Genomic DNA, 56,724 nt, shown 5'->3' on the forward strand with positions numbered 1-56,724 from the left:
ATGCCCATGTCCACGTCCCTGTCCGACTCCCCGGCCGTCCCGTTCTCGGCGGCCGCCACCCTCGCCGACCCGGACCGGGCCTCCCAGCTCGACGTCGCCGACGCACTGCTCACCCTGCTGCGCGAGACCGGTACCGAACCGCGCCCCGACGACCAACTGGAGGCGCTCACCCTGGCGGTGGCCGCCGACCGCCCCGTCCTGCTGTGGGGCGAGCCGGGCATCGGCAAGACCGCCGCCCTGACCCAGCTTGCCGAGACCCTGGACCTGCCGCTGACCACCGTGATCGCCAGCGTGCACGAGCCGTCCGACTTCTCCGGCCTGCCCGTCCTCGGCTCCGATCCGGCGCAGCAGGGCGTCCCGATGGCTCCGCCGGACTGGGCCGTGCGCCTGGTCCGGGCCGGCCGGGGGCTGCTCTTCCTCGACGAGCTGTCCACCGCGCCGCCGGCCGTCCAGGCGGCCTTGCTCCGGCTCGTCCTGGAGCGGCGGATCGGCTCGCTGCAACTGCCGCCCGAGGTCCGCATCGTGGCCGCCGCCAACCCGCGCGCCTCGGCGGCCGACGGCTGGGAGCTGAGCCCGCCGCTGGCCAACCGCTTCGTCCACCTCCAGTGGGTGCACGACCACGACGTGGTGGTCCGCGGCCTCGGCGGGACGTGGCCCCGGGCCACCCTGCCGCGGCTCGACCCGCGGCGGCTGGCGGAGTCGGTCGCCTTCGCCCGGCGCGCCGTCTGCGGCCTGCTCGCCGCCCGCCCCGCGCTCGTCCACCGGCTGCCCGCCAACGAGACCCGCCGGGGCGGCGCCTGGCCGTCGCCCCGGAGCTGGGAGACGGCGCTCTGCCTGGTCGCCTTCGCCACCGCGGCCGGCTCCTCCCGGGACGTCCTCTCCCTGCTGGTCAGGGGCACGGTGGGGGACGGACCCGGGCTGGAGCTGCTGGCGAGCCTGGACCGGATGGACCTCCCGGACCCGGAGGAGCTGCTGGCCGATCCGGCCGGCGCCGAACTGCCCGAGCGCGGGGACCTCCGCCAGGCCGTGCTCGACGGGGTGGTGGCCGCCGTCCGCAAGCGGCCGGAGAAGGACCGCTGGGACGCGGCGTGGACGCTGCTCGTCCGGGCGACCGAGACCGGCGCCCCGGACCTGGTGGTCGTGCCGGCGACCACGCTCGCCTCGCTGCGCCGGCCGGACTGGGACGTCCCGGCCGCGATCGAGCGGCTGGCCGGGGTGGTCTCGCTGTCGAACCGGGCCGACCGGTCGGTGGCCCGGGTCGCCGCCAAGGCGGGCCGATGAGCCAGGGGAGCCAGGGGAGCCCGATCAGCCGGATGAGTCCGGGGAGTTCGATGAGTGCGGGCCGGGTGGCGGTGCCGGACGGGCCCCGGGGGCTGGACCTCGACAAGCTGTTCGCCGCCCGGCTGCACGCGGCGAAGGTCCGGCCCTTCCTGGCGACGGCCCTGTTCGCGCTGCACACCGTGGAGTCGCGGCGCGTGCCGACGATGGCGGTGGACCGGCACTGGCGGTGCTACGTCTCACCGGTCTTCGTGGACCGCACGCCGGTGGAGGAACTGGCCGCGGTCTGGGTGCACGAGGTCTCGCACCTGCTGCGGGACCACCACGGGCGCAGCGACCGGGTCGCCGAGGAGCGCGGGCTGACCGGCCCGGGGGAGCGGCTGCGGATGAACATCGCGGCCGACTGCGAGATCAACGACGATGCCTTCGGCGACGGGCTGGTCGAGCCCGAGGGCGCCGTCCGCCCGACCTCCCTCGGGCTCCCCGACGGGGGTCTGATGGAGGACTACCTGCGCCGGTTCAGCCTCGGGCCGATGACCGAGAGCCTGATCTGGCTGGACTGCGGTAGCGGCGCCGACGGACTGGAGCGGGAGTGGGAGTTCGGGCCGGACGGCGCGCACGGGCTGAGCGCCCAGGAGCGGGACGCGGTGCGGTTCCGGGTGGCGCAGGGCATCACCGCCCGGCCGGGCACCGCGCCGCAGGCGTGGCAGCGGTGGGCCGAGGAGGCCTTCCACCCGCCGCAGCGGTGGCGGGAGTTGCTGGGCGCGGCGGTCCGCACGGCGGCGGCCGGCTCGGGCGCGGGCGAGGACTACACCTACGGCCGGCCGTCGCGGCGCTCGGCCGGGCTGCCCGGCGTCGTGCTGCCGAGCCTGCGGCGCAGACCGCCCCGGGTCGCTGTGGTGATCGACACCTCCGGCTCGGTCAGCGACGCCGAACTGGGCAGCGCGCTGCTCGAAGTGGCCGCGATCGCCCGGGCCGTGGGCGGCCGCCGAGACCTCGTCACCGTGCTCCCGTGCGACGCGGCGGCCCGGGTCGCGCACCCGCTCTGCCGGGCCGAGGGGATCCCGCTGGTGGGCGGTGGCGGCACCGACCTGCGGACGGGTTTCGCCCGAGCGCTGCGGGGCCCGTCCCGGCCTGACGTCGTCGTGGTGCTGACGGACGGGCAGACGCCCTGGCCGGAGTCGCGGCCGCCGTGCCGGACGGTGGTCGGGCTGTTCCCCCGGGCGCGGACCGACTCGCACCTGGACGAGGAGGACCCGGACTACGAACCGGAGGCCCCGCCGGAGTGGGCCGCCGTGGTGCGGATCGGGTAGGCACGCGCGGTCCGGCGCCTCCGGGCGCTCCCGGGCCGGTCCGTCCGCCGCCGACCGATCCGTCCGCCGCCGGGTCGCGCCCTGCCCGCCTTCCGGATCCGCCGGGTGAGTGAAGTCCTTCACTCCATCGGGTGGGGCGGGCGGGTGTCGGGCGGAGGCGGCGGTTAGCTGGACGACGGGGGTCGTTCGGAAGGGCGCGGATGGGGCGTACGGTTCGGCACGGTGACGTCGCGACCCGCTGCGTGCTCGCGGTCCTGCTGGCCGCCGTCCTCGCCCTGCTGACCGGGGCCGGGACCGTCGACTCCCTCCACCGCCTCGCCCTGGACCGCTGTGTGACGGTCCAGGAGACGCCCGCCGCGCCCGCCGTGCCGCTCGACCCGGACACCTGCCCCGAGCCCGGCGAACGCCGGCGCGACCACGGGAGCACCTCGGGCACCGCCTCCACCCACCGGGCGGGCCACCACACCCGGGCTCCGCTGCCGGGCCTGCTGCCCGCGGCGCCACGGACGGTGGCCGGCCTCGTGGCCGGCGCCCCGCCCGGTCGCGCCGCGGGCCGCCCCGGCACCGGTCCCGCCCGCCCCGACGGGGCCGGGCGAGGGACCGTCCTGCGCTGCTGACCGGCCCCGGGGCCGTGCTCGGGGGTCCTGGGCCCCCGAGCGGTCCCGCCGTGTCCACCGTCGGGTTCACACCGCAGGAGATCCACCATGCCCTTCGACGTCTACACCGCCATGGGCGCGCTGGTGCGCGCCGAGGCCTGCCGCACCACCACGCCTGCCCTGCCCGCCACGCCCGCTCTGCCCGCCGCGCCGACAGCGACCGCTCCGTCCGCCTCGTCCGCCTCGTCCGCCGAGCAACTGCCTTCCGTTGCGAAGGAGTTCGGCGGCGGTCCGACCGCGTGCGACACCGACCGGGCGCGGCGCCGGCCGTCGGCCCGCTCGTCGACCCGGCCGTCCGCCCTCTCCTCGGCCCTGCGCCGGCTGGCCGCCCGGCTGGGCTGAGCCGCCGGACGACCCGGGCGGCGGCCGTCCGTCGGTACGGCCGCCGCCCGTGGAGCCCGGCCGCGGGGCCGTGGGCGGGGGTGCCCGTCGCGTTGTCGGTGGCAATGGCTAGCTTGTGCGGTGTCGGCGGGTACGGCCCGTGCGACGACGCTTCCGACGTCGCCCGAAAGGGGCCCTTGCCATGCCAGTCGCCGCCGACGAGCAGGTCACCTATCTGGAGCTGTCCGAGGACGCGGGCAGCGCGCACAAGTTCTACGAGGTCCGGGTCGCCGGCGTGGTCGTGACGGTCAGGTACGGGCGGATCGGTGAGAGCGGCCAGGAGAAGAGCACCTCCTACCCGACGGTGGAGAAGGCGGCCGCCGCCGCGGCGAAGAAGCTGGGGGAGAAGGTCCGCAAGGGCTACGCCCCGGCGGTGCGCGGGGTGCGGCAGCGACGGGCGGTCACCCGCCGGGCGATCGTCAGCAGCGGGTCGACGGCCCGTCAGGCGCCGGTCCTGTGGCGCTTCAGCTCGGGCGCCGCGGCGTTCGGGATCTTCGTCGGGGAGGAGCACGCCTGGGTCGGCAACGAGCGCGGCGACGTCTACACCCTCACCCACGACGGGCGGGTCACCGGCCGGTACGGGCTGCCGGACGGGGTCAAGTGCATCGTGGCCGACGACTGGTGGATCTACGCCGGGTGCGACGACGGCAAGGTGTACGACCTGGGCGGCAAGGTGCCGCGGGTGGCGTACGAGATCGCCGAGGACGTGGACATCTACTGGTTGGACATCCACGACGGGGTGCTCGGCGTGGCCGACGCGCGCGGCGGCATCACCACCGTCGACCACGAGGACGAGTTCCAGTGGCGCCGCAAGGCCACCGGCACCGACGGCTGGATGGTGCGCTGCGACGACGACGGCGTCTTCCACGGTCACTCGCGCGGCGTCGCCCGCTACGCGGCCCGCAGCGGCGACCCGGTCTGGCACACACCGACCGAGGGCGAGGTGCTGTTCGGCTGGCAGGAGCGCGACGAGGTGTTCGCCGGCACCTCGCGCGGCTGGGTGCACCGGCTGCGCAAGACGGACGGCTCCGAGGCCGCCCGCTACCGCTGCGACGCCGCGGTGTTCTCCTGCGCGTCCTCGCCCGACGGCCGGTACGTCTTCGCCGGGGACAACCACTCCTCGGTCTACTGCTTCGCCGCGGACGGCACCCGCCTGTGGAAGCTCGGCACGGGCTGCGGTTCGGCCTACAGCATGCAGTACCGCGACGGCCGGCTCTACATCGTGACCACCGACGGCTCGCTGGCCTGCCTGGACGCGAGCGAGCAGGCGGTCCAGGCGGCCGAGGGCGGCCAGGTGCCGCAGGCCGCCGAGGTGGACGGCAGCGGGTGGCAGGCGGCGGTGGCGGGCGCCGAGCTGGAGGTGGTGGTGGCCGGCTCGGCCGGTGCGGCCGGGGGCATCGAGGTGGAGTGCGTCCAGGAGGGCACCCGGGTGCGGGTGCGGGTGGTGTCGGCCGGGTTCGACCGGAACCGCCGGGTGCAGTTCCCCAAGGACATCCGGGTGCCGGGGGCCCGCTACGTGGTGGCGGAGGTGCTGGAGTCGGGCAACGGCGGGTTCTACCGGGCGCGCGGCGACATCAAGCGCCTGCTGTGACCGGCTCGGCGGGGGCTCGCCCCCGCCGAGCCGTCGTGGACCGTCGCGTGGCCGGTGGCCGCGCGACGGTCGTCATCCGATCCCGGTGACGGTCGACGCCAACGACAGAAGCAACGCGCCCAGCGCCCCCGCGGCGCCGTAGCGCCGCAGCCCGCGCCGGTCCTCGTGGCGGCGGACGTACCGGGTGGTGGCGGCGGCGAAGGCCAGGCCTCCGCCGACGAACCACGGCCCCCACAGGTAGAGGTACCAGCGGGTCAGCCCGACCAGGTCGGGTGCGGGGGCGAGCGCCCCGGCCTCCACCAGCACGCCGTGGGCCACGAACAGAGCGCCGTGCCAGAGGAGCAGCACCGCCGCTCCGCCGCCGCAGAGCACCAGGGGGCGGCTGGTCCGCCCGCCGCGCCGGCGGGTCAGGCCGACGCCCAGCAGCGCCCCGAAGAGCTTCAGGAATCCGGTCACCCACAGGACGGCCACGAACCAGGTGGTCCGGTCTTCGGCCAGCTTCAGCAGCGACGGCGACACCGTCGACCGGGCACCGAGGGTGCTGCCCGCAGCCCAGACGAAGCTGGGTACCGCGAACAGCAGCCCCCATGCCGCGGCGACCGCCCCGGGCCACCCGTCCGGGGTGGGCCGCCGGCCCGGGGCCGGCCTCCCGCCCGGGGTCGGTAGGGGCGTCCGACGCAGGTCCGGCCGGGTCGGGCCGGGCCCGCAGTGCTTGATCGTCATGGCTCCACCGTGGCGCGGCCGGGGCGAGGAGGCGTCCTCCCCGGAGACGATCGGCATCCCCCGCGCGAGCTACTTCCGGGTGAGCCGTCTTCCGGCGGTGCTGTGCGGGGTCCGTGCGGGGTCCGTGCGGGGCGTGCCCGGGCCTGTCCGGGCCGCCGGCCGACGGCTACCGTTCCACCGTGGCGAGCAGCAGGTTCGGGTCGGTCCGGGTGAAGTAGGCCGCGCTCGGGACGTAGACGGTGTCCCCGCGGACGGCCACCGAGGTGGGGTTGGAGAGGCCGTCCGCACCGGTGAGGACGGTGTGATGAGTCCCGTCCGCCGCGATGTAGGCGGCCTCACTGCCGCTGTTGAGGGCCGCGATCACGTCGTCGCCGTGCCCCGCGAAGTCGAAGTCGTCCAGCCCGGGGAGACCGGTCGCGCGGACCTCGGCCGGGCCCGCGGTCCCGTTCCGGCCGAGCGGGATGCGCAGAAGGGTGCCGGTGTCGGTGTTGCCGACCCAGACGGCGTGGTGGTGGAGCTTGAGGCCGTTGGCGCCGAAGGCCGCGGTGGGCCTGAGCCGCGCGTCGTCGGACCAGACCGTCGGGTCGCCGCCTGCCACGGAGACGGTGCGGATCACGCCGAGCGCCGAGTCGGCCGAGTAGAGGAGGCCCGCGCGCTCGTCGAGGGCGAGGCCGTTGGGGAGGCTGTCCGCCGGGAAGGCGGAGATCCGCTCGGGTGCACCGCCGGGGCAGAGCCGCCAGATCCCGGTCAGATCGGCGGTGCCGGTCGCGTACCCGAAGTAGAGGGTGCCGTCGTGGGCGCGGGCGATACCGCTGACGACGGCGGCGCCGAGCACCGGGGTGTTCGGGTCCGCGGGGGCGGGCAGGGTGGCGAGGAGGGTGAGGTTCCCGTCGGGGTCGACGCGGCCGATCGCGCGGGCGAAGGAGAAGGTGAGGTCGGCGGAGCCGTCCGGTTCGAGGGCGATGTTCTCCGGCTGGAGGCCCTGGGCCAGGTCGAAGTGGGCGATGATCCGGGGCGCGGTGAGCGGCGGCGCCACGGCGACGGCCGGGGTGGCGGCCAGCAGGGCGAGGGCGGCGGAGGCGGCCGTGGCCGTGCCGAGCAGTCCGGCGAGGCGGCGGGGCATGGGGTTCTCCTCGAACGGTCGGGAGTGCGGCGGGGACGGACCTCGCGGTCCTGCCGCCAGCAGAGCACGCCCGGTGGCCCGCCCCCCGTGCTGCGCCGCCGTGCCACCCGGAGATCCCCCGCTCGGGCCGCCCCTGTTCGGGGGAGCGCCGCCGCCCGCCCTGGGCCCCGGGCCCGCCGGCCGGGTCAGCCGGAGGTCTCGGTGCGGTAGAGGCGGTCGATCTCGGCGTGCGAGAGGGAGAGCAGCACGGTGTGGCGGTCCTCGTCGACGGCGGTGACCGCGCTCATCGGGACCATCACCTCGCGGCCGAACACCCAGAAGCCGGTGTCGACGACCAGGTGCCGCTCGTCGACGTAGTCCGAGTGCCGGTCCACCCGGCCGATCTTCCCGTCGGGCCCCTCGACCCGGTAGCCCGTCAGGTCCACGGTGTGCCCGTCCGCCCCGAGGATCTCCGCCATTCCTGCCTCCCCTTGTACAGCCGGGCGGCCGCCCCCTGGTGTCGGGGGCGGCCGCCCGGGCTCGTCCGTGCCGGCCGGGCTTCGCGGCCGGGTCAACCCGCGGGTACGGGTGGGCGGGTCAGATCGCCGGTCCGCCGTAGAAGGGACCGTAGTACCCGGCGTACTTCTCCTGGTAGTCGGTGTCGTCGTGGTCGTGTCGGTCCCGGTCGAACTCCGGCCCGTTCTTGATCTCGTCCTTCGTCCGGTCGACGTACGCCTTGCGCTCCTCGAAATCGACCTGGACCACGGTGCCGGCGGGCAGCAGGACGTGCTTGCCGAAGATCCACGGCCCGGTGTCGACCACCAGGTACCGGGCGTCGGCCTGCTCGGACAGCTTGTCGATCTTGCCGATGTGGCCGTCCACGGCCTCCACCCGGAAGTCGACGAGGTCGGACCCCGTGACGTAGCCGGAGGTGGAGCGGAACTCCCAGATGTTGACGTCGTTGCTCACGACTCTCTCCCTTCCGCACGGTGTGCTGCGCCGGGAATGCCCCGGCGGCGCTCGCCACCCCGACTGCCCCGCCTCGCCGGGTTCATGCGGGGTGGGGGGAAATCAGAGGAAACCGCCCGGGAGGGGCAGCGGGCTCCCGCCGCGGTGAAGTGGCGGGAGCCCGCGGTGGGGCGCGGTGGGTCAGCCGTTGGCGAGGGCCTGGAGGCGGTCGTAGGCGCCGTTGAAGAGGTTCTGGTCGCCGGGGAACGTGCCGGAGTCGGCGTACTGCCAGAAGGTCTGGTAGCCCCAGCCGTTCGGGAGGGTGCCGACGGTGGAGCCGTAGCGGGCGAGCCAGAGCGGGTTGGTGGTGCCGAAGCCGCCGTTGTTTCCGGTGCACTGGGACCACCAGTTGGTGGTGGTGTAGATCGTCGGGTAGCGGCCGGTGCGGGCGTGGACGGTGTCGCTGAAGGAGCGGATCCAGCTGACCATGGCGCTCTGGCCGAGGCCGTAGCAGGTGGCGCCGTAGGGGTTGTACTCGATGTCGAGGGCGGGCGGCAGGGTCCTGCCGTCGCGGGACCAGCCGCCGCCGTGGTTGACGAACCAGGTGGCCTGGGCGGAGCCGGAGGAACGGTCCGGCAGGGCGAAGTGGTAGGCGCCGCGGATCAGGCCGGCGTTGTAGGAGCCGTTGTACTGCTGGGTGAAGTACGGATTGGTGTAGGTGGTGCCCTCGGTGGCCTTGACGTAGCCGAAGCGGGCGCCGTTCGCCTTCACCGAAGCCCAGTTGACGTTGCCCTGGTAGCTGGAGACGTCCAGCCCGGGGGTCTGGGTGGCGGCGAGGGCGGCGACGCCCGCGGTGCTCGCTCTTCCTTCGTGGGCGGCCACGGTGGAGCCGGCGAAGTCGAGCTCGGGGTGGAGGGCGGGCAGGTGGCGGTCCGCCTGCCCGCCGGTGCTCGGGGCGGGCGCGGGCTCGGCCGCGTAGGCCGGCGCGGTCACGCCGGTGACCAGTGCGACGGCCGCGGCGAGTGCGCCCAGGAGGGGTAGACGGCGGGATTTCGAGGGTGCGGCGGTACCGGTGGGGCCTGCGGAGCGGGACGTGCTGAGCATGAACACTCCTCTGATCCGGTCATGGTCCGGTGAGGGCCCATGAGGCCTCTGGTGCCCGGGAGTTGACCCGGACGGAGAGCAGAGTAGCCATGTACCCGCCAGGGTGGCCAGAGGTCCGGCCACCTCGTGGGGACGGCCCCCGGGTGGCCGTGGCACCGTCGGGCCCGGCCCGGGGGCCGGGGCGCGGCGGCGGCCTCGGCCGCCAGGGGGTGCGGTGCCGTTGTGGCACGATGCCTGAGTCGGCACCCGAACGGCCGCCGCCCTACCGATGAGAAGAGGACCACCGTGCCCGCGACCACCCCGGACACCGCCCGGCCCGAGGCGGACAGCCTCGACTTCCGTACCGCGACCGTGGCCGACGTGCCCGCGCTGCTCGCCCTCGTCGAGTCCGCCTACCGCGGCGACGCCAGCCGGGCGGGCTGGACCACCGAGGCCGATCTGCTGGACGGCCAGCGCACCGATGCCGAGGGCGTCACCGAAGCCGTCACCCACCCCGACGGCGTGGTGCTGCTCGTCGAGCGGGCCGGCGAGCTGGTCGCCTGCTGCCAGCTCGAACACCGGGGCCCGACCGCCTACTTCGGCATGTTCTCGGTGAGCCCCGGCCGGCAGGGCGGCGGCGTCGGGCGGGCCGTGCTGGAGGAGGCCGCGCGGTTCGTCGCGCGGGAGTGGGGCGCCGTCGAGCTGGAGATGACGGTGATCGAGCAGCGTGCCGACCTGATCGCCTGGTACGAGCGCCGGGGCTTCCACCGCACCGGCGTCTACTCGCCGTTCCCCTACGGCGACGAGCGTTTCGGCGTCCCGCGCCGCCCAGACCTGCGGTTCGAGAAGCTGGTGAAGGACCTTACCGAGCAGTAATCGTGACGTCCCATCAGTGCGGTGACGCAATGTCAAAGTCCTGACCTGCGGCGATGTGGAGATGTCACACCTCGTTCATTATTGGTCTAGGCCAATATGAGAGGCTGACGGAACGAACGGCCACGTTCCGTCCGAGCCCAGGGGGGCCATCTCCGCATGCCCGTACTCCATGGCACCGCCATGCCCGCATCCGACACCGGTCCGCGCCTCGCCGTCGCGGACGACTCGCTGCGACTGCCCAGCCCACCCGACGATCAGGAGCTCTACTGGTACTTCGGCCCGCAGCGCCGCTGGGTGCTGCTCTGCGCCACCCTCTCCTACACCGGCGCGACCGTCACGCTCGGCCTCTTCGCACTCAGCCGGCCGCTACTCTGGCCCTTCCTGGTGCTGACCGTCCTCAACGCCGTGACCTGGGTGCTCTCCCTGGCCGACGGCCAGCGGGCGCGCCGGTTCACCCGTGACTCGCACGACCTGCTGCTGCGCGCCTGGCAGCCCGCCCGCCACCCCGGCGTCGACCTGCTGCTGCCCACCGCCGGCGAGCCGCTGGCCGTGCTGGACAACGCCTACCGCCACACCGCCGCCGTCCGCTGGCCGGGCGCGCTGACCGTCCTCGTCCTGGACGACGCCGCCCGTCCCGAGGTGCGCGAACTCGCCGAGTCCTACGGCTTCCAGTACCGGGCCAGGCCCGACCGGGGCCGGTTCAAGAAGGCTGGCAACCTCAACCACGGCCTGGCCGAGGGCAACGGCGACATCATCGCCGTCCTCGACGCCGACTTCTGCCCGCGCCCCGACTTCCTGCACCACCTGGTGCCCTACCTCGACACCCCCGAGGTCGGCATCGTGCAGAGCCCCCAGTGCTTCGACACCGACCCGGACATGTCGTGGCTGGAGCGGGCCGCCGGCGCGACCCAGGAGATCTTCTACCGCTGGATCCAGCCCTCCCGCGACGCCCAGGACGGCACCGTCTGCTGCGGCACCAACGCGCTCTACCGGCGCGCCGCGCTGGAGCGGGTCGGCGGCTTCGCCGAGATCGACCACAGCGAGGACCTCTACACCGGCCTCTCGCTGGCGCGCGCCGGGTGGACCACCCGCTACGTCCCCGCGCTGGTCGCCAAGGGCATGTCGCCCACCGGCCTGCCCGCCTTCATCAGCCAGCAGTACCGCTGGTGCCTCGGCTCGCTCGCCCTGGTCGGCGATCCCGGCTTCCGCAGCGGGCCGCTCAGCCGCTCGGCCCGGCTCTGCTTCTGGAACGGCATCCTCGGCTACCTGACCAGCGCGGTGAACGTCTTCGCCATCCCGCTGCCGGCCCTGATCATGCTGTTCTTCGCGCCCGACGAGATCGAGCCCTGGCAGGTCCTGCCGTTCCTGCCGCCGATCTGGGTCGCCCTCGTCCTGCTGCCCGCGATGTCCCGCACCCGCTGGCGCTTCGAGGTCACCCGGGTCCAACTCCTCGGCGGGCTCTGCCACGTGGTCGCCATCGCGCACGCGCTGCGCCGCCGCAGCGCCGACTGGGTGCCCACCGGTGCCGTCTCCGGCGGTAGCTCGCTGGCCCGCACGGTCGCCCGGATCGGGGTCGGCTGGCTCGGCCTGGTCGTGGTCGCCGGGGCCGTGGGTCTCGGCCGGGCCGTCGCGCTGCACGGCTGGCAGCCGTACTGGGCGCTGGTGGGGCTGCTCGGGCTCACCGCCCACACGATGATCCCGCTCGTCCGGTCGCTCTGGCCGCTGCTGCGCGGCGGCAAGGGCGGCGACGTCGCCCCGCCCGCTCGACGCGCCACCGGCGCGGACGGGGGCACCGTCCGGGGAACCGCCGCCGAGCGGGCGGCCGCCGATCTGCGCTTCGGGCGCGCCGAGGCCGTCGCCGTCACCGCCGTCCTGCTGCTCTGCGGCCTGCTGGCCTCCGGCTGGGCGGACCCGCTGCTCTTCTGATTTTCCATCAATGAGCTGAGTTCGTCTGTTAGTTGACCTCCATCTGCCGCCCTTGCGCGTCGCCCCACCGGCGCGGAATGACCTCACCCGCCAGGCCGCCCCACTCGGCCGCGCGGCCCCCGAACCGCCGCTGCCAGCCCTGCAAGGAGCCCCGCCGTGTCAACGGCCGTACCACCGAACGCCGAACCGCCGCGCGCCGTTCCCGTTCCTGTCCCTGTTGCCGTTCCCGTTCCTGTTGCCGTTCCCGTTCCTGTTGCTGTTCCTGTTGCTGTCCCGGATCGTGTTCGTGAGCCGGGTGCGGTGACGGTGTTCGCCTCCGCCGCCTCCGCCACCGCCGCCGCGCCGAGTGCCGGCGGTGCGGCCGCCGACCCCGACCCTGCGGCCGACCTCGTGCTGCTGACGGCAGCCGGCACCGCCGTGGCGGCGCAGGCGCAGCCGGCCGAGGAGCCCCGGAAGCGGGCGGCCTTCCGCCCCGACATCGAAGGACTGCGCGGCGTCGCCGTGCTCGCCGTCCTCGCCTTCCACGCCGCCGTGCCGGCCTTCACCGGCGGCTACGTCGGCGTCGACATCTTCTTCGTCATCTCCGGATTCCTGATCACCGGCCTGCTGCTGGCCCGACCGATCGGCCTCCGGGACTTCGCCGCCCGCCGCGCCCGCCGGATCCTGCCCGCCGCCGCGGTCGTCCTGGTCGCCACCGCACTGGCCGGCGGCGCGCTGCTCGACCCGCTGCGCGGCACCGACCTGGCCCGGGACCTGATCGCCTCGGCCGGCCAGTTCGCCAACTGGCGGTTCGTTGGCCAGCAGACCGACTACCTCGGCGCCGAGCGCGACCCGAGCCCGCTCCAGCACTTCTGGTCGCTCGGCGTGGAGAACCAGTTCTACCTGCTCTGGGGCGTGCTGCTGCTCGGCCTCGCCCGCTATCTGAGGGGCCGCCGGCGCACCGCCGCGATCGCCGTCGCGACCACCGCGATCGGTGGCGTCTCGCTGCTGCTCTGCATCCGCTGGACGGCCGGTTCCGCGCCGCTCGGCTACTTCTCGACCGCCAGCCGGCTCTGGGAGTTCGCCGCCGGTGCCTGCGCCGCCATGCTCGGCTCGGCCCTCGCCGGGTGGCTGCCCCGGGCCGGCCGCTCCGGACGGCCGGTCGGCCGGGCCCTGCGTCTGCTCGGCTGGGCCGGTGCGGCGGCGGTCGTGGTCGCCGTCCTCCGGTACGACCGCAACACCCCCTTCCCCGGCAGCGCCGCCCTGCTGCCCGTCCTCGGCACCGCCGCCGTGCTGCTCGCCGGACCCGCGCACCGCGCGCTCGGCGCCACCGACGTCGGCCGGCTGCTCGCGGCCCGTCCGCTGCGAGCCGCCGGCCGGCTCTCCTACGTCTGGTACCTCTGGCACTGGCCGGTGCTGACCATCGCCCAGGCCCGCTACGGCGCGCTGCCCTGGGCCACCCTGGTCGCGCTCACGGCGGCGAGCGCCGTCCCGGCCTGGCTGACCATGCGGCTGGTCGAACAGCCGCTGCGCTACGGCAGCAGCCCGGCCCCTCGCCGGGGCCTGGCGGTCGGCGCCAGCGCGCTGGTGATCCCGCTGATCGCCGGGCTGACCCTGGGCGGCGGGACCGTCCGGGCCCTCGGCGAGACCACCGGGCCGATCGCCGTCCCGGCCGGCGCGGTCGACGGCCCCGCCCTGCTCGCCCCCGGCGGCCGGGTCCTGAGCCTGACGCCCTCGCTGGCCCGGGCCCGGGAGGACTTCCCCCCGGGGCACGGCTGCGAGATCCCGCTCGGCGCCGAGAACAGCCCGCGCTGCCTGTTCGGCGCCGAGGACAGCCCCGACCGGATCGTGCTGATCGGCGACTCGCACGCGGGCCAGTGGATCTCGGGCGCGCTCGCCCTGGCCGAGCAGCGGAACTGGGCCCTGGAGGTGCTGGTCAAGCCGGGCTGCCCGCTGGCCACGCTGACCGTGCGCAACAACGTCCTCGGCCGGACCTTCGACGAGTGCGACCGCTGGCGCGAGAACACCTTCACCCGGCTGGCCACCGGTCCCAGGCCACGGCTGATCGTGATGGCCGGCCTCAACCGGTACGGCAGCGGGCCGGAGCGGGCCGAGGGCTGGAGCCGCACGCTGGACCGCCTCTCGGCCATCGGCGCGCCGCTCGCCTACCTCGGCGACACGCCGATGCCCGGCAAGGACATCCCGACCTGCCTGGCAGCCTCGGACGGCCGCTCGGACGCCTGCTTCTTCCCCCGGGAGACGGCCTTCGAGCAGGACCCGCTGCTCGCCGGCGGGCTCGCCGAGCGCTACCGCGTCCGGGTGCTGGACCTCGGGCCGCTGCTCTGCCCCGGGACCGGTCCGGACTGCCCGGCGGTCCTGGAGGGGGTGGTGCTCTACCGGGACGCGGGGCACATCACCGACACGCTGGCGAAGGTGCTGGCGCCCCGGTTGGACAAGGGGCTGCTACCGGCGGGGTGAGGCACCCGGCCCGGCACCGGGGGTGGTGGCGGGCCGGGCTGTCGGGGACAGATCGTCGGGGCGACCGGTCAGCCGTAGATGTTGTGGCAGAGCCTGGCCTGCTCCGAGCCGGCGGGCCAGCGGCCGAAGCGCTCGGCCTGGTCGCAGATCGAGCCGCCGCCGGTCGTGGCCGGTCCGCCGCCCGTCGCACCCGGGGTCCCCGCGGCGGCCGACGGCCCCGCGGGCGCCGACACGCCGGACCCCGGGGCCTCCGGGCTCCGGGCCGGTGCCGGGCGGGGCGTCCGGCTCTGCCTCGCCCGGGCGGCGGCGGAGCGTGCCGCGCCCGGCGCGCCGTCCACTCCCGCCCGCTCGGCCCCCGGCGAGGCCTCGGACGCCGTGCCGGGGCCGGCCGTCGGGCCCGCGGCGCCGCCCGGGGCCGCGTCCGCCGGGGCCGGGGCGGTGGTGGTCGGCGGCGTCGGTACCGGCAGCAGGTCGGGGACCGCGGGAATCGACGGCGAGGGTGAGGGCGAGGGGGACGTACCGGGGAAAGCCACCACGCCGGACGACTCCTCGCCCGATTCGGGCCCGCACATCACCAGGACGGACGCCAGCACGGCGACGATCCCGGCGGCCGCTGCCGCCCATGCCCGGCGGGGCTGCGGCCTGGCCGGGGGCGGCACGGGTGCGGCGGGCATGGGTGCGGTGGGCGACGCGACCGGGGGCGCGGCGGGTACCGGTGGTGGCTCCCACGCCTGCGTCGGCCACTGCCACTGTCCATCGCCGGGTTGCCCGCTCATGCCGTCGTCCTCCTGCTGCCGAATTCGCCGCCGCCGAATCGCCGCTGCGCCACTGCCGGGTCCACCGCCCGGGTCGACCTCGATCCCGGTGCAGTCCGTGCGCCTCGTCCGGCGACCCGTTCGCCGTACTCAACGAGCGCGCCGACGGCGGGACATGACTCGGAAGAGGGTTCTGTCGCGCCGTCCGTTCCGCACTTCGCTCCGCACTCCGTTCCCGGCTGTACGCTGCCGGCCGTACCCCGGGTGCGGGCGGCGGAGGTCCGCCACATGCTGGGGGCATGGAAACGAACAGCACGTCAAAGCCCCTGGTCGAGGTCGCCGAGTTCCGTACCGACAGCCGCTACCGCCTGGTCCACTTCGAGGGCCACGGCTGGGAGCCGCTGGCCCCGGAGGAGTTCGAGCCACGGATCCACCAGCTCTTCCCCGACCTCGATCCACGCGACGAGTCCCGTGTGCACTGGGTGGACCGGCCCTGGCAGTGGCCGGCCTGGCACGCCGGCGAGGCCTGAGGAACGAGCGTCGCCGGGCCCCGGGCGGCGGGCGGGCCGGCGGGCGGCCGGCGGCGGGGTCGGCGGTGCGGAGGCGGCAGCAGGGCGGAGTGAGCGGTGGGGGAGGGGCGCGCGCTGTCGTCGGATCAGCCGTCCATTCGGAGGACGCCGCGGTGGAGGAGGTGCTCCGGTTGGGGGGTGCACCGGCTGGGGGTGCTCCGGCTGGGGGTGCTCCAGGTGTGGGGTGCTCCGGGTGACCGGCGCTGGGGCGTGAGGGCATGCGGGCCGCATCTGTTTCGGGCCTGCCGGGCGTTCGCGCCGGTGGTGGCCGCCGAAGCGAAGAAGCGCGGTTTGGAGCGCTGCGGCAATCGGGGGAAGATCGTCCCGGCGGTGGCGGGCGATCCGGCCTGGCCGGAGCCGTCCGACACACCAGGGGGGCACGTGAACCGACCGGCCGGCACCGCAGGTTACGCCGAGGCGGCGGCGGAACTCGCCGTGCAGTACGAGGAGGTGACCTTCGAACAGGTCCACCGCGAACTGCTGCAGCTCTTTCCCGGGGCGCCGAGCACCGTCCTGGACTTCGGTGCCGGCACCGGCCGGGACGCGGCCGCCCTCGCGGCCCTCGGCCACCGGGTCGTCGCCGCCGAGCCCACCGAGGAGCTGCGCCGGATCGGGCAGCGGATCCACGCCGACAGCGACATCCGCTGGGTGGACGACGCGCTGCCCGAAGCGGCTGCCGTCACCGCCTCGGAGGAGCGCTTCGACCTGGTCCTGCTGACTGCCGTCTGGATGCATCTGGCCGACCAGGAGCGTGTGTTGGCGATGGCAGCGCTCGCCCGTCTGCTCACGCCCGCCGGTCGGGTGATGCTCTCCCTCCGCCACGGCCCCGTCCCGCCCGGCCGCCGGATGTTCGACGTCCCGGCCGACGAGACCGTCGCGCTCGCCGACCGGCACGGCCTGACCCTGCTGACCCACGTCACCCGTCCCGACCTCCACGCCCGCCCGGGCGTGACCTGGACCCTGCTCGCCTTCGAACGGACAGGCGCCGGGGAGGGCTGAGGGCGCCGGGCGTCCGCTGCTCGGACGGCGGCAGCACGGTTCACCCCCGATGCGGCCCGAGCCGGGGGTGAACCGTGCTGCCGCCCCGGTCAGCGGCGCCGGTCGCCGAACCCGGCGAACCGGGCGAAGCGGCCGAACCTGGCGAACCGGCCGGTTCGGGATGGGGCGCGATCCGGGTTCGGTCGGCCGGGTGCGCGTCGGCCGGGTGCGCGTCGGCCGGGTGCGAGGGGGTCCGTGCCGGTGGCGGTGGTGCCGAAGCCGTCGGCGACCAGGCGGGTCGCCCAGCGGCGCAGGACGTCGGCGACGGGTGGGTGGTGAAGACCGGCGGCGCGGGCCAGGCGGTCGGCGGACGTGGTGTCGTAGCCGTCCTCCGAGAGGAAGCTGAGCGTCTCGGGGTCGGCGCCGGTCAGCGCGCGGGGCAACCGGCGGACCAGGCCGATCGGGACGAGGGCGCGGGGTGCGGGCACTCCGAGGTGGTCGGCCAGCAGACCGATCAGCTCGGGCAGCGGGGGCGTCGCGGGGTCGAGCACCGTGTGGGAGTGCGCCGGACCGTCGTCGAACTCCGGTACGGCGGCGAGGAACCGGGCCAGGTGGTCGACCGCGACCACCGGCAGGAAGGTCCGCGCCGAACCCGGGAGCAACGGCAGGCGCCGATGGGCGAGTTGGCGGACCAGCTCGGCCAGGCCGAGGTACTGTCCGGCCTCGCCGGTGACCGAATGACCGACCACGCTGCTCGGGTTGACCGTGGTGAGCGGTACGCCGAGGCGGGCGGCCGTGACACGGACGGCGGCGTCGCCCACCAGTTTGGAGGCCTCGTAGGCGCCGAGGCGGGTGTAGAGCGCGTCGGTCTCGGCGGCCGGGAGTGGGTAGCGCGGCGTGGCGTCCCGGCCGACCCGGTAGCCCGAGAGGTGGACGAGCCGCCGGAGCCCCGGACGGGTGGCGGCCCAGTGCAGCACGTGCAGCGCGCCGTCGACGTTGGCGGCGTCCGCCTCGGTGCGCTCCAGGCCGAACCGGTAGAGGGCGGCGAGGTTGTGGATGTCGCGGATGTCCGTCAGCCGGGCTTCGTCCGTCGTGCCGAGGCCGAGGCCGGGGCGGGTGAGGTCGGCGGCGACGGTGGTCAGCGCGGTGTCGTCGGCGCCGTGCTCGCGGAGCCAGAGGCGCAGTTGACCGTCCCGTGCGGATCCGCGCCCGCCCCGGATGCCGGCGGCCACCGGCTCGCCGCGGTCGAGGAGTTCGAGAACCAGCCAGCGGCCCAGGAAACCGGTCGCGCCGAGGACCAGGGTGCGCGGCAGGGGCTGGGGTAGCCGGTGCTGCGGCGGGGTGGTGGAGTTCATCTGGAGGTCCTTTTCTGTAGACCGGTCTGCATATTTTTGGGAGATGCCTGGGTGAGAGTGAGGAGGCGGGGAGGGCAAATGAGTATGTAGACCGGTCGGCATATTTCTAGGCGTGGCCTAACGGTGACGGGAGTTCGAGGGGCTTAGATTCGGTAGACCGGTCGGTTGATTTCCTCGGTGGCCTGGTCGAAGTCAGTGCGTCAGCTGATATTCGGTAGACCGGTCGGTATATTTTCAGGCGACGATCAAGCGGAGCCGATCGGAGCTCGGCCGACTGCGGGGTCGGGCGGACCGGTGGGCCGCGCACGTGAGGTCAGGACGGGCGCGGCCGGTCGGTCACTTCTTCTTCGCGCCGAGCAGGTGGCGGACGGCATGCCGGGCGTCCTCCAGGGGGCGGCGGTCGCGACGCACCCGGGCGAGCAGTACGGCGCCCTCCAGTACGGCGAGCGCCTGGCCCGAAGCGGTCTCCGCCTCGGCGGGGCCGAACCCCTGGGCGGTGAGGCGTTCGGTGAGCACGAGCTGCCAGCTCGCGTACACCTCGGCGCAGACGCGGCGCAGAGGCTCGTTGCTTCCCGCCACCTCCAGTCCCACGGTCGCGACGGGGCAGCCCTTGCTGTAGTCGGACTCCTCCAGGCGGGCGATGAAGACCTCGACGAGCCGGTCAACCAGTGCCGTCGCTTCCGGGCTGCGGCCGACGGGCGTCCGGAGGAGTTCCTCGACCTCCTGCCCGGCCTGGACGAGGGCGGCGGCGACCAGTTGGTCCTTGCCCTCGGGGAAGTGGAAGTAGAGCGAGCCGCGCGGTGCGCCGCTCTCCGCCACGATCTGGTTGAGGCCGGTACCGAAGTAGCCCTGTGCCTCGATCAGGTTGCGCGTGCCGGCGATCAGCCGGGCGCGGGTCTCTTCTCCCTTGACTCCCATGTGGAAACAGTAGACCGGTCTGTATATTCCTGTCGACCTTCGACCCGGGTGACCGGTTCATCGGGAGGTCGGCCGTTGACGCCCTGTTGAGCACCGGGCACCAGGGACCGGTCACCGAGCACCAGGGACCGAGGCCCGGGCGCCCTCGGGGTCGCATACCCCGCCGCCATGTGAACCGGTGCCGTGCGGAGGCGAACCGGCCATTGCGCGCAAGGAATCCACCATGGGTGGCAATCGCACGCCCCATGGTCATGGGCGATTGACGGATCCGTGGCTTCCGGTCCGGCTACGTTCCTAGCCTGTCGGGCATGACACACAGTCACCAGCACCAGGCGGGCCCGGATGTCCACCGGACAGTCGCCCCTCACCCCGACGCCCCCACCCGACGCCCCCCACCCGGCGCCCCTCATCGCAACGCCCTCACCCCGACGCCGCGCCCGCGGCCGGTCCGTCCCGGGCGACCGCGCTCGGCTGATCGTCGCCGACGCCACGGCCCTCGAACGGGGCTGAGCCGCAGTACACCCCGAGGCCCTGCCGCCCGGGCAGGTCGGCAGGGACGCCGGCGCGACCGGCCGTGCGGCGGCGGGCAGTGGCGGCGGGGAGCGGCGGCGGGGAGCGGCGGCTGGGAGCGGCGAGGCCGACAGTGGAGCGGACTCCCGCTGGGTGTGCCACGCAGCCGCGGTCGCCGGAAAGCGGTTGACGTCCGCCGGCGTCAGGCCGTTCGATTACCTGCCATGAACATGAGTACAGGGCAGATGCATCCCGGCACCTACCCCACGGACGTCGACCTCGTACGGCGGCTGATCGCCGGGCAGTTCCCGCAGTGGGCGGGGCTGGCGGTCGAGCGGTTCCCGTCCGGCGGGACGGTCAACGCGATGTACCGGCTGGGCGACGACATGGTCGTCCGGCTGCCGCTGACGCGGGGCGGGGCCGGCGACGTGCTGCTGGAGCGGGCCTGGCTGCCCCGGCTCGCGCCCCAGCTGCCCCGGCCCGTCCCCGAGGCGCTCGGTGACGGGGTGCCCGCCGAGGGCTTCCCCTGGCCGTGGTCGGTCTACCGGTGGCTGGTGGGGGAGAACCCGGAGGTGGAGGCCCTGAGCGAACCGGTGCTGCTGGCCGAGGACCTGGCCGGGTTCGTGGCGGCGATGCGGAGCATCACCCTGCCCGGTGCGCCACAGGCCCACCGCGGCGGACCGGTCGCCTCGCTCGACGTGGAGACCAGGGCGGCGATCGAGGAGCTGCGCGGGATCCCGCAGGAGGGTGTCGACTGCGATGCCGCCACGGCCGTGTGGGAGGAGGCGTTGCGGACCCCGGCCTGGGACGGGCCGCCGGTGTGGCTGCATGCCGATCTCATGCCGGGCAACCTGCTGGTGGAAGCCGGCAGGCTGACCTCGGTCATCGATTTCGGCTGCCTGGGGACGGGTGATCCCGCCTGCGACCTGTTCCCGGCGTGGAATCTGCTGCCCGCCCGGGCGCGGGAGGTCTTCCGCGAGGCGCTGGGTGTGGACGACGCGACCTGGATCCGCGGCCGCGGGCGGACCCTCTCGCAGGCGCTGATCGCGCTGCCGTACTACCGGAGGACCAACCCGGCGATGGCACGCAACGCCCGGCACGTGATCCGGACGGTGCTGGGGGAGGTCTGACGCGGGCCCCGGTCGGGTGGACGGCCCGGCCCCTGTCCCCCCGGCCCAACGGGTCTGCGAGAGTGCCGGTATGAAACTTCGCTGCGCCGTACTCGACGACTACCAGGGTGTCGCGACGAGCATCGTCGACTGGTCACCGGTGACCGAACGGGTGGAACTGACCTCCTTCCCGCGGCACTTCGGCTCGGAGGACGAACTGGTCGACGCCGTCGCCGACTTCGACATCATCGTGACCTTGCGCGAACGGGTGGCGTTCCCGGCGGCCGTGTTCGCCCGGCTGCCCCGGCTGCGGCTGCTGGTGGCCTCCGGGATGCGGAACACGGTGATCGACTACGCGGCCGCCCGCGCGCACGGGGTGACGGTCTGCGGGACGGCGAGTTCGTCCACGCCGCCGGTGGAGCTGACCTGGGCGCTGCTGCTCGGGCTCGCCCGGGGGATCGTCACCGAGAACGACGCGCTGCGCACGGGCGGCCCGTGGCAGAGCACCCTCGGCGCGGACCTGGCCGGGCGGCGGCTGGGATTGCTCGGACTGGGCAAGATCGGGGCGCTGGTGGCCCGGGTCGGCCTCGCGTTCGGCATGGACGTGGTCGCCTGGAGCCCGAACCTCACCGAGGAGCGGGCCGCCGAGGTCGGCGTCCGGCGCGCCGCCACCAAGGAGGAGCTGCTGCGGGAGAGCGACTTCGTCTCCGTCCACCTGGTGCTGGGCGACCGCAGCCGGGGCCTGCTGGGCAAGGCCGAGTTCGCGTCGATGAAGCCGCGGGCGTACCTGGTGAACACCTCGCGGGCGGCGATCGTCGACCAGGACGCGCTGCTCGCCGCCCTGGTCGAGGGCCGGATCGCGGGTGCGGCGGTGGACGTCTTCGACGTCGAACCGCTGCCCGCCGACCACCCGTTGCGCACCGCGCCGCGGCTGCTGGCGACCCCGCACCTCGGCTATGTGTCGGGCGACACCTACCGGACGTTCTACGGCCAGGCGGTGGAGGACATCGCGGCGTTCCTGGCCGGCTCCCCGGTCCGCGTCCTGGGCTGAGACCCCGGCGGGTCCGGAACGCCGGCCCGGGCACGCCGGGGCGGCCCGTCGCCCCGGGAAACCCCGGGGCGACGGGCCGCCGTGGGTGCGCGGAGCGGGTCGTCAGCTGACCGAGACGGCGCTCCAGGCGGCCGCGACGGCCTTGTACTCGGTGCTGGTCGCGCCGTACAGGTCCTTCGCCGCACTCAGGGTCGCGGTGCGGGCGGCCTTGTAGTTGGTGGTGGAGGTCATGTAGACGGTCAGCGCGCGGTACCAGATCTTGGCGACCTTCTGGTTGCCGATGCCGGTCACCGTGGACTGGTTGCAGGTGGGGCTGTTGTAGGTGAACCCGTTGATGGTCTTGCTGCCGCTGCCCTCGCTGGCGAGGTAGAAGAAGTGGTTGCCGACGCCCGAGGAGTTGTGCACGTCGAGCTGCCCGACCTTGCTGGTCCAGCAGTCGGCGGACCCGCCGTCCAGCGAGGGCTTGTCCATCCGGCGCAGCCACGGCGGGGTGGACTGGTCGCTGAACAGGTAGTCGGGGGTGTCCACCTTGCTGTTGGCGTACCACTCGACCATGGTGCCGAAGATGTCACTGGTGGACTCGTTGAGGCCGCCGGACTCGCCGCTGTAGCGCAGGTTGGCGGTCGCGCTGGTGACGCCGTGGGTCATCTCGTGGCCCATGGTGTCGAGGTCGACCTGCTCCGGGTCCTTGGAGCCGTCGCCGTCACCGGTCATCATGCAGAAGCAGCTGTCGGACCACTGGGCGTTGTCCCAGTCGGTGCCGACGTGCACGAAGACGGTGGCGCCCTTGCCGTCGTTCTTGATGCCGCTGCGGCCGAAGGTGTTCTTGTAGTAGTCGTACGTCCAGGCGGTGTTGGCGTGGGCGTCGACGGCGGCGGTGGCGCGGTCGGTGGAGAACTTCTTCCCGTCGCCCCAGGTGTTGTCCGTGTCGGTGAACAGCGTGCCGGAGCTCGCCTTGAGCGAGCCCGCGGAGACGTTGTGCGCGTCCCTGGTGGTGTGCTTGCGCACCGGGTCGATCAGCGCGAAGCCGCCGGACTGCGCGGTGGTGTCGATGGTGATGTCGCCGGTGTACTCGGAGTGGCCGGTGCCGCTGGCCTGGTGCTCGGAGTCGTAGCTCTCGATCTGCTCGCCGGTGGAGGCGTCGGTGACGACGACCTTCCCGGCGGGCTGGCCGTGGTCGCCGACACCGGCGACGGTGGTCTTCCAGGCGAGGCGGGGCGTGCCGTCGGCGGCCCAGATGACCAGTTCGGGGGAGCTGGTCGCGGAGCCGATGGACGGCGCGGACTGGAGGGCGCGGCTCGCGGAGGTCTGCGCCGGGACCTTCGGGACGATGGACGCCACCGCGGCCTCGTGCGCGGCGGCGCGGGAGGAGTCCTTGAGCCGGCCGCGCGCGTCCTGGTGCACGACCAGGTCGCCGCCGACCACGGGCAGGCCCTGGAAGGTGCGGTCGAAGCGGACGTGCTGGGTGCCGTCGGCGTCGATGATGACGTCCTTGACCTGGAGGTCCTGGCCGTCGCCGAAGCCGAACACCCCTGCGTTGTGGGTGACGTTGGCCCTGGCCTGGGCGATCGCGGCGGCGTGGTCGGTGGGGGCGGCCGACGCCGTGGCGGTCTGGAAGGTGGCGGCCACGAGTGCGGCGGTGACCGCTATGGCTCCGGCCGCGAGGTTGCGGCGGTGAGAGGAGATGGGGCTCACTCTGACTCCAGTCGGGGTAGCTGCAGGGATACGAGCTGGGTCAGAGTTTGACGGTGAACTGACAACGTTGGCTAGATATTTGCAGAGACCTTGACCATTCCGTGTTCTGTCCTGATCGAACTTGATAGGTAGTGAACAAATGCCGCGGGAGCCCACCGTGACGACCCGGTACCTCTGGCGCCGCGCCTTCACCAACGGTGAACTGGCCGCTCTGCATGCGGAGGGGTTCGGCCCCCCGCCGGCACCGGCCTCCCGCGCCGCTGACCGGTGCCTCTGACCGGTGCCGCTGACCGGTGCCTCCGGCCAGTGCCCCTGACCCGCCCCCCAACTGCCGCTCCGCGCGGGACCGGGCGCGAGCGCCGTCGCCCGGTGTCGCCGATCCCCTGCGGGCGGTCCCGCCGGCCCGTACGCTCGCGGGATGGACGGATGGCTGGGCGCCTGGACGGGCGGGCGGCGGGCGGTGCACCTCGGGAACGTCGCCGACTTCAACGAACAGTTCCTCGCGCCGGGGACGGACCCCGACCAGCGGTCCCGGCGCCTGCGGCAGGCACACCACTACGCCGGGATGGCGAGCTGCTACAGCCCCGAGCCCGCGCTGCTGGTCCTGCCGGGGGAGGTCGAGCGGGCCTGGATCGACTGGCTCGCCAGGGAGTTGGAGTGGGGGCCGGTCGAGCTGTACAGCGGGATCGCGCCGGATCGGACGCTCGCCCAGGCCCTTGCCGACCGGCCGGCCCTGGCGGAGCGGATCGCCACCGCCGGTCTCCCGGTGCTGCCGTGGGGACGGACGGCGGCCCAGGGCGAGGGCGCGGAGCTGGCGGCCGTGCGGCGCTACGAGTCCAAGGCCGCCGCGCACGTCCTGTTCACCGAACTGGCCCCGGAACACCACGGGATCGTCGTCCCCCAGCAGGAGCAGCCGGGCTCCCGGCGCCGCGCCGCCCGCCGGCTGACCGCTCGCGCGAGCCGCGGCCTCACCACCGTGCTGAAGAGCCCGCACGGCGTCGGCGGCTACGGGACGGTCGTGGTGACCCCGCAGGACGTGTTCGCGGCCGGCGGCGGCCGGGCCCTGCTGCGCCGGCTGACCGGGGCCGAACTGCCGGCGCCCGGTGGGGACGTGCTGCTGGAGGAGTACATCGACGGCGGCCGTGCCGACCGGCTGCGCGACCTCACCTTCGACGCGGTGGTCGGCGACGACGGCCGCGTCCACCCGGTCGGCGTCGGCGAGATGGCGGTGCACGGCACCCGCTACCAGGGGGTGACGGTCGGCCCGGGGGTGGTGCCGGCCGGCGCGGCGGCGATCGCCGAACGGTTCGGCCTCGCGGTCGGCGAGCGGCTCGCGGCCGAGGGCCACCGGGGCTGGTACGACGTCGACTTCGTCACCGACCGGGACCGCCGGCTCGCCCCCACCGAGATCAACCTGCGGCTCACCGGCCCGGCGATCGCCTTCGTGCTGCGGGCCCGGCTGGACCTGGTCCGCGGCCCCGGCCACCTGGTCCGCACCCTGGACGCGCTGCCGCTCGGCGCCCGGATCTCCCAGGAGGCGCTCCACGACCACCTGGACCGGCTGCGCCCGCGCTGCGCCCGCCTCGGCGTGACCGTCCTGCCGCTGGTCGCGACGGCGGGCTACGAGCGGGAGCCCGCCGTCGGACTGGCCCTCGCCGCGCGCGAGGCCGAGGCGCTGGAGGCCGCGCAGGCGCTGATCGGAGCCGGGAACCACGCGCTGGGCCGGATGTTCGAGGCCCTGCGCTGAGCGGTGCCGGACCGGCCGGGCCCGCGTGCCTCGACCCGCCGCCGCCTCACCTCCGCGCGGACGGCGGGTGCCAGGCGAGGAAGCGGACCACGACCACGGCCGCGATCATCAGCGCGACGTTGAAGACGTAGACCAGGAGCGACTGCCGCGACCAGTCCACCGGTGAGCTGGTCCGGTACAGGTTGTCCTGCGGCCACCAGGAGGCCAGCAGCCAGAACACCGACAGGTGGGTGGCGAGCGTGAGTCCCCGCGGCCTGCCGTGCGCGGTGAGCATCGGCCATCCGGCCAGCAGGAACGCCGCGCCCAGCCCGAACGAGAGCCACTCGGCGATGTACAGGGCGTGGAAGTAGGAGGCGAAGGGGTCCGGCACCCGGGACAGGTCGGTGGAGCCCGGCCAGAGGGAGTCGGTGAGCAGCCAGGCCGCGAAGGCGAAGGGCAGGGCGATGAGGAGCCAGCCGCAGCCGGACAGGCCGGGCCCGCCGGCGCCGGCCGCCCGGGCGGAGCCGGTCCCCCCGCCCGCGCCCTTGAAGCCGGCGCCCTTGTGACCGGCCGAGCCGCCCGCGCCGGCCTTACCGGCCCGGGGGCCGGTGGAGTCGCGCGGCGCCGGCAGCGGCAGGGAGCCGCGGTCGAGCTTGCCGGCCCTGGTGCGGGGGAGCGCCGAGAGCGGCACCACCGCGGTGGGCAGGTCGCCGGCGGGCAGGCGCTTCGTCAGGTAGGCGGAGAGCGACCACGCGTCCGCCCCTTCGGCCTCCGGGTCGGTCACCGCGTACCCGACCAGCGCCCGCCGCCCGGGCTCCGGCTCCACCTCGGCGACGGCGGCCTCCCGGACCGCCGGGTGCGAGCGCAGTACGCCCTCGGCGGCCGCGGCCGTGGTGACCCGCTCGACCACGGCGGCGACCCGGGCGGAGTCGACCGGCCCCACCACGGCCTCGGCGCGGGCCGTGAACTCCAGTACGCCGTCCGCGCGGATCCGCCCGAGGTCGCCGGTCAGCAGGACCCGGCCGTCCGGGTCGAAGGCCGCGGGCCGGAACCGGCGGTCCGTCTCCTCGGGCCGGTTGAGGTAGCCCCGGCCCAGGCCCGCGCCGGCGACCGCGATCTCGCCGACCGTCCCGCTCGGGGCGGGCTCGCCGTCCGGGCCGAGCACGTGGACCCGGGCGCCGGGGAACGGCCGGCCGACCAGCGAGACCCGCTCGCTGCCCTCGCCGCCGGTCGCCCCGGCCGCGTCGAAGTAGCTGCTGTCCACGGAGGCCTCGGCGAGGCCGTACACGTTCAGCACCCGGACGCCCGCGCCGAGCAGCCCCTGCAGGCCCAACTGCTCGTCCAGGTACCACTTCTCGGCGCCCACGGTGAGCAGCCGCACACCGGTCAGCGCCCCGCCCGAGGCCGCGAGGTGCGCCCGCAGGCGGCGCGCCGTGCGGACGTTGAGCTCCAGCACGGTGATGCCCTCGGCGGCGACCAGGGCCGGCAGGTCGGCGATGTCGGCGCTGCGGTCCAGGGTGAGGTTGCGCGGTGCGACCACCAGGGTGGCGCCGGTGCAGAGCGCGCGCACCCAGTCCGCGGTGAAGACGTCGAACTCCAGGCTCGCCGTCTGCAGGATCCGGTCGGAGGCGCGGAGCCCGTAGACCGAGTGCCAGCCGCGGTAGGCGGCCAGCAGGTTGCGGTGCTCGATCAGCACGCCCCGGGGCAGCCCGGTCGAGCCGGAGGTGAAGAAGACGCACGCGAGGTCGTCCGGGCCGGTGGCCACCACCGGCGGACCGGTGGGCAGCGCGGTGACCGCCTCGGTTGCGGCGACGGCCCCGACCGCCCCGACGGCTCCGACCTTCTCGCCCGCTCCGACCGTCGCCGCCTCGCCCGCCCCGCCCGTCCCGGCCGGCGCGTCCACGCAGACGACGGCCCGCCCGCCGGCGTCCGTCAGCCGCACCCGGTGGCTCTCCTCGGTCACCACCACGGCCGGATCGGCCTCCGCGAGCACATGGCGCAGCAGCGGGTCGGGCGCCCCCGGCTCCAGCGGTACGTACGCGCCACCGGCCTTCAGCACGGCGAGCAGGGCGACGAACACCTCGATGCCCCGGCCCAGCGCCACCGCGGCCCGGCCGCCGGGCTCCAGCCCGGCCGCCGCCAGGTGGCGGGCCAGCCGGTCCGCCCGCGCGTCCAGCTCACCGTAGGTCAGTTCCCGCGCGCCGCAGCGGACGGCGACCGCGTCGGGCGTCTGCCGCGCCTGCTCCTCGAACCGCCCGTGCAGCGTTCCGGCACGCCCCGCCGGTTCCGCGTCCCACCCCATCCGTCCAGCCCCCTTCGCATCGTGCTCCGCTCCGATCCTCCCGCCAACTGCCCGCCACGAACAGGGGCGTGCGGACCGGCCGGTCGGTCCGCGCCCCGGCCCGCCCCCGCGCGCCCCGGAGCGGGGCGACCGCCGGAGCCGGTCCACACCTCGGACACCCCGGGCCGCCGCCACTCCGACGGTTGTACTCTGCACGCGGACGGCCGGTGCCAGCCCGCCCGGTGCGGCGCCGCGCCCGCACCCTGTCCGGCGCCGATCCCACGGAGGCCCGCCCGCCATGAGCACGTCCGAACCGCTGCCCGCCGGCCCGCTGCTGCGCACCCGGGACGTCGACGTCGTCCGGGACGGCCGCTACCTGCTGCGCGGGATCGACCTCACCATCGAGCCCGGCGAACACTGGGCGCTGCTCGGGGCCAACGGCGCCGGCAAGTCCACGCTGCTGGCGCTGCTCGGCGCGGTCTCCCACCCCACCCGGGGCACGGTGGACGTGCTGGGCCGCCGCCTCGGCCGGGTCGACATCCGCGAGCTGCGCGCCCACCTCGGTCACGTCAACCCGCGCCACCCGCTGCGTTCGCCGCTCTCCGTCCGCGAGGTGGTGCTGACCGGCCTCACCAACACCATCGAACCGGACCTGCACCGCAAGCCGTCCCCCGAGGAGCTCGACCGCTGTGAGCGACTGATCGAGACCCTCGGCATGACGGCCATGGCGGAAGCCCCGTGGCCCACCCTCTCCCAGGGGGAGCGCGGCCGGGCCCTGATCGCCCGCGCCCTGATGCCCAGCCCCCGGCTGCTGCTGCTCGACGAGCCCGCCACCGGGCTCGACCTCACGGCCCGCGAGCTGCTGCTCGACAGCCTGGACCTGCTGCGCCATCAGCACCCCGAGCTGGCCAGCGTACTGGTCACACACCACCTGGAGGAGCTGCCGGAGAGCACCACGCACGCGCTGCTGCTGCGTGACGGCGAGTGCGTCGGGGCCGGGCCGGTGGACGAGGTGATGACCACCGAGCTGGTGAGCGCCTGCTTCGGCCACCCGATCCGGATCAGCCGGCACGAGGGCCGCTGGAGCGCCCGCGCGGCCGCCCGCCGGGCCCCCGGCCGCTGAGCACCTCGGCGCCGCGGCCGCTGAGCACCTCGGTGCCCCGGCCGCTGAGCCCGCGGGCCGGGCGGCTCCCGGGCGGGGCGGGCGTGGGACAGGCCACCGGCGGTGGCCGGAACTGGTCGGTGGGCTGACGGCACCGTGGCCGCCTGGCCCACCCCCCACCTGCGCGGATCGAAGGCAGCCCCGGTGTAGACGGCAAAATCAGATGTCCCTAAGGTATGCCTTAGCTAAGTGGGTGGGGGCGCCGGTGGCCCCGGTTCCCGTACCCACGCTCAGCCATGCCCGAACCGCCTGTCCTCCCCGCTGGAGCCCTCATGTCCGCCCGTCGTTCCACCGCAGCCGCGCTGCTCACCCTCGCTGTGGCGACCGCCGCGCTGGCCGGTTGCTCGCAGAAGAAGGACGACAAGGCTTCCGCCGACGCCGTCAAGGTGAACGCCACCGACACCGCGTGCGAGATCTCGAAGACCAGCTTCCCGGCCGGCCACGTCGTGATCGACATCGCGAACAAGGGCTCGAAGACCACCGAGGTCTACGTCTACGGCGACGGTGACAAGATCATCACCGAGCGCGAGAACATCGGCCCCGGCACCAAGGCGTCGATCACCGCGGAGATCAAGGCCGGCGCGTACGAGATCGCCTGCAAGCCGGGCATGGTCGGCGACGGCATCCGCCAGAAGATCACCGTCACCGGTGACGCCGCCGCCTCCGGCGCCTCGACCGACCCGCGGCTGACCGCCGCCGTGGACGCGTACCGCACGTACGCCCAGGAGCAGGCCGACGCCACCATCCCGGTGGTCACGCAGTTCGCCGACGCGATCAAGGCCGGGGACCTGGAGAAGGCCAAGTCGCTCTTCGCGCCGTCGCGCACCGGCTGGGAGCGCACCGAGCCGGTCGCCGAGAGCTTCGGCGACATCGACCCGAAGACCGACACCCGCGAGGACGGCCTGGAGCCTGGCCAGGAGTGGACCGGCTGGCACAAGCTGGAGAAGTCGCTCTGGGCCGACGCCAGGATCGGCGACGACGAGAAGAAGCTCGCCGACCAGCTGGTGACGGACCTGAAGGACTGGCAGACGAAGATCCCGGCGGCCGAGATCACCGCGACCAGCATGGCCAACGGCGCCAAGGAGCTGCTGGACGAGGTCGCTACCGGCAAGATCACCGGCGAGGAGGATCGCTACAGCCACACCGACCTGGCGGACTTCGCCGCCAACGTCGAGGGTGCGCAGAAGGCCTACGAGCTGCTCAAGCCGGTCGCCTCGGAGAAGGACGCCGAGCTGGCCAAGACCCTGGACGCGGAGTTCACCGCGATCCAGGCGCTGCTGGCCAAGTACAAGCAGGCCGAGGGCGGTTACACCTCCTACGACAAGGTCACCGAGGCCGAGCGCAAGACCTTCTCCGACGCGGTGAACTCGCTGGGCGAGCCGCTGTCGAAGCTGGCCGCCGCGGTCGTCGTCAAGTAACGGTCGACACGCAGTACCGGTCGACAAGCAGGACCCCAGGAGGTGTCGGCTCCCGTAGCCGGGTTAGCCTCCACCACATCGCCGTGGCGGCCCCCGTGGCCGCCACGGCATCCGTGAGTCAGCGCAGAGAAGGGCCGCCCGTCGATGGACGCCGAGAACCAGCAGCAGAGCGGGACGCCGGCCGGCACCGACGCCGACGCCACCGCGAGTGGGCGGGGCGGCGCCGACCGCGGCCCGATCAGCCGCCGGGCCGTGATCGGCTGGGCGGGCGCGGGCGTCGCGATCGGCGCCGCCGGGGTCGGCTCGGTGGCCGCCGCCACCCGGCAGGACGACGACACCCCCGCGCCGGCGGCCACCCCCGCGAACATCCCCTTCTACGGCGAGCACCAGTCGGGCATTGCCACGCCCGTCCAGGACCGGCTGCACTTCGCCGCGTTCGACGTCTCGGCGACCGCCACCCGCGAGTCGCTGGTCAAGATGCTCAAGGAGTGGTCCAAGGCGGCCGCCGCGATGACGGGCGGGCGCGAGGTCGGCACCGGCGCCGCCAGCGGCCTGCCCGAGGCACCGCCGGACGACACCGGCGAGGCCCTGGGCCTGCCCGCCTCCCGGCTCACCCTCACCATCGGCTTCGGCCCCGGCCTGTTCGAGAAGGACGGCGTGGACCGGTTCGGCCTCAAGGCGCGGCGCCCCGAGGCCCTGATCGACCTGCCGAACTTCAAGGGCGACAAGCTCGACCCGCAGCGCAGCGGCGGCGACCTCTGCGTCCAGGCCTGCGCCGACGACCCGCAGGTCGCCGTGCACGCGATCCGCAACCTGGCCCGGATCGGCATGGGCACGGTCAACATCCGCTGGTCGCAGCTCGGTTTCGGCAAGACGTCCTCGACCACCCCGGACGCGCAGACCCCGCGCAACATGATGGGGTTCAAGGACGGCACCCACAACATCGCCGGCAGCGACACGGCGAAGCTCGCCGAGCACGTCTGGGTCGCCCCCGGCGAGGGCCCGGACTGGATGACCGGCGGCTCCTACCTGGTCGCCCGCCGGATCCGGATGCACATCGAGACCTGGGACCGTACCTCGCTCAAGGAGCAGGAGGACGTCTTCGGCCGCACCAAGGGCGAGGGCGCGCCGTACGGCAAGCCCAAGGAGCACGACGCGCCGGACCTCAAGGCGATGCCCGAGGACTCCCACGTGCGCCTGGCCCACCCGGACAGCAACAGCGGCCTGATGATCCTGCGCCGCGGCTTCTCCTTCACCGACGGCACCGACGGCCTCGGCCGCCTGGACGCCGGCCTGTTCTTCCTCGCCTACCAGCGGGACAGCCGCAAGGCGTTCGTCCCCCTCCAGCAGCGCCTCGCCTCCAGCGACAAGCTCAACGAGTACATCCAGCACGTCGGCTCCGCCCACTTCGCCTGCCCGGCGGGCGTCCGCAAGCCCGGCGAGTGGTGGGGCCAGGCCCTCTTCGGCTGACCTGGCGCTCCCGCCCACCCGCGTACCACCTCTTCACCCCCAGGAGCCAGCGTGTTCGGCAACTACCTGATCGGCCTGCGCGAGGGCCTCGAAGCGAGCCTCGTCGTCTGCATCCTGATCGCCTATCTGGTCAAGACCGGCCGCAAGGACAAGCTCCTGCCGGTCTGGTCGGGCGTGGTGGCGGCCGTCGTCCTCAGCATGGCCTTCGGCGCCGTCCTGCAGTTCGGCTCCTCGCAGCTGAGCTTCGAGGCGCAGGAGGCGCTCGGCGGCTCGCTGTCGATCATCTCGGTCGGTCTGGTCACCTGGATGGTGTTCTGGATGCGGCGCACCGCCCGGCACCTGAAGACCGAGCTGCACGGCAAGCTGGACGCGGCGATGGCGATGGGCACCTTCGCGCTGGTGGTCACCTCCTTCCTGGCCGTGGGCCGGGAGGGGCTGGAGACCGCGCTGTTCATCTGGTCGGCGGTGCAGGCCACCGACGACGGCTACAACCCTGTGATCGGCGCGGCCCTGGGCCTGGCCACCGCGGTGGTGCTCGGCTGGCTGTTCTACCGGGGCGCGCTGAGGATCAACCTGGCGAAGTTCTTCACCTGGACCGGCGCCATGCTGGTCGTCGTCGCGGCCGGCGTGCTCGCCTACGGCGTGCACGACCTCCAGGAGGCCGGCTGGCTCGGCGGCCTGCACAGCCAGGCCTTCGACATCAGCAGCACCATCCCCAAGGACAGCTGGTACGGCACCCTGCTGAAGGGCGTCTTCAACTTCCAGCCCGACCCGACCGTCCTCCAGCTGGTCGTCTGGGCGGCCTACCTGATCCCGACCCTGGCGATCTTCTTCGGTCTCTTCGGCGGCCGCCCGGCCAAGCCGCTCGCGAACGCCGGCCCGGCGAAGACCGCCGCCTGACGGCCCACCGGCGGCCACCCGCACAGCAACCGCACAGCACCCGAACCGCCCCGCCCGGCCCCCGCCGGACGGGGCGGTTCGGCATGTCCGGGGTCTCGTCCGGCCACGGTGCCGCGGACTGCCGCGCTACCGCGGCGGCCCGTACGCCAGGAGGAGGACCGCGAGGGCGGTGGGACCGATCCCCGTCATCACCCCCGGGGGCGCCGCCCGGCGTGCCGGCCGCCCGGCGCTCCCACCGCGTACGGCACCGCACAGCGCCGTGCGGCCGCGCCCCGCGCCGCACGGCGCCCGCGTGGTACCCCGCGCCGAGCTGACCACCGGTCAAAAAGTTCATCCCAGGGTCTACCCGCGTAAACCCCCGACGCGCCATGCTGGTTGCCAGCCCGGGCCGCTTCCGCCCGGGGGCTTTTGCCTGCCCTCACACCGACTCTGGAGTCCCCGTATGCCTGCGATACGCACGCTGCACCGCGCCCTGCCGGCCGCCCTCGGCGCCCTGCTGCTCGCCCTCACCGCGCTGCTGGCCGGCGCCGGCACCGCCCAGGCCGCCCTGCCCACCCCGGTCTCGGCCGCGACGGCCCGCACCTACCTGGCCTCCATCGCGACGGGCGCCGAGACCCACGACGACACCTACGACCGGACGCTGTTCCCGCACTGGATCACCATCGCCGGCACCTGCAACACCCGGGAGACCGTCCTCAAGCGCGACGGCAGCGGCGTGGTCACCGACTCCGCCTGTGCCTCCGTCAGCGGCACCTGGTCCTCGGTCTACGACAACGCGACCACGACCAACGCCTCCTCCTTCGACATCGACCACCTGGTGCCGCTGGCCGAGGCCTGGCGCTCCGGTGCCTGGGCGTGGACGACGGACCAGCGCAAGGCCTTCGCCAACGACCTGACCCGCCCGCAGCTGCTGGCCGTCTCCGCGAGCTCCAACCGCTCCAAGGGCGACCAGGACCCGGCCCACTGGTTGCCGCAGACCTCCTACCGCTGCACCTACGCCCGCGCCTGGGTGCAGGTGAAGTACTTCTACGGCCTCTCCGTGGACACTGCCGAGAAGAGCACCCTCTCCTCGATCCTCAACGGCTGCTGACCGGACCCACTGCTGACGAATCGTTCATGCACAGAGCTCCGCCCGCCGGTGTCCTTCCCGGCGGGCGGAGCTCTTCGGTGTCGGTGGCCTTCCCGGGGCGCTACTCGCTCTTGATCGCCCCCAGGATGTCCATCCGGGCGGCCCGGCGGGCCGGCCAGAGGGCGGCGAGCAGGCCGATCACGGCGGCGGCGACCAGGAAGCCCAGGATCTGGACCGGCGGCACCACCGTGGTGATGCCCTTGAAGGTGTCCGCCATCGTGCGGGTGCCCGCCCAGGCGGTCACGATGCCGAGCAGCACGCCGACCACGCCGCCGAAGAGCGCGATCATCACCGACTCCAGCCGGACCATCCGGCCGATGCCGCGCCGGTCCAGGCCGATCGCCCGCAGCATGCCGATCTCCCGGCGGCGCTCGAACACCGACATCGCCATGGTGTTGACGACGCCCAGGACGGCGATCACCACGGACATCCCCAGCAGGCCGTACATGATGTTCAGCACCGCGGTGACCAGCTGGCGGTTCTCCGCCTTGATGTCCTTCTCGCCCTTGACGGCGATCAGCGGGTTGCCGCCGGTGGCGTCGCGCAGGGCCTGCTTCAGCTTGGCGTCGGCGCCGTTCACGCCCTTGACCAGGACCTTCTGCGGCCCGGTGCCGGGTGCGGCGTGCGGGCCGACCACGGAGTCCGGGGCGACCAGACCGGCCAGCGCGGTGCCGGCCTCCAGCACGCCGCCGACGGTCAGCGAGCCCTTGGTGCCGTCCGGGTAGGTGAAGGCCAGCGGGTCACCGGGCTTCAGGCGCAGGCGGTCGGCGGTGCCGGAGCCGACCAGTAGCTCGCCCCGCTTCAGCGCGTCCGCGCTACCGGCCTTCACCGTGATGGTGGCCAGCTGGTCGATGGTCGCGGCGTCCACCGAGGTGACCACCTCGCGGTCGTCGCGGTCGCCGGTGCCGGCCGCGTCGCCGGCGCCGGTCCCGACCAGGACGGTGCGCACCACGCTCATCGCGCTCACGCCCGGAGTCCGGGCGACCTGCGTCGCGACCTCGGGGGACAGCATCGAGGAGTTCTGCATGGCGACGGTGTAGTCGGCCTTGGTGTCGTTCTCGGTCTCCTCGTCCACGGCCTTGTTCACCGAGGCACCGATCACGGTCAGCGCGGTGATCAGGGTGACGCCGATGGTGAGGGCCGAGGCGGTGGCGGCGGTGCGGCGCGGGTTGCGCACGGCGTTCTCGCGGGCCAGCTTGCCCGGCGTCCCGTACAGCCTGCGCAGCAGCGGGGCGAACAGCGCGATCAGCGGCCGGGCCAGCAGCGGGGTCAGCACGAACACGCCGACCAGCAGCGCGCCCGCGCCGACGCCGACCAGCTTGCCCTCCTTGCCGGCGGCGCCGGCCAGCAGGCCGCCGACGCCGGCCGCGGCGAACAGCAGGCCGATCGTGTTGCGCACCCGCAGGCTCTTCTGGGTGGCCGGCTGCTCGACCGAGCTCATCGCGGCGACCGGGGCGATCCGGGAGGCGCGGAGGGCGGGCAGCCAGGCGGCGAGCACCGTCACCAGCACTCCGATGGCGACCGAGACGAGCACCGTGGACGGGGCGACCACCAGCGGGCCGTCCGGCAGGTTGGCCTCCATCGGTCCGTTCAGCAGCGAGCGCAGGCCGGTGGCGATGCCGATGCCGGCGAGCAGTCCGGCCACCGAGGCGGTCAGGCCGACCAGCAGCGCCTCGACCAGCACGGAGAGGGTGACCTGCCTGCGGTTGGCGCCGACGGCGCGCAGCAGGGCGAGCTCCTTGGTGCGCTGGGCGACCAGCATGGTGAAGGTGTTGGCGATGATGAAGATGCCGACGAACAGCGCGATCGCGGCGAAGCCGAGCAGCACGCCGCTCATGCCCTTGGTGCCCTCCTGGATCATCCGGTCCTGCTCGTCGGCCAGCTCGCGGCCGGTCTTCGCCTCGATCGAGTCGTCCTGCGGGACGGCCTGCCGGACGGCGGTGAGCAGCGCGCGGTCGTCGGCGCCGGGCCGGCCCTTGACGTCGATCTCGGCGAAGCGGCCCGGGCTGAGGTAGAGCTGCTGGGCGGTGGCGGTGTCGAAGGCGGCGAGCGAGCCGCCGGAGACGACGCGCGGGTCGTTGGTGTGCAGGGTGCCGGTGAGCTTCAGCTCCATGACCGGGCCGTTGACGGCCACCCGGACGGTGTCGCCGACCTTGTAGCCGCCCTTGTCGGCGGTCTTCACGTCCAGCGCCACTTCGCCGGAGCCGCGCGGGCCGCGGCCGTCGACGAGCGGGTAGCGCGGGTCGGTGCCGTCGGCGCCCGGCACGTAGTTGGTGCCGGTGGTCGAGAAGCCGTCGCCGATCAGCGCGCCCTTGCGGTCGGCGATGCCGGCGAAGCCGGTGACCACGCCGCGGGCCTCGGCGGCGCCGGGCAGCAGGGCGACCGCCTTGCGGGTGGACTCGGTCAGGGTGGGGTCGGTGGTGCTCCCGCCGCTGAGGTCGTACCCCCGGTCGACGGCGCTGCGGTCACTGATGGTGACGGCTATGTCGGTGTAGCTCTTGGCGCTCTGGGAGCGCAGCGCGTTGCCGAGGGTGTCGGTGAAGACGAGCGTGCCGGCGACGAAGGCGGTGCCGAGCATGACGGCGAGGGCCGTCATCAGGAGTCGGCCCTTGTGGGCCAGCACGTTGCGCAGTGCGGTGCGGTACATGGGGTGTCCTGGAGTCTGGGGTGGGGCGGGCTGCTGTCGGCGGGGGGTCAGCTGGTGCGGCCCTTGGCGTCGAAGCGGCGCATGCGGTCCAGGACGGTGTCGGCGGTGGGGCCGGCGAGTTCGTCGACGATGCGGCCGTCGGCGAGGAAGACGACGCGGTCGGCGTAGGCGGCGGCGACGGGGTCGTGGGTGACCATGACGACGGTCTGGCCGAGTTCGCGCACGGAGTTGCGGAGGAAGGAGAGGATTTCGGCGCCGGAGCGGGAGTCGAGGTTGCCGGTCGGTTCGTCGGCGAAGATGATGTCGGGCTTTCCGGCGAGGGCGCGGGCGCAGGCGACGCGCTGCTGCTGGCCGCCGGAGAGCTGGCTGGGGCGGTGGCCGAGGCGGCCGGAGAGGCCGACGGTGTCGACGACGCGGTCGAGCCAGGCCTTGTCGGCCTTGCGGCCGGCGATGTCCATGGGGAGGGTGATGTTCTCCAGGGCGGTCAGGGTGGGGAGCAGGTTGAAGGCCTGGAAGATGAAGCCGATGTGGTCGCGGCGCAGCTGGGTGAGCTGCTTGTCCTTGAGCCCGACGAGTTCGGTGTCGCCGATGGTGGAGGAGCCGGAGGAGACGGTGTCCAGGCCGGCCATGCAGTGCATGAGGGTGGACTTGCCGGAGCCGGAGGGGCCCATGATGGCGGTGAACTCGCCCTGCGGGAACGTCACGCTGACGTTGTCGAGCGCGACGACGCGGGTCTCCCCGTCCCCGTAGACCTTGTTGAGGCCGGTGGCGCGGGCGGCCGCCCGGCCGGTACGGACGGCGGTTGCGGACATCGTCACGGGGAACTCCTGCGGGGACGGAACGGGATGATCGGGTTCCGTTCAATCCTCCCAATCCGTTCCGGTCCGAAGTGTCGCCCGCGGGTACGGCCGCCCCCCGCCGTCCCGACGGTCCGGCGGGGGGCCCGCTCCTCCTCAGGTATGACCTCGGTCCCTGAGGCGCCCGGGCGCCCCGCCGTCCGGCGGATCACTCGACCGCGACGCCCCAGCGCCGGGCGAGCCCGGCCAGGCCGCCCGCCACCGCTGTCCCGGCCGGGGCGAACTGCCAGTCGCCGCCCTTGCGGTGGAACGAGCCGATCACCAGGGCGCTGTCCGACACCCCGCCGGTGACGGCCGCCCAGTGCGCCGGGCCCTCGGCGCCGGGACCGAACGAGGCGGTCAGGGCCAGCCCGTGCACGTAGCCGAGCGGCAGCGCTGGCGACTCCTCCTCCTCGGTGGAGACCGCGACCACCACTTCGTCCACCCCCGCCGCCACCCGGCCCAGGTGCAGGCTGAGTTCGGCCTCCCGGGCGGGCTCGCCGGGGACCGAGCGGGTGGAGTGCAGACGGACCGCGCCGTCCGGGTCCTGCGGGTTGTTGAAGAAGACGAAGTGCTCGTCGTCGAGCACCCGTCCGTCGGCGCAGAGGAAGGCGGAGACGTCGAGCTCCACGGCGTCCCCGCCGGCCGTGCGGCTCTGCCAGGAGAGCCGCAGGAGGGTCGGACGCTCGTCCGGCTCGGCGCCGTCGGCCGGGGCGGGTGAGCCGGCTGCCCGACCGGCCCCGGGACGGCCGCCGTTCGCGCCGCCGCCGTTGCCGCCGCCGTTCGCGTCACCGCCGCCGCCGTTGCCCTCGCCGTTCGCGCCGCCGCCGAGCCGGCCGCGCAGGCCCTGCTCGGCCAGTAGCTCGACCAGCTCCGGCCCGCTCACCAGCGTCAGCGGCTTGTTGCGGATGTACTCGTAGGAGCCGGGGCCGAAACCGGCCGTGGTCACCAGGATCCCCTTGATCGCACCGTGGTGGCGCACGGTGGAGTCGAGGTCCCGGACGGCGGTGGGGGAGACCGTCGAGCGGTAGCGCTTGGCCTGGATGACGATCCGTCCGCCGGTCACCGGGTCGAGGTCCTCGGCGACCACGTCCACCCCGGCGTCCCCGCTGCGTGCCGTGGTCATCACCCGGAAGCCGCGCAGCCGGAACAGCTCGGCGATCAGCTCCTCGAACTCGATCGGGTCCATCTCGAAGAGGTCCGGCTCGTCCTCGCCGCCCTGACCGGCGACGTTGCCGCCGACCGTCTCCGGCAGCCGGTCCGGCCGGACCTCGTCCAGCCGCTCCGGCCGGGCGGACAGCACGCCGCCGAGCCCCTGGAAGCACTCCACGGCGGCCACCCGGTCCAGCGCCAGACCCGCGAACTCGGACCGGTCCACGGTCACCGTCGACAGGAAGCGCTCGGCCTCCCGGCCGGTCGCCGGGTCGATGCCGCGCACGAAGCCGTTCAGCACCACCGACGCCAACGTGCCGTCCGCGTCCGCCCGGAACAGCTCGGCCACCACCCGCAGCGCGCTCTGCGCCAGCACCTCGCGGTAGAGCGCCTTGCGCTCGGTGGCCGGCCGGGCCACCTCGGCCTCCCGGTCGTCCGACTTCACGTACCGCACCCGGCCGGCGGCCGGGACGACGTCCGGGCCGGGCAGCTCCCAGTTGACGACCAGTTGGCGGGTCGACGCCTCCCAGGCCGCGACCAGCCGGTGCGGGAACCCCTCCGGCCAGCCCGCCGAGGCGTACAGCACGGCGGTGAAGTACTCCTGCACCGCGTCCGGTTCGCCGTCGCGCAGCCGGCGCAGCAACTCCTGCGTCCGGGAAGCCCGGTCCTCGTCCTGGCGGCGGTGCTGGGCCGCCCAGTCGAGGTACTGCCGGTGGTACTCGGCGAGCCGGCGCTGCCGGTCCGCCTCGGCCGCCTGCGCCGCGTACCAGTCCTGCTCGAACCGGGTCCGGGCCTGCGCCACGTACTGCTCGTACTGCTGGCGGACCCCCGGGTTGCGGGCCTGGGCGGGGGTCGGCGGCGGCACCTGGTAGTCCGCCTGATCGGGCATCGGCACCGGTTCGCCGAGCCGGCCCGGTTCGAAGGGCGGCAGCGCGGCGGGTGCCAGCAGGGCCTGCGGGCTGAACGCCGGCCGCCCCAGGCCCGCCGCCAGCAGTCCCTTCAACTCCTCGACCCGGTCGTCGAGTTCCGCCGTCCGCCGGGCCGCCTCCGCCTCCCGCGACTGCTGGTACGCCCGCACCGCCTCGCGCTCGCCCCGGGCGGCCGCCCGCTGGATCTCGCGCTCCTCGCGTTCGCGCCGCCGCTGCTCGGCCGTCTGGGCGCGCCACCGGGCTTCCTCCCGGCGCTGTTCCTGTCGCTGCGTCTCCGCCCAGACCGCCAGTACCCCGTCGTTCCGCCGCCCCGCCACCGTCCACCCCTTCGCTTCACGCCCGGCCGCGCCCGCGCGCCGCCTCCCGGCCGCGTCGTCGCCGCGCCCGCCACAATAGAACGTGGACGGGTGAACCGGCCAAGCGCCCATGACCTGCGACGGCGTCCGGCCGGGCCCGGCGTCGTCCGGCCACCCGGACGACGGCCCTTGCGACGGCGTCGCGGGCGAGGAAGTGCCGGTGGGCGTCCGGTACTCGCCGAAGCCGAACTCCCGCCCGGCCGCCGGGCGCAGCCCGTGGTCCGACCGGGCACAGCATCGCCTCCGGGCCGGTGCGGCTGCCGACGAAGTCCCGGTGGATGGCCGCCGGTGACCCCGCTTCCACGTCGTCGGCGACCCCGGGTACGCCTCGCCGGCGCTCCGCGGCTCGGCGGGCTGCTCGGAGACGATCCGGAGCGGCACGGTCCCCCCGTGCGGCGCGCCGGGGCGGACCGATCGGTCGACGGTGGCCGGACCGTGGGCCTCGACCACGAGGTCGGCGCCGGCGCCCCCGGTCAGGTGCCGGCGCCGACCCCCGGCGAGGAGTGACGTGGTGGGCCTACCCGCCCGGGCGGACCGCCGCGTCCCAGCGCCAGTCGGTGCGCCGGGGGCGGCCGGGGAGGTCGCCGCGCCCGGTGGCCCAGAGCAGGGTCGGCCACGGTCCGGCGGCGCCGTCGGCCGGCACGTCGGGGAAGAGCCGGGCGAGGGTGCGCCGGCAGACGTCCGCCGGAGGCTCCCAGGCGAGGCCGAGCCCCTCGGCGACGTCGTGCAGGTGGACCAGCGTCTCCACCAGGCTCATCGCGGTGAACCCGGCCGGGTCGGCGAGGCCCCACGGGTGGTAGGCGCGGGTGTCCGGCGGGGCGGTGCGCGCCATCGCGACCATCAGCGCGCCGCTCGCCTCCAGGACCTGGACCAGCCCGTCCGGGCCGCTCTCGCGCTGCGCGTAGACGAAGCTGTTCGGCGCGCCCGGGGACAGCCGGACCGACCGGAACGGCACGTAGCGGTCGCGCGGCGGGTCCTGGGGGCCTAGCTGGGCCGCGTAGGCCAGCAGGTCGTCGGCCAGGTGCTCGACGGTGGCCCAGCAGTCCCAGCTGAGCGTTCCGGCGGGCCGGGACCAGTCGGCGTCCTCCGGCACGCCGCGCAGGGTGGCGGCGGCGAGCCGGAGGACGAGCGCGAGGTCGTCGGCGGTGACCGGGTCGGGGGCCGGGTCGGGGGCGGGGTTCGGCCCGTGGGCGCTGTCGATCATGGCGCCGACCGTACCCCGTGGCGCGGTCCCGGTCGCCCGTGCCCGGGTAGCCGCGGGGAGCCCCGTCAGGCCGTGAGGGCGTCGGTGAGCCCGACCAGGACGGCGCACACGTCCCGGGCGGCGGCCCGCATCTCCTCGCTCTCGCCGGGCCGCCGCACGAGGTCGGCCAGGATCAGCAGAGCGGCCCGCACGGCGCCGACGGGGACCTCGACGGTGCGCAGCGCGTCCAGCGCGTCGGCGGCCCGCTCCGCCGCGCTGCTGTCCCACGACTGCGTCAGTTCCACGGCCCGCGGGGTGCCTTCGGGGGGAGTGGACACGACGTGCAGGGCACGGGGCGGGTTCGTATGGCTCATGCCCGGAGCAACGACGGCGGGGCCCGGCCGGATGCCACGCGTACGGGTGATCACCGCGCCGGGCGCCGGGGCGGGCCGCCCCGAGGGGGCCGTCGTCGGCGCGCACGGGCGGACTGTCGGAGGGAGCGGGTAGCCTCGCTGGTTCGGACGGATGGACGGACGGGTGAGCCGGTGACGGGAGGGTGAGCGTGAAGGTGCCGCAGCAGGCGGGCGGCGGGTGGGTCTCCACCGGCCTGCACTGGCGCGACGGGCAGCCGGTGCTCCGCGCGGTCCACGGGCACCGGGTGCACGAGCGGGTGGTGGTGCCCGGGGCGGAGATCGGCTGGCTGATCGGCGGGCCGCGCCGCTGCACCGGCGCCCTGCTGGTGGGGGCCACCGAGCGCACGCCGTGCCCGCACCACGCCGTCATCGACCCGGACGGCGGCGCCGTCCAGTGCGCCGCCTGCCAGAGCGTCGACCGCGGACTGGCGCTCGCCCGGGACCAGATCCTCGACGACGGGCGCACCTACCGCCTCTACCTCGCCTGGTTCGGCGAGGGGCTGCTGAAGGTTGGCCTGACCGGGGAGTCGCGCGGCACCGCCCGGCTGCTCGAACAGGGTGCGCTCGCCTGGACGTTCGCCGCCCGCGGCGCGCTGCCCGCCGTCCGCCGGGCCGAGCTGACCGTCGCCGCCTCGGGGATGGCCCGGGAACGCTTCACGGGCCGGGTGAAGACGGCGCACTGGTGGCGGCACGGCGACGCGGAGTACCGCCGCGCGCTGCTGACCGGAGCCCGCGCCGCGGCCCACCGGCTGCTGGACGGGCACGCGGTGGAGCTGCTGCCCGACCACCCGGTCGTGGACCAGGTCGGGATCTTCGGGCTGGCCGACGGCGCTCCGGTGTCCTACGGGCACATCGACGCCCTCGCCCCCGGCGCGGTGGTGGCCGGTACGCTCCGCCCGCCGATCGGGCGCCATCTGCTGCTGGACCAGCCGGGCGGCGCCGAACCGCTGCTGCTCGACACCCGCAGACTCACCGGGTGGACGCTCGCCCCGGCGGCGGGCCGCCCGGTGTCGGGCCTGGTGGTGAGCCCCCGGGCGCGCCCCGAGGAGCCGGACACCCAGGAGGCGCTGTTCTGATCCGACCGCGGCCCGTTCCGACCGCCGCCTGTGCTGACCCGTGGCCAGTGCTGACCCGCGGCCTGTTCCGATCGCGGCCGAGGAGGGGCCGGTTCAGGCCAGCTTGCCGCGCACCCCGCCCGGCCCGGACCGGGCCCGGCGCGACAGCGGCGGCCTGGACGGCCGGATGTCGGCGCGCGTAGCCCCGGTGTCCTCGGCGGCGCGGTGGGCCAGTGCGGCCCGGGCGCCGGCCAGCGCCATCCGCGCCAGCAGCGGGTCCTCACGCAGGCCCGCCGCCCGCTTCGCGGCCTGGCAGTGCGCACACCAGAGCGCCGAGGCGGGCCCGTCGGGGTACGCCATGGTCTCCGGCGGCAGGTAGTGGCCGCCGCATTCGACGCACTCGAAGACCAGCCTCATCCGACGATCACCGTCCCGGATCCGTGGCATCGACTGCACGGCGACCAGAAGGTGTTGAGCTTCGGCACCATGCCCCCTTCCTCGTCCAGTTCCACCGTGGCCTCGGTCTTCTCGGTGCCCCCGGACCCGCCGCACCCGGCGCAGGACTGAACCTCGGGCATATGACCCTCCTTGGCGCGGGGACCACCGTAGCGCGAATTCCCGGAGTACAGCAGCGGTCCTGACGAACCACCACCCGCACGGGGCGCGTGCGCCCGCCCCGCGCGCCCCGGCCGTCCCGGCGGCACCCGGCGGGGAGCGGTGGCGGGACGGCCGGCGGGGTGCTCAGCCCGCCGCGCTGCGCAGGAACTCCCGGTTCATCGCGGCGATGCTGGGCAGCGGGATGCCCTTGGGGCAGGCGGTGGCGCACTCGCCGGTGTTGGTGCAGCCGCCGAAGCCCTCGGCGTCCATCGTGGCGACCATGTCGCGCACCCGGGAGCGGCGTTCGGGCGCGCCCTGCGGCAGCACGTTGAGGTGGACGACCTTGGCGGAGGTGAAGAGCATCGCCGAGCCGTTGGGGCAGGCGGCGACGCAGGCGCCGCAGCCGATGCACTCCGCGTGCTCGAAGGCGGTGTCGGCGGCCTCCTTGGGTACCGGGGTGGCGTGGGCGTCGGGCGCGCTGCCGGTGGGGGCGGTGATGTAGCCGCCGGAGCCGATGATCCGGTCGAACGCGGAGCGGTCCACCACCAGGTCCTTGACGACCGGGAAGGCGGCGGCCCGCCAGGGCTCGACGTCGATCGTGTCGCCGTCGGCGAAGTGCCGCATGTGCAGCTGGCAGGTGGTGGTCCGCTCGGGGCCGTGGGCCTGGCCGTTGATGACCATGCCACAGGCGCCGCAGATGCCCTCGCGGCAGTCGTGGTCGAAGGCCACCGGCGTGTCGCCGCGGGTGATCAGTTCCTCGTTGAGGGTGTCGAGCATCTCCAGGAAGGACATGTCCGGGCTGATCCCGGTGACCTGGTAGGTGGTCATCGAGCCGGGGGTGTCCGGGCCCGCCTGGCGCCAGATCCGAAGGGTGAGGTTCACGCGTAGCTCCGCTGGGTGGGGTGGACGTGCTCGAAGTCGAGGTGCTCGCGGTGCAGGACGGGGGCGCTGCCGGTGTCGGTGAACTCCCAGGCGGCGGCGTAGGAGAAGGCGTCGTCGCGGCGGGCCGCCTCGCCGTCCTCGGTCTGGCTCTCGGTCCGGAAGTGGCCGCCGCAGGACTCGGCGCGGTGCAGCGCGTCCAGGCACATGAGCTCGGCCAGTTCGAAGTAGTCGACCAGCCGGTTGGCCTTCTCCAGCGACTGGTTGAGCTCCTGCCCGGTGCCGGGCACCCGGATCCGGCGCCAGAACTCCTCGCGCAGCTGCGGGATCCGGGTCAGGGCGCGGCGCAGTCCGGCCTCGTCGCGGGCCATCCCGCACTCGTCCCAGAGGAGTTCGCCGAGTTCGCGGTGGAAGGAGTCCGGCGTCCGGTCGCCGCCGACCGCCAGGATCAGGTTCAGCCGGTCGGCCACCTCGGCCTCCACCGAGGCGATCTCGGCGTGGTCGGCCGGGACGGCGGGCAGCGGGTTGCGGGCCAGGTAGTCGTTGAGGGTCGGCGGGAGGACGAAGTAGCCGTCGGCGAGGCCCTGCATCAGGGCGCTGGCACCGAGCCGGTTGGCGCCGTGGTCGGAGAAGTTGGCCTCGCCGACCGCGAACAGGCCCGGGACGGTGGTCTGCAGGTCGTAGTCGACCCAGAGTCCGCCCATCGTGTAGTGGATCGCCGGGTAGATCCGCATCGGCACCCGGTACGGGTCCTCGGCGGTGATCCGCTCGTACATCTCGAACAGGTTGCCGTACTTGGCGGCCACCGCGTCGCGGCCCAGCCGTCGGATGGCGTCCGCGAAGTCCAGGTAGACGCCCTGGCCGCCGGGGCCGACGCCGCGCCCCTCGTCGCAGACGTTCTTGGCGGCCCGGGAGGCGATGTCGCGCGGCACCAGGTTGCCGAAGGAGGGGTAGATCCGCTCCAGGTAGTAGTCCCGCTCGTCCTCGGGGATCTCGCCCGGCGCCCGGGTGTCGCCCTTGGCCTTCGGCACCCAGATCCGGCCGTCGTTGCGCAGCGACTCGCTCATCAGGGTGAGCTTGGACTGGTGCTCGCCGGAGCGCGGGATGCAGGTCGGGTGGATCTGGGTGAAGCACGGGTTGGCGAACCAGGCACCGCGCCGGTGGGCGCGCCAGATCGCCGTCGCGTTGGAGTTCTTGGCGTTGGTGGAGAGGTAGAAGACGTTGCCGTAGCCGCCGGTGGCGAGCACCACGGCGTCGGCGGTGTGGGTGCTGATCTCGCCGGTCACCAGGTCGCGGGCGACGATGCCGCGGGCCCGCCCGTCGATCACCAGGAGGTCGAGCATCTCGGTGCGGGCGTGCATCTCCACGTTGCCGGCCGCGATCTGGCGCGACAGCGCCTGGTACGCGCCGAGCAGCAGCTGCTGGCCGGTCTGGCCGCGGGCGTAGAAGGTGCGGGAGACCTGCACGCCGCCGAAGGAGCGGGTGTCCAGCAGGCCGCCGTACTCGCGGGCGAACGGGACGCCCTGGGCCACGCACTGGTCGATGATCTCCACCGAGACCTGGGCCAGCCGGTGGACGTTGGACTCGCGGGCGCGGAAGTCGCCGCCCTTGACGGTGTCGTAGAACAGCCGGCGCACGGAGTCGCCGTCGTTGCGGTAGTTCTTGGCGGCGTTGATGCCGCCCTGGGCGGCGATCGAGTGGGCCCGGCGCGGGGAGTCCTGGAAGCAGAACTGGACGACGTGGTAGCCCTGTTCGGCCAGTGTGGCGCCGGCCGCGCCGCCGGCCAGGCCGGTGCCGACCACGATCACGGTGTGCTTGCGCCGGTTCGCCGGGTTGACCAGCTTGGCCTCGAACCGCCGCTGGTCCCAGCGCTGCTCGATCGGCCCGCCGGGGGCCCGGGTGTCGGCGACCGGATCGCCGACGCTGTACTCGCTGTAGGGGCTCAACTCACCACTCCGGTCATCACGGCCACGGGGACGGACAGGAAGCCGACGGTCAGCACCAGCGCCAGGCCGTTGGCGGTCAGCTTCAACGCGCGGTCACGGCGGGCGTTGTTGGCGCCGAGGGTCTGCGCGGCGCTCCAGAAGCCGTGCCGGATGTGCAGGCCGACGGCCAGCATCGCGACGATGTAGATCACGCAGCTGTACCAGTTCGAGAAGGAGGCCACGATGTTCTGGTACGGGTGCCCGTGCTCGGCGGCCGGGTTCACGGTGAGCGTGGTCAGGTCCAGGATGTGCCAGACGATGAAGAGGGCCAGGATCACCCCGCCCCAGCGCATCGTCCGGGTCGCGTAACTGGCCCGCCGCCGCTGGTGCACGTACGTGCTGGGGCGCGCCCTGAGGTCGCGCCGGCTCAGCTGGTACGCGGCCACGCCGTGCAGCCCGACGGCCGCCAGCAGGCCGAACCGGGCGATCCACAGGAACCACTCGTAGTGCAGGACGGGTTGGCCGAGGGTGCGCAGCCAGTGCGCGTAGCCATTCAGGTCGTCCGGGCCGAAGAAGACCTTCAGGTTGCCCAGCATGTGCGCGACCAGGTACAGCAGCATGACCAGTCCGCTGACGGCCATGACCGCCTTCTTGCCGACGGTCGACCGCCACAGGGTCACCAGGGTGGACGGATGCCGGGCCGTCCGAGTCGCGGTTGTCATGGCGACCACGGTAGGGACGGGCCCGACGGTACGTCCAAGACATGCCGCGGCTCACCGTGATAGCCACAGGCTATGGTCCGCGCTGGGGAGCGGCCTATCCTGGCCGGGTGCAGCTGCAGCAACTCCGCTACTTCCTCGCCGTCGCCGAGACCCGCCACTTCACCCGGGCGGCCGAGGCGGCGCATGTGGCACAGCCGTCCCTCTCCCAGCAGATCCGCGCCCTGGAGCGGGAGTTGGGCGCCGAACTGTTCCACCGCACCCGCGGCAACATCGCCCTCACCGACGCCGGGGACGCCCTGCTGCCGCTGGCCCGGCGGATCCTCGCGGACACCGAGAGCGCCCGGCTGGCCGTCCAGGAGACGGTGCAGCTGCGCCGCGGCCGGGTCCGGCTGGGGGCGCCGCCGAGCCTGTGCACCAGCCTGGTCCCGGACGTCCTGCGGGTCTTCCGGGACCGCTACCCGGGAGTGGCGCTGGTGGTCCGCGAGGGCGGCTCGCGCGACCTGGTCCGGACGCTGGCGGCGGGGGAGCTGGACGTCGCGCTGATCATCACCCCGCCGAGTGGGGAGGCGGCGCCGGCCCTCGCCGTCACCGAGCTGCTGCACGAGGAGCTGGTGCTGGTGGCCCGGGCCGCCACCGCCGCCCGGCGCCGGCGGGTGCGGGTGGCCGAGCTGCGCGGCCGGCCGCTGGTGATGTTCCGGGAGGGCTACGACGTGCGGGAGGCGACCCTGGCGGCCTGCCGGGAGGCCGGCTTCGAGCCGGAGTTCGCGGTGGAGGGCGGGGAGATGGACGCGGTGCTGGGCTTCGTCCGGGCCGGGCTCGGGCCGGCCGTGGTGCCGGGCATGGTGGCGGCCCGTTCGGGCCTGGCGGTCACCCCGTTCGCGGGGCCGGGGCTGGGGCGGACGATCGCCGTCGCGCACGGGCACGAGGTGCCGCTGACCCGGGCGGCGGCCGCGCTGCGCGAGACCCTGCTGCGGCACCTGCGCGACGCGGCCCGGGCGGGCGAGCTGCCGCCGGGCACCCGGCTGCTGCTGGAGCCGTGACCGGGCCGGACGGGCTCGGTGGTTGGCACGGTGTGCGAAGCACCCGAATCGTGACCCGGCGGCTCCCGGGCGCCGGAACCCGCTGTTCTCGGGCCGCGTCCCAGGCGGTAGCCGCGGTGTCGTAGGGTGCGACGCCGCAGGAGCGGCCGGGCAGTCACGGGGAGAGAGCGCACGATGGACAGCGGGAAGCAGCAGGGCGGCAGACCGACCGGGAGCGGCGACGCTCCCACCGGTGGGGCGGCGGGTCCGCAGGAGCCGACCCCGGGGGATCCGCGGGGCGGGTCTCCGGCGGGTTCCCAGGGCCGGGTGCCGGAGGGTCCGCGGGACCGGGTGCCGGGGATCGAGGACGCGCGCCCCTGGGAGCTCCCCGACTACCTGCACGACCGGGAGCTCGGCGCCGGCGCGAGCGGCCGGGTCGTGCTCGCCCACCACCGGGTGACCGGCACCCCCGTCGCGATCAAGTACCTGCACGACTCCCTCGGCACCCCCGCCCTGCGGGAGGAGGCGCTGGTCCTCGCGGCCGTCGACTCCCCGCACGTCACCCGCCTCTACGAGTACGTGGAGGGCGAGCGGGGCGCCGCCATCGTGATGGAGCTGGTGGACGGGATCGCGCTGCGCGACCTGCTCCGCGCGGAGGGCGCCACCACCCCGCAGGCGGCCCTGGTCGTGCTGAAGGGTTCGCTGCTGGGACTGGCGGCCGCCCACGAGGCCGGTGTGGTGCACCGCGACTACAAGCCGGGCAACGTGCTGGTCGACGTCGCCGGCACCTCCAAGCTGGTCGACTTCGGCATCGCCGTGCCGAGCGGCGACGACCGCGACGTCTCCGGCACCCCCGCCTACATGCCGCCCGAGCAGTGGGCGGGGCGGCCCGCCTCCCCGGCCGGTGACGTCTACGCCGCCACCGTGACCTTCTTCGAGTGCCTCACCGGCAGCCGCCCGTACGACGGGGTGACGTTCGCCGAACTCGCCGTCCAGCACACCGAGGCCCCGATCCCGGCCGAGTTGGCGCCCGACCCGGTCCGGCCGCTGATCCTGGCGGGCCTGGCCAAGGACCCGCAGGCCCGCCCGGGGAGCGCGGCCGAGCTGGTCGAGGAGCTGGAGGCCGTCGCGGCGGCCGGGTACGGGCCGCGGTGGGAGGAGAAGGGACGGCTGGACCTCACGGCGCTGGTGGCGCTGCTCGGGCTGCTGCTGCCCGGCACCGGCGGCGCGGCGGGCGGCACCTCGCTGGCCCACACCGCCCTGCCCGCCGCGGGCGGCTCGGCCACCCTGGTGCGGCAGACCCCGGCCCGGCTCTCCCCGGTCCGGCGCGGGGCCCGGCTCGGCAGCCGCGGCAAGGCGCTCGTCGGGGTCGCGGCCGGCGCGCTGACCCTGGCCACGCTGGCCGGTATGGCGATCGCCGGGGCGGCCGACGGCGGTGCCCGCACGGTGGTCGGCGGCGCCTCCCCGGAGGCCACCACCACGCTCGGCGCGCCCGGCCCGGCGGCCGGTCCGTCGCCCGACGCGGGCGGTGCCACCGGCACCCCGGACGCCGGTCCGTCCGATCCGGCGGCCACCCCGGCCGCGTCGCCCTCGCCGTCGGCGACCTCGGGCGTTCCGAGCACCTCGCCCGCGGCCACGCCGACCGGCAGGCCGCCGACCGGCAAGGCGACCCCGCCCGCGACGGGCGCGCCCACCCCCGGTGCGCCGTCGATACCGCCCGGCGGCGCGACTCCCACCGCCGCGCCGCCGTCGGCCCCGCCCGCCACCACCGCCCCGCCGTCGGCCCCGCCCACCCCGAGCCCGACGGCCACCGTCGCCCCGGCGACCCTCGCGGTGACCACGGTGAACCTGGACTCGCTGACCTGCAGCGGCCGGTGGAGCCTGACCGCCACGGTCACGGTGGTCGCCCAGGGCGCGGGAACCGGCACCCTGACGCTGAGCTGGTACCACAGCTCGGGCGGCCGGTCGATCACCGTCGCGACGGACACCGTAGTGCTCCGCGACGGCCGAGCCACCGTCACCCGTCCGCACGACTTCGGTTCGGCGGACACCTTCCCGACCTGGGGCGTCCGGGTCTCCACCACCCCGGCGGCGGCGAAGCCGGGCAAGACCTCGGCCGAGGTGGCCGCCTACCTGTGCGACCCGCCGCGCTGATCCGCCACCGCTGACCGCTACCGCCGAGCCCCTGCGGCCGAACCCCTGCCGCCGGCCCCGCCCCACCCTTCCCGTCGCGTTCCCCTGGAGCAGCCATGTCCACGCCCCGCCCCGACTCCACCCCGGACTCCGCCCCGGCACCGGGCGCGGCCGCGGACCGGACCGTTCCGCTCGCCGCGGGCGCGCGGAGCGCCGACCGGACGGTCCGGCTCGGGCCCGACCCCGAGGCCACCGTCCGGCTCGACGAGACCGGGGCCGCGAGCGCGACCTTCCTGGACCCCCGGGTCTGGGGTGGCGCACCGGCGCCGGGGGAGACCGCCACGCTGGTCGGCACACCCACGCGGGGGGAGACCGCCACGCTCCCCGGCGCACCGGAGCCCGGCGAGACCGGGACCCCGCCGCCCGGCACCCCGTCGCATGGTGTCCCGGTGTCCGGCGAGCCGGCGGAACAGCCGCTCGCACCGGGGGAGTTGCGGCGGTTCGGCCCCGGTGTCCCGCCGCGGGCCGCCGCCGTCTGGCACGGTGCCGCCCTCCCGGAGGCGGAGCGGCCGCCCGGTCGGCGCCGGGTGTGGCGCGTGCTGGTCCCGGTGCTGCTGCTGGCCCTCCTGGCCTTCCTGTTCTGGCGCTTCACCATGCCGGCCCTGGCGGTCACCGGGGTCGGTGCGAGCACCGACCCCGCGGGCCCCGGCTGCGGCGGCACCGCGGTGATCACGGCCGCGGTGGAGACCAACGGCGCCGCGGGCACCCTCCGCTACCGCTGGCTGCGCAGCGACGGCACCACCTCGGGCGAGCTGGCGCAGGAGGTCGGCTCCGGCACGCACCGCACCGAGCTGGTGCTGCGCTGGAGCTTCGAGGGCCAGGGCTCGCTCCCGTCCACCGCCACCCTGGAGCTGCTCTCTCCGGGCCCCCGGAGCGTCTCCGTCTCGTTCCCCTACCACTGCCCCTGAGCCGTCACCGCTTCTGAGCCGTCACGGCTCCTGGGTCGACTGCTCTGCGGCCCGTAGCCGTTCGAGCCCGTCCAGCAGCAGGTCCAGCGCGAACTCGAACTCGGCCTGGTCGTCGCAGCCGCCGACCGTCGACGCCTCGTCGTGTCCGGCGGCGCCGGCGATTTCCGCGATGTGGGGGTAGGCGCGTGCCAGTTGCCGCAGCACCGCCGGGTCGGGGGTGGCGGCGGTGTCGTCGAACAGTTCCTGGCTGAAGCCCAGCAGCCGGCTGCCCATGGCGTGCATCGCGTGGTGCGTGAGGCCGACCGAGAAACCGCCGGTCCGGAACAGGCCGGCCATCGAGTCGAGGTAGCCGAGGACCGCCGGGGTGGGGCTGGTGCGGGACTGGATCACGCCCGCGGCCCAGGGGTGCCGCAGGAGGACCCGGCGTGCGGCGAGGACGCGTGCGCGCATCGTGGGCTGCCAGCCGCCCTCGCCGGGCGGGCCGATCTCGCCGACGACGAGGTCCACCATGCCGTCGAGGAGTTCGTCCTTGTTGGCCACGTGCTTGTAGAGCGCCATCGGCACCACGCCCAGCTCCTGGGCGAGCTTGCGCATGCTGATCGCGTCCGTCCCGGCGCCGTCGGCGAACGCCACCGCCGCTCGCAGGACCCGTTCCCGGCTGAGCGGCGCCCGCCGCGTTCCGTCCGCTGACTGCTTCATCTTGACGAGTGTACGGCGTACGCCTATCGTCATCGACAGGTGTACGCCGTACACCTCTGCTACTGGGTGGGGAGTTCCGCAATGGACACAGACAGACGCAAGGGCATCGCGGCGGGCGTGCTGTTCCTGGTGACCGAGGTCGCCGCCGTGGCCGGGCTGACGCTGTACCGACCGCTGCTGGACGGCACGGACTACGTGCTGGGCGCGGGTGCCGACAACAGGGTCCTGCTCGGGGCGCTGTGCGAGGTGGTCCTGGCCCTGGCGGTGGTGGGCACCGGGGTGACGCTCTTTCCGGTCCTCCGGCGCCGGCACGAGGGGCTCGCGCTCGGTTATGTGTGCGTCCGGCTGCTGGAGGCGGTCGTCATCGTCCTCGGGCTGGTCAGCGTGCTCGCGGTGGTGACGCTGCGCCGGGAGGCACCGGCGGCCTCCGACGCCGGTGCCTCCTCCTTCGCCGTGGCGGCCAAGGCGCTCATCGCCGTCCACGACTGGACCTTCCTGCTCGGGCCCAATCTGATCCTCGGCGTCAACACCCTGATGCTGGCCGTGCTCCTGCACCGGACCGGGGCCGTGCCGCGGGTGATCACCATGCTGGGTCTGGTGGGCGGGCCGCTGATCTGCGCCTCCGCGGTGGCCGTGCTGTTCGGCCGCTACGCTCAGCTCTCCGGGCCCGGCACGGCCGCGGCCGTCCCGGTCTTCGCCTGGGAGCTCTCCCTCGCCGGCTGGCTCGTGCTCCGCGGCTTCCGCGGAGCGTCCGTCGGAGCCGGCGAAACCGCCGCAGTGGCGCTCGACGCCGAAGCCGGACCCGAAACCGGCGCCGCCGGCCGGAGGTGGCCCGCCGTCGCCCGGCCCAGCTGAAGCAGGCTCAGCCCGAACATCAGGACACCCAGCGGGACGTGCAGGCTCGCCACGTGCTGGACGCCCAGGACCACCTGCGCCGACGCGAGGACGAGGAATCCGGTCGAGTGGAGGACGGGCCGGGGCGAACCGCCGCCCGGCCGCCACCTCAGGACCGAGGCGAGGACGTACAGCATCGTCGTGGCGTACATCCCGCGGGCCCCGCCGCTGTGCAGCGGTTCTCCGTAGGACGTGGACAGCGACAGCCCGGCGGTGACCGCCTGGAAGAAGATGGCCGCGGTCTGCAGGGCGATCGCGACCCGCAGGAACGCGGAGAGCCTGGGACTGTGCCGCGGTGCCGTCGTACGGGTGGGCATGAGGGCCCCTTCCTTCTGTTGCTCGACTCTGCTTCTTCTCGACCGTGTCCGAGGGCCGGCGAACCGGCCGCTCATCGGTCCGACGACACAGCCACCGGAAACGTCAGGCGCCACCCCGGCCCGGGCCCACCGGGACGACCTGTGGATCATGGTGCGCTGAGGCCCGAACGAGGGAGTCGTCACGACCATGACCAGTCGAACCGAGCCCGGACCGGACCGGCCCGACCCGGGCCTCAGCGTGCTCGTGGGCGAGCGCCGGCAGCTGATCGACATCGCCTACCGGCTGCTCGGCTCGCTGGCCGAGGCCGAGGACGCCGTCCAGGAGGCCTGCACCCGCTGGTACGCGATGTCCCGGCAGCAGCGGGAGGCCGTCGAGTCCCCCGGGGCGTGGCTGACGACGGTGGCCAGTCGGATCTGTCTCGACGTGCTCGGCTCGGCGCGGGCACGGCGCGAACGTTACGTGGGCGAGTGGATCCCGGAGCCGCTGCCGGACGGCACGCAGTGGCTGCACGGCCGGCCGGGCGCCGGCGGCGACCCGGCGGACCTGGTCACCCTGGACGAGTCCGTCGACATGGCGTTCCTCGTCGTGCTCGAATCGATGACCCCGGCCGAACGGGTCGCCTTCGTCCTGCACGACGTCTTCCAGTACCCCTTCGCCGACGTGGCCGCGATCGTCGGGCGGACGCCGGCGGCCTGCCGGCAGCTGGCCTCCTCGGGCCGCCGCCGGATCCGCGCGGCCCGGCCGACGGTGGCACCGCGCGTGCGGGAAGAAGAAGCCCGCATCATCAGGGAGTTCAAGCAGGCCTGGGAGGCCAAGGACATCGCCGCCCTGGTCGGCCTGCTCGACCCCGACGCCACGATGACCGCCGACGGCGGCGGGCTGGCCGGCGCCGCGCTGCGCCCGGTCACGGGCGCCGAGCGGATCGCCCGCTACATCGTCGGGATCGGCGACCTGGCGCCGGGCATGGAGCTGCTGGAGCGCTCGGTCAACGGCCGCCCCGGACTGGCGGCCCGGCGGGGCGGGGTCACCGTGACGGTGGCCGCGTTCGGCCTCGCCGGCGACCGGATCGCGCAGATCTGGGCGGTGCGCAACCCGGAGAAGCTCGGGCGCTGGGGCGGGTGATGCCGGGGGCGGGCGCGGAGGAGCCCCGGGGCGGCTGCCCCGGGGCTCCTCCGGCGGTGGTGCGGATCAGGCCGGCAGGACGGCCTCGATCGCGGTGATCACCTCGGCCGACTCCGGCTCGGTGCGGGGCCGGATCCGGGCGGCCACGGTGCCGTCCGGCGAGACCAGGAACTTCTCGAAGTTCCAGGACACGTCACCGGCCTGGCCCTCGGCGTCGGCGGTCCGGGTCAGCGCCGCGTACAGCGGGTGCTGGTCGGCGCCGTTGACGTCCGTCTTCTCGAACAGCGGGAAGGAGACGCCGTAGGTGGTGGAGCAGAAGGTCTGGATCTCCTCGGCGCTGCCCGGCTCCTGCCCGGCGAACTGGTTCGACGGGAAGCCCAGCACGGTGAAGCCGCGCTCGGCGTAGCGCGCCTGGAGCCGCTCCAGGCCGGCGTACTGGGGCGTCAGGCCGCACTTGGAGGCGACGTTGACGATCAGCAGTGCCTTGCCCTTGTAGTCGGCCAGCGAGGCGGTCTCGCCGGACAGGGTGCGCAGCGGGATGTCGTACAGGCTCACGGAAGTCCCCTTCGGATGGTCGGATATCGGTGCAGCACTCGTCACGGAACGGTAGCCGCCCCGCCCCGGTCAACCACGACCGGGCTCCGGGTGTTCCGCCCCCTGTTCCGCTCCCGTCCGGCCGGACCGGGCGTCGGTCCGGGCCTCGGGCCGGCCGTCGGTCCGGGCCTCGGTCCGCGCGTCGAAGCGGGCGGCGACGGCGGCGAAGTCGGCGCTGAGCCAGCGTTCGGGGCGCATCCGGATGGCGATGTCGGCGGTCAGCTGCTCGGTGGTGGCCGCGAGGTAGGCGCGGGCGGTGGCGGGCGGCATGTAGCGGTGGGCCATCGCGGCGCGCTCGGCCGGGTCGACCCCGTCCTCGATCGCGACGACCGGGCCCTCCACGCTCACGTAGCGGCAGGGCGGCTCCTCCTGCTGGGCACAGAGCGCGAACCGCCCGCTGGCGCGGATCCGGCGGGCCTTGGCGGAGTCCCGGCCGGTCAGGATGGTGAGGACGCCGCCCGGCCGGTAGGAGTACCAGATCGGGACGGCCAGCAGGCGCCCGGCCGGTTGGGCGCCGTCGTCGCCGACGGCCAGGACGCCGACGTGCGGGCCCGCCAGGAAGGCCTCGCGCTCGGACAAGCTCATGGTGAAGGGCACGGAGTGGCCTCCCGGGCTACGGAAGCCCGCGCGCTGCGGTCGCGTACGGGCGGTACACCGGTACGTACCCGGACGACCGGCGTGCCGAACGCGGTCGCGCCGGACGGGGCAGCTCGCCGCCGGGCGGGCGCCGTGGTGCGCCCGGCGCGGCCCGGGGGTGCCGGCCCGCGCGCCCGGGGGGGCGCAGGTCCGGCGCCGGTGGGGGCGCCGGGCCCGCGCGGCTCAGAGCGCCAGCGGCTTGATGGCCGTGGGGGCGTGCTCGGGCAGGGTGGCGAGCTCCTCGAACTCGGTCACGTCGCTCATGTCGACGGTCCGGCTCATCGAGATGTTGGTGATGCGCTCCAGGATGGCCTCGACCACGACCGGGACGCTGTGCTCGGCGGCGAGCTTCTTGGCCTCCTCGAAGGCGGCGCCCAGCTGGTCGGGGTCGGTGACGCGGATGGCCTTGACCCCGAGGCCCTCGGCGACCTTGACGTGGTCGACGCCGTAGACGCCGAGCTCCGGGGTGTTGATGTTCTCGAACTCCAGGTTGACCTGGAAGTTGATGTCCAGTCCGATCTGCGCCTGGCGGATCAGGCCCAGGTAGGCGTTGTTCACCAGGACGTGGATGTAGGGGACCTTGTGCTGGGCGGCGACCGCCAGCTCCTCGATCATGAACTGGAAGTCGTAGTCGCCCGAGAGCGCGACGATCGGGGTGCCCGGGTCGGCGGTGGCGGCGCCGATCGCGGCCGGGATGGTCCAGCCGAGCGGGCCGGCCTGGCCGCAGTTGATCCAGTGCCGCGGCCGGTAGACGTGCAGCATCTGCGCGCCGGCGATCTGCGAGAGGCCGATCGTGGTGACGTAGCGGGTCTCCGGGCCGAAGGCCTTGTTCATCTCCTCGTAGACGCGCTGCGGCTTCATCGGGACGTTGTCGAAGTGGGTGCGGCGCTGGAGGGTGGCCTTGCGCTCCTGGGCGGACCCGGCCCACGCGGTGAAGTCGGGCAGCCGGCCCTCGGCCTTGAGCTCCTTGGCGACCTCGACGAAGAGCTCCAGCGCGGCCTTGGCGTCGGAGGCGATGCCGTAGTCCGGGGCGAAGATCTTGCCGATCTGGGTGGGCTCGATGTCGACGTGGACGAACGTGCGGCCCTTGGTGTACGCCTCCAGGTTGTACCCGGTGTGGCGGTTGGCCCAGCGGTTGCCGATGCCGAGGACGAAGTCCGACTCCAGGAAGGTGGCGTTCCCGTAGCGGTGCGAGGTCTGGACGCCGACCATGCCGGCGCTCAGCGGGTGGTCGTCGGGGATGGTGCCCCAGCCCATCAGGGTGGAGATGACCGGGACGCCGGTCAGCTCGGCGAACTCGACCAGCAGGTCGCAGGCGTCGGCGTTGATGATGCCGCCGCCGGCGACGATCAGCGGGCGCTCGGACTCCAGCAGGAAGCGGATCGCCTTCTCGGCCTGGGCGCGGCTGGCCCGCGGCTGGTAGACCGGCAGCGGCTGGTAGGTCTCGGGGTCGAACTCGATCTCGGTCAGCTGGACGTCGATCGGCAGGTCGATGAGGACCGGGCCCGGACGGCCGGAGCGCATCAGGTGGAAGGCCTCCTGGAAGACGCCCGGGACCTGGGCGGCCTCCAGCACGGTGGTGGCCTTCTTGGTGACCGGCTTGGCGATCGAGGAGATGTCGACGGCCTGGAAGTCCTCCTTGTGCAGCTTGGAGACCGGCGCCTGGCCGGTGATGCACAGGATCGGGATCGAGTCGGCGATCGCCGAGTAGAGGCCGGTGATCATGTCGGTGCCGGCCGGGCCGGAGGTGCCGATGCAGACACCGATGTTGCCGGCCTTGGCGCGCGTGTAGCCCTCCGCCATGTGGGAGGCGCCCTCGACGTGCCGGGCCAGCGTGTGCCGGATGCCGCCGCCCTCCTTGAGGGCCCGGTAGAACGGGTTGATCGCTGCGCCCGGCACGCCGAACGCGACCTCAACGCCTTCGAGCTTGAGGATCTCCACTGCCGCGCGGGCGGCTGTCATACGAGGCATCGGGTATCTCCTGCATCGGCCCGCAGTGGGTCGGAGGGCTCATCTCCAGAATTCCACCATACGGAAGAACGGTTTCTGTATGCGGAAACAAAGTAAGGCGGGGCCCGTCGGGGCGTCAAGGGGGCTTTCAACAGAATGTGGAAGTGGGTCGCGCCGCGGGGATGGCGGGAAACCGCAGGTGGCGGGCGCGGGGAGGGGGTGGGCGCGGGGAGGGGGTGGGCCGGCCGTCCGGCCAGGCTGTCACGGCGGGTGCGGCCGGACCATCGCCCGTTCCTCCAGTCCGCCGGGCCCGGGCGGGCCCGGCGGTCGTCCCTTC

At 74.4% G+C, this 56,724-nt stretch carries 48 protein-coding genes and 1 pseudogene; 24 read left to right on the forward strand and 25 right to left on the reverse strand.

Annotation, left to right across the window (positions count from 1 at the left end):
- The 5 genes from ACIF6L_RS19020 to ACIF6L_RS19040 all read left to right on the forward strand — a co-directional run bounded on the left by ACIF6L_RS19020 (position 1) and on the right by ACIF6L_RS19040 (position 5,219).
- Positions 1–1,281 (forward strand): AAA family ATPase, encoded by a 1,281-nt coding sequence (locus ACIF6L_RS19020; protein ID WP_396486404.1) that lies wholly within the window; start codon positions 1–3, stop codon positions 1,279–1,281.
- 50 nt (positions 1,282–1,331) lie between these two features.
- Positions 1,332–2,591: a VWA-like domain-containing protein gene (locus ACIF6L_RS19025; RefSeq protein ID WP_396486403.1), complete on the forward strand. Its 1,260-nt coding sequence runs from the start codon at positions 1,332–1,334 to the stop codon at positions 2,589–2,591.
- A 200-nt stretch (positions 2,592–2,791) separates the two neighbouring features.
- Positions 2,792–3,208, forward strand: coding sequence for a hypothetical protein (locus ACIF6L_RS19030; protein WP_396486402.1), 417 nt, complete (start codon positions 2,792–2,794; stop codon positions 3,206–3,208).
- Between the two features lie 87 nt (positions 3,209–3,295).
- Positions 3,296–3,589 carry a hypothetical protein gene (locus ACIF6L_RS19035; protein ID WP_396486401.1) on the forward strand — a complete coding sequence of 98 codons (294 nt, stop codon included), beginning with the start codon at positions 3,296–3,298 and terminating at the stop codon, positions 3,587–3,589.
- A 181-nt stretch (positions 3,590–3,770) separates the two neighbouring features.
- Positions 3,771–5,219, forward strand: coding sequence for a WGR domain-containing protein (locus ACIF6L_RS19040; RefSeq protein ID WP_396486400.1), 1,449 nt, complete (start codon positions 3,771–3,773; stop codon positions 5,217–5,219).
- A gap of 72 nt (positions 5,220–5,291) precedes the next feature.
- On the opposite strand, the gene ACIF6L_RS19045 is transcribed toward ACIF6L_RS19040, so the two are convergent.
- From ACIF6L_RS19045 to ACIF6L_RS19065, 5 genes are all read right to left on the reverse strand, one after another.
- Positions 5,292–5,942, reverse strand: coding sequence for a DUF3995 domain-containing protein (locus tag ACIF6L_RS19045; RefSeq protein ID WP_396486399.1), 651 nt, complete (start codon positions 5,940–5,942; stop codon positions 5,292–5,294).
- 166 nt (positions 5,943–6,108) lie between these two features.
- The gene (locus tag ACIF6L_RS19050) at positions 6,109–7,065 is read right to left on the reverse strand and encodes a hypothetical protein (protein WP_359807928.1); all 957 of its coding nucleotides are present in this window, start codon (positions 7,063–7,065) and stop codon (positions 6,109–6,111) included.
- A 185-nt stretch (positions 7,066–7,250) separates the two neighbouring features.
- Positions 7,251–7,523 (reverse strand): hypothetical protein, encoded by a 273-nt coding sequence (locus ACIF6L_RS19055; protein WP_329486033.1) that lies wholly within the window; start codon positions 7,521–7,523, stop codon positions 7,251–7,253.
- A gap of 118 nt (positions 7,524–7,641) precedes the next feature.
- Positions 7,642–8,013: a PRC-barrel domain-containing protein gene (locus ACIF6L_RS19060; RefSeq protein ID WP_329486032.1), complete on the reverse strand. Its 372-nt coding sequence runs from the start codon at positions 8,011–8,013 to the stop codon at positions 7,642–7,644.
- Positions 8,014–8,193: 180 nt separating this feature from the next.
- Entirely contained in the window at positions 8,194–9,096 is a 903-nt protein-coding gene (locus tag ACIF6L_RS19065; RefSeq protein WP_396486398.1) for a lysozyme, read from the reverse strand.
- Between the two features lie 285 nt (positions 9,097–9,381).
- Here ACIF6L_RS19065 and ACIF6L_RS19070 point away from each other — a divergent pair, with 285 nt between their 5' ends.
- The 3 genes from ACIF6L_RS19070 to ACIF6L_RS19080 all read left to right on the forward strand — a co-directional run bounded on the left by ACIF6L_RS19070 (position 9,382) and on the right by ACIF6L_RS19080 (position 14,334).
- Positions 9,382–9,951, forward strand: coding sequence for a GNAT family N-acetyltransferase (locus ACIF6L_RS19070; RefSeq protein WP_396486397.1), 570 nt, complete (start codon positions 9,382–9,384; stop codon positions 9,949–9,951).
- A 180-nt stretch (positions 9,952–10,131) separates the two neighbouring features.
- Positions 10,132–11,877 carry a glycosyltransferase family 2 protein gene (locus ACIF6L_RS19075; RefSeq protein WP_396486396.1) on the forward strand — a complete coding sequence of 582 codons (1,746 nt, stop codon included), beginning with the start codon at positions 10,132–10,134 and terminating at the stop codon, positions 11,875–11,877.
- A gap of 300 nt (positions 11,878–12,177) precedes the next feature.
- The gene (locus ACIF6L_RS19080; protein WP_396486395.1) at positions 12,178–14,334 is read left to right on the forward strand and encodes an acyltransferase family protein; all 2,157 of its coding nucleotides are present in this window, start codon (positions 12,178–12,180) and stop codon (positions 14,332–14,334) included.
- 68 nt (positions 14,335–14,402) lie between these two features.
- On the opposite strand, the gene ACIF6L_RS19085 is transcribed toward ACIF6L_RS19080, so the two are convergent.
- Positions 14,403–15,008 carry a hypothetical protein gene (locus ACIF6L_RS19085; RefSeq protein WP_396486394.1) on the reverse strand — a complete coding sequence of 202 codons (606 nt, stop codon included), beginning with the start codon at positions 15,006–15,008 and terminating at the stop codon, positions 14,403–14,405.
- Between the two features lie 380 nt (positions 15,009–15,388).
- Between ACIF6L_RS19085 and ACIF6L_RS19090 the strand changes: the two genes are divergently transcribed.
- Together ACIF6L_RS19090 and ACIF6L_RS19095 are read left to right on the forward strand one after the other, a co-directional pair.
- Positions 15,389–15,619 carry a hypothetical protein gene (locus ACIF6L_RS19090; RefSeq protein WP_329486024.1) on the forward strand — a complete coding sequence of 77 codons (231 nt, stop codon included), beginning with the start codon at positions 15,389–15,391 and terminating at the stop codon, positions 15,617–15,619.
- 420 nt (positions 15,620–16,039) lie between these two features.
- On the forward strand, positions 16,040–16,657 hold the full coding sequence (locus ACIF6L_RS19095; RefSeq protein WP_396486393.1) for a class I SAM-dependent methyltransferase: 618 nt from the start codon (positions 16,040–16,042) through the stop codon (positions 16,655–16,657).
- Between the two features lie 89 nt (positions 16,658–16,746).
- Here the strand turns inward: ACIF6L_RS19095 and ACIF6L_RS19100 are convergent, their stop codons facing one another.
- On the reverse strand, positions 16,747–17,991 hold the full coding sequence (locus ACIF6L_RS19100; protein ID WP_396486392.1) for an SDR family oxidoreductase: 1,245 nt from the start codon (positions 17,989–17,991) through the stop codon (positions 16,747–16,749).
- A gap of 336 nt (positions 17,992–18,327) precedes the next feature.
- Positions 18,328–18,909, reverse strand: coding sequence for a TetR/AcrR family transcriptional regulator (locus ACIF6L_RS19105; RefSeq protein WP_359807916.1), 582 nt, complete (start codon positions 18,907–18,909; stop codon positions 18,328–18,330).
- A gap of 740 nt (positions 18,910–19,649) precedes the next feature.
- Between ACIF6L_RS19105 and ACIF6L_RS19110 the strand changes: the two genes are divergently transcribed.
- On the forward strand, positions 19,650–20,549 hold the full coding sequence (locus ACIF6L_RS19110) for an aminoglycoside phosphotransferase family protein (RefSeq protein ID WP_396486737.1): 900 nt from the start codon (positions 19,650–19,652) through the stop codon (positions 20,547–20,549).
- Positions 20,550–20,619: 70 nt separating this feature from the next.
- Positions 20,620–21,579 (forward strand): D-2-hydroxyacid dehydrogenase family protein, encoded by a 960-nt coding sequence (locus ACIF6L_RS19115; protein WP_396486391.1) that lies wholly within the window; start codon positions 20,620–20,622, stop codon positions 21,577–21,579.
- Between the two features lie 102 nt (positions 21,580–21,681).
- On the opposite strand, the gene ACIF6L_RS19120 is transcribed toward ACIF6L_RS19115, so the two are convergent.
- The gene (locus ACIF6L_RS19120) at positions 21,682–23,274 is read right to left on the reverse strand and encodes a M4 family metallopeptidase (RefSeq protein WP_396486390.1); all 1,593 of its coding nucleotides are present in this window, start codon (positions 23,272–23,274) and stop codon (positions 21,682–21,684) included.
- A gap of 418 nt (positions 23,275–23,692) precedes the next feature.
- Here ACIF6L_RS19120 and ACIF6L_RS19125 point away from each other — a divergent pair, with 418 nt between their 5' ends.
- A complete protein-coding gene (locus ACIF6L_RS19125; protein WP_359807911.1) occupies positions 23,693–25,021 on the forward strand; it encodes a hypothetical protein in 1,329 nt (442 codons plus the stop codon).
- A gap of 46 nt (positions 25,022–25,067) precedes the next feature.
- On the opposite strand, the gene ACIF6L_RS19130 is transcribed toward ACIF6L_RS19125, so the two are convergent.
- Positions 25,068–27,302 carry an amino acid adenylation domain-containing protein gene (locus ACIF6L_RS19130; protein ID WP_396486389.1) on the reverse strand — a complete coding sequence of 745 codons (2,235 nt, stop codon included), beginning with the start codon at positions 27,300–27,302 and terminating at the stop codon, positions 25,068–25,070.
- Between the two features lie 277 nt (positions 27,303–27,579).
- On the opposite strand from ACIF6L_RS19130, the gene ACIF6L_RS19135 reads away from it, so the two are divergent.
- From ACIF6L_RS19135 to ACIF6L_RS19155, 5 genes are all read left to right on the forward strand, one after another.
- Complete coding sequence (locus tag ACIF6L_RS19135; protein ID WP_359837479.1) at positions 27,580–28,404, forward strand: ATP-binding cassette domain-containing protein; 825 nt, start codon at positions 27,580–27,582, stop codon at positions 28,402–28,404.
- Positions 28,405–28,715: 311 nt separating this feature from the next.
- The gene (efeO, locus tag ACIF6L_RS19140; protein WP_396486388.1) at positions 28,716–29,861 is read left to right on the forward strand and encodes an iron uptake system protein EfeO; all 1,146 of its coding nucleotides are present in this window, start codon (positions 28,716–28,718) and stop codon (positions 29,859–29,861) included.
- Positions 29,862–30,005: 144 nt separating this feature from the next.
- Positions 30,006–31,331, forward strand: a complete 1,326-nt coding sequence (gene efeB / locus ACIF6L_RS19145; RefSeq protein WP_359807904.1) for an iron uptake transporter deferrochelatase/peroxidase subunit — start codon at positions 30,006–30,008, stop codon at positions 31,329–31,331.
- A 51-nt stretch (positions 31,332–31,382) separates the two neighbouring features.
- Positions 31,383–32,231 carry an iron uptake transporter permease EfeU gene (efeU, locus tag ACIF6L_RS19150; RefSeq protein ID WP_329486013.1) on the forward strand — a complete coding sequence of 283 codons (849 nt, stop codon included), beginning with the start codon at positions 31,383–31,385 and terminating at the stop codon, positions 32,229–32,231.
- Between the two features lie 442 nt (positions 32,232–32,673).
- The gene (locus tag ACIF6L_RS19155; RefSeq protein ID WP_352297907.1) at positions 32,674–33,321 is read left to right on the forward strand and encodes an HNH endonuclease family protein; all 648 of its coding nucleotides are present in this window, start codon (positions 32,674–32,676) and stop codon (positions 33,319–33,321) included.
- A 100-nt stretch (positions 33,322–33,421) separates the two neighbouring features.
- Here ACIF6L_RS19155 and ACIF6L_RS19160 read toward each other — a convergent pair whose 3' ends face one another.
- From ACIF6L_RS19160 to ACIF6L_RS19180, 5 genes are all read right to left on the reverse strand, one after another.
- Positions 33,422–36,007, reverse strand: coding sequence for an ABC transporter permease (locus ACIF6L_RS19160; RefSeq protein WP_396486387.1), 2,586 nt, complete (start codon positions 36,005–36,007; stop codon positions 33,422–33,424).
- 47 nt (positions 36,008–36,054) lie between these two features.
- Positions 36,055–36,825 carry an ABC transporter ATP-binding protein gene (locus ACIF6L_RS19165; RefSeq protein WP_329486010.1) on the reverse strand — a complete coding sequence of 257 codons (771 nt, stop codon included), beginning with the start codon at positions 36,823–36,825 and terminating at the stop codon, positions 36,055–36,057.
- Between the two features lie 187 nt (positions 36,826–37,012).
- Positions 37,013–39,241: a restriction endonuclease gene (locus tag ACIF6L_RS19170; RefSeq protein WP_396486385.1), complete on the reverse strand. Its 2,229-nt coding sequence runs from the start codon at positions 39,239–39,241 to the stop codon at positions 37,013–37,015.
- A 556-nt stretch (positions 39,242–39,797) separates the two neighbouring features.
- Positions 39,798–40,484, reverse strand: coding sequence for a hypothetical protein (locus ACIF6L_RS19175; RefSeq protein WP_396486384.1), 687 nt, complete (start codon positions 40,482–40,484; stop codon positions 39,798–39,800).
- 65 nt (positions 40,485–40,549) lie between these two features.
- The gene (locus ACIF6L_RS19180; RefSeq protein ID WP_359809845.1) at positions 40,550–40,801 is read right to left on the reverse strand and encodes a hypothetical protein; all 252 of its coding nucleotides are present in this window, start codon (positions 40,799–40,801) and stop codon (positions 40,550–40,552) included.
- Between the two features lie 224 nt (positions 40,802–41,025).
- On the opposite strand from ACIF6L_RS19180, the gene ACIF6L_RS19185 reads away from it, so the two are divergent.
- Positions 41,026–41,952 carry a DUF2797 domain-containing protein gene (locus tag ACIF6L_RS19185; RefSeq protein WP_396486383.1) on the forward strand — a complete coding sequence of 309 codons (927 nt, stop codon included), beginning with the start codon at positions 41,026–41,028 and terminating at the stop codon, positions 41,950–41,952.
- A 93-nt stretch (positions 41,953–42,045) separates the two neighbouring features.
- Here the strand turns inward: ACIF6L_RS19185 and ACIF6L_RS19190 are convergent, their stop codons facing one another.
- From ACIF6L_RS19190 to ACIF6L_RS19210, 5 genes are all read right to left on the reverse strand, one after another.
- A complete protein-coding gene (locus tag ACIF6L_RS19190; protein ID WP_352295314.1) occupies positions 42,046–42,348 on the reverse strand; it encodes a hypothetical protein in 303 nt (100 codons plus the stop codon).
- Positions 42,345–42,509 (reverse strand): hypothetical protein, encoded by a 165-nt coding sequence (locus ACIF6L_RS19195; RefSeq protein WP_359809849.1) that lies wholly within the window; start codon positions 42,507–42,509, stop codon positions 42,345–42,347. The genes ACIF6L_RS19190 and ACIF6L_RS19195 overlap by 4 nt, the downstream gene beginning before the upstream one ends.
- Positions 42,510–42,672: 163 nt before the next feature.
- Positions 42,673–43,410 carry a succinate dehydrogenase/fumarate reductase iron-sulfur subunit gene (locus ACIF6L_RS19200; RefSeq protein WP_329486004.1) on the reverse strand — a complete coding sequence of 246 codons (738 nt, stop codon included), beginning with the start codon at positions 43,408–43,410 and terminating at the stop codon, positions 42,673–42,675.
- On the reverse strand, positions 43,407–45,353 hold the full coding sequence (locus ACIF6L_RS19205; protein ID WP_396486382.1) for a fumarate reductase/succinate dehydrogenase flavoprotein subunit: 1,947 nt from the start codon (positions 45,351–45,353) through the stop codon (positions 43,407–43,409). The genes ACIF6L_RS19200 and ACIF6L_RS19205 overlap by 4 nt, the downstream gene beginning before the upstream one ends.
- Positions 45,350–46,054, reverse strand: a complete 705-nt coding sequence (locus tag ACIF6L_RS19210) for a succinate dehydrogenase cytochrome b subunit (RefSeq protein ID WP_396486381.1) — start codon at positions 46,052–46,054, stop codon at positions 45,350–45,352. The genes ACIF6L_RS19205 and ACIF6L_RS19210 overlap by 4 nt, the downstream gene beginning before the upstream one ends.
- Positions 46,055–46,161: 107 nt before the next feature.
- Between ACIF6L_RS19210 and ACIF6L_RS19215 the strand changes: the two genes are divergently transcribed.
- The 3 genes from ACIF6L_RS19215 (at position 46,162) to ACIF6L_RS19225 (ending at position 50,174) form a co-directional block, all read left to right on the forward strand.
- Positions 46,162–47,094 carry a LysR substrate-binding domain-containing protein gene (locus tag ACIF6L_RS19215; protein WP_329486001.1) on the forward strand — a complete coding sequence of 311 codons (933 nt, stop codon included), beginning with the start codon at positions 46,162–46,164 and terminating at the stop codon, positions 47,092–47,094.
- Positions 47,095–47,400: 306 nt separating this feature from the next.
- A complete protein-coding gene (locus ACIF6L_RS19220) occupies positions 47,401–49,227 on the forward strand; it encodes a protein kinase (RefSeq protein ID WP_396486380.1) in 1,827 nt (608 codons plus the stop codon).
- 95 nt (positions 49,228–49,322) lie between these two features.
- Positions 49,323–50,174, forward strand: a complete 852-nt coding sequence (locus ACIF6L_RS19225) for a hypothetical protein (RefSeq protein WP_396486379.1) — start codon at positions 49,323–49,325, stop codon at positions 50,172–50,174.
- Between the two features lie 21 nt (positions 50,175–50,195).
- Here the strand turns inward: ACIF6L_RS19225 and ACIF6L_RS19230 are convergent, their stop codons facing one another.
- The gene (locus tag ACIF6L_RS19230) at positions 50,196–50,873 is read right to left on the reverse strand and encodes a TetR/AcrR family transcriptional regulator C-terminal domain-containing protein (protein WP_396486378.1); all 678 of its coding nucleotides are present in this window, start codon (positions 50,871–50,873) and stop codon (positions 50,196–50,198) included.
- A gap of 81 nt (positions 50,874–50,954) precedes the next feature.
- Between ACIF6L_RS19230 and ACIF6L_RS19235 the strand changes: the two genes are divergently transcribed.
- Positions 50,955–51,728: a DUF4386 domain-containing protein gene (locus ACIF6L_RS19235; RefSeq protein ID WP_396486377.1), complete on the forward strand. Its 774-nt coding sequence runs from the start codon at positions 50,955–50,957 to the stop codon at positions 51,726–51,728.
- On the opposite strand, the pseudogene ACIF6L_RS19240 reads toward ACIF6L_RS19235, so the two are convergent.
- Positions 51,716–52,084 (reverse strand): annotated as a pseudogene (locus ACIF6L_RS19240) (hypothetical protein); the annotation flags it as partial. The gene ACIF6L_RS19235 and the pseudogene ACIF6L_RS19240 sit on opposite strands and share 13 nt — an antisense overlap.
- A 187-nt stretch (positions 52,085–52,271) precedes the next feature.
- Between ACIF6L_RS19240 and sigJ the strand changes: the two are divergent.
- Positions 52,272–53,207, forward strand: a complete 936-nt coding sequence (gene sigJ, locus ACIF6L_RS19245) for an RNA polymerase sigma factor SigJ (protein ID WP_396486376.1) — start codon at positions 52,272–52,274, stop codon at positions 53,205–53,207.
- A gap of 66 nt (positions 53,208–53,273) precedes the next feature.
- Here sigJ and ACIF6L_RS19250 read toward each other — a convergent pair whose 3' ends face one another.
- The 3 genes from ACIF6L_RS19250 to gcl all read right to left on the reverse strand — a co-directional run bounded on the left by ACIF6L_RS19250 (position 53,274) and on the right by gcl (position 56,399).
- Positions 53,274–53,762, reverse strand: a complete 489-nt coding sequence (locus tag ACIF6L_RS19250; RefSeq protein ID WP_329485994.1) for a glutathione peroxidase — start codon at positions 53,760–53,762, stop codon at positions 53,274–53,276.
- Between the two features lie 69 nt (positions 53,763–53,831).
- Positions 53,832–54,398 carry a pyridoxamine 5'-phosphate oxidase family protein gene (locus ACIF6L_RS19255; protein WP_396486375.1) on the reverse strand — a complete coding sequence of 189 codons (567 nt, stop codon included), beginning with the start codon at positions 54,396–54,398 and terminating at the stop codon, positions 53,832–53,834.
- A gap of 222 nt (positions 54,399–54,620) precedes the next feature.
- Positions 54,621–56,399, reverse strand: a complete 1,779-nt coding sequence (gcl, locus tag ACIF6L_RS19260; protein ID WP_396486736.1) for a glyoxylate carboligase — start codon at positions 56,397–56,399, stop codon at positions 54,621–54,623.
- Positions 56,400–56,724: the final 325 nt, after the last annotated feature.

It is taken from the genome of Kitasatospora sp. NPDC086009, assembly GCF_044540385.1.
In the GTDB taxonomy this organism is placed as follows: Bacteria; Actinomycetota; Actinomycetes; order Streptomycetales; family Streptomycetaceae; genus Kitasatospora.

Coding starts and splice junctions, on each gene's coding strand:
- ACIF6L_RS19160 (WP_396486387.1), bottom strand. CDS start 36,007: ATGTACCGCACCGCACTGCGCAACGTGCTGGCCCACAAGGGCCGACTC.
- gcl (WP_396486736.1), bottom strand. CDS start 56,399: ATGACAGCCGCCCGCGCGGCAGTGGAGATCCTCAAGCTCGAAGGCGTT.
- efeB (WP_359807904.1), top strand. CDS start 30,006: ATGGACGCCGAGAACCAGCAGCAGAGCGGGACGCCGGCCGGCACCGAC.
- ACIF6L_RS19085 (WP_396486394.1), bottom strand. CDS start 15,008: ATGCCCGCCGCACCCGTGCCGCCCCCGGCCAGGCCGCAGCCCCGCCGG.
- ACIF6L_RS19235 (WP_396486377.1), top strand. CDS start 50,955: ATGGACACAGACAGACGCAAGGGCATCGCGGCGGGCGTGCTGTTCCTG.
- ACIF6L_RS19115 (WP_396486391.1), top strand. CDS start 20,620: ATGAAACTTCGCTGCGCCGTACTCGACGACTACCAGGGTGTCGCGACG.
- ACIF6L_RS19110 (WP_396486737.1), top strand. CDS start 19,650: ATGAGTACAGGGCAGATGCATCCCGGCACCTACCCCACGGACGTCGAC.
- ACIF6L_RS19230 (WP_396486378.1), bottom strand. CDS start 50,873: ATGAAGCAGTCAGCGGACGGAACGCGGCGGGCGCCGCTCAGCCGGGAA.
- ACIF6L_RS19195 (WP_359809849.1), bottom strand. CDS start 42,509: ATGCCCGAGGTTCAGTCCTGCGCCGGGTGCGGCGGGTCCGGGGGCACC.
- ACIF6L_RS19075 (WP_396486396.1), top strand. CDS start 10,132: ATGCCCGCATCCGACACCGGTCCGCGCCTCGCCGTCGCGGACGACTCG.
- ACIF6L_RS19090 (WP_329486024.1), top strand. CDS start 15,389: ATGGAAACGAACAGCACGTCAAAGCCCCTGGTCGAGGTCGCCGAGTTC.
- ACIF6L_RS19225 (WP_396486379.1), top strand. CDS start 49,323: ATGTCCACGCCCCGCCCCGACTCCACCCCGGACTCCGCCCCGGCACCG.
- ACIF6L_RS19155 (WP_352297907.1), top strand. CDS start 32,674: ATGCCTGCGATACGCACGCTGCACCGCGCCCTGCCGGCCGCCCTCGGC.
- ACIF6L_RS19190 (WP_352295314.1), bottom strand. CDS start 42,348: ATGAGGCTGGTCTTCGAGTGCGTCGAATGCGGCGGCCACTACCTGCCG.
- ACIF6L_RS19020 (WP_396486404.1), top strand. CDS start 1: ATGCCCATGTCCACGTCCCTGTCCGACTCCCCGGCCGTCCCGTTCTCG.
- sigJ (WP_396486376.1), top strand. CDS start 52,272: ATGACCAGTCGAACCGAGCCCGGACCGGACCGGCCCGACCCGGGCCTC.
- ACIF6L_RS19210 (WP_396486381.1), bottom strand. CDS start 46,054: ATGACAACCGCGACTCGGACGGCCCGGCATCCGTCCACCCTGGTGACC.
- ACIF6L_RS19175 (WP_396486384.1), bottom strand. CDS start 40,484: ATGATCGACAGCGCCCACGGGCCGAACCCCGCCCCCGACCCGGCCCCC.
- ACIF6L_RS19125 (WP_359807911.1), top strand. CDS start 23,693: ATGGACGGATGGCTGGGCGCCTGGACGGGCGGGCGGCGGGCGGTGCAC.
- ACIF6L_RS19135 (WP_359837479.1), top strand. CDS start 27,580: ATGAGCACGTCCGAACCGCTGCCCGCCGGCCCGCTGCTGCGCACCCGG.
- ACIF6L_RS19130 (WP_396486389.1), bottom strand. CDS start 27,302: ATGGGGTGGGACGCGGAACCGGCGGGGCGTGCCGGAACGCTGCACGGG.
- ACIF6L_RS19050 (WP_359807928.1), bottom strand. CDS start 7,065: ATGCCCCGCCGCCTCGCCGGACTGCTCGGCACGGCCACGGCCGCCTCC.
- ACIF6L_RS19105 (WP_359807916.1), bottom strand. CDS start 18,909: ATGGGAGTCAAGGGAGAAGAGACCCGCGCCCGGCTGATCGCCGGCACG.
- ACIF6L_RS19065 (WP_396486398.1), bottom strand. CDS start 9,096: ATGCTCAGCACGTCCCGCTCCGCAGGCCCCACCGGTACCGCCGCACCC.
- ACIF6L_RS19040 (WP_396486400.1), top strand. CDS start 3,771: ATGCCAGTCGCCGCCGACGAGCAGGTCACCTATCTGGAGCTGTCCGAG.
- ACIF6L_RS19025 (WP_396486403.1), top strand. CDS start 1,332: ATGAGTGCGGGCCGGGTGGCGGTGCCGGACGGGCCCCGGGGGCTGGAC.
- efeO (WP_396486388.1), top strand. CDS start 28,716: ATGTCCGCCCGTCGTTCCACCGCAGCCGCGCTGCTCACCCTCGCTGTG.
- ACIF6L_RS19035 (WP_396486401.1), top strand. CDS start 3,296: ATGCCCTTCGACGTCTACACCGCCATGGGCGCGCTGGTGCGCGCCGAG.
- ACIF6L_RS19055 (WP_329486033.1), bottom strand. CDS start 7,523: ATGGCGGAGATCCTCGGGGCGGACGGGCACACCGTGGACCTGACGGGC.
- ACIF6L_RS19030 (WP_396486402.1), top strand. CDS start 2,792: ATGGGGCGTACGGTTCGGCACGGTGACGTCGCGACCCGCTGCGTGCTC.
- ACIF6L_RS19100 (WP_396486392.1), bottom strand. CDS start 17,991: ATGAACTCCACCACCCCGCCGCAGCACCGGCTACCCCAGCCCCTGCCG.
- ACIF6L_RS19045 (WP_396486399.1), bottom strand. CDS start 5,942: ATGACGATCAAGCACTGCGGGCCCGGCCCGACCCGGCCGGACCTGCGT.